Annotated in this window: 44 protein-coding genes and 1 pseudogene; 34 read left to right on the forward strand and 11 right to left on the reverse strand. The window is 65.7% G+C overall.

Annotated features, from left to right (window positions below; all coding sequences use genetic code 11):
• The first annotated feature begins 311 nt into the window (after positions 1 to 311).
• Positions 312 to 941 carry a class I SAM-dependent methyltransferase gene (locus tag NL2_RS18405; protein ID WP_068077564.1) on the forward strand — a complete coding sequence of 210 codons (630 nt, stop codon included), beginning with the start codon at positions 312 to 314 and terminating at the stop codon, positions 939 to 941.
• 56 nt (positions 942 to 997) lie between these two features.
• Here the strand turns inward: NL2_RS18405 and NL2_RS18410 are convergent, their stop codons facing one another.
• Positions 998 to 3,940, reverse strand: coding sequence for a ribonuclease E/G (locus NL2_RS18410; RefSeq protein WP_068077499.1), 2,943 nt, complete (start codon positions 3,938 to 3,940; stop codon positions 998 to 1,000).
• A 608-nt stretch (positions 3,941 to 4,548) separates the two neighbouring features.
• On the opposite strand from NL2_RS18410, the gene NL2_RS18415 reads away from it, so the two are divergent.
• The 7 genes from NL2_RS18415 to NL2_RS18445 all read left to right on the forward strand — a co-directional run bounded on the left by NL2_RS18415 (position 4,549) and on the right by NL2_RS18445 (position 12,567).
• Positions 4,549 to 5,451 (forward strand): N-acetylmuramoyl-L-alanine amidase family protein, encoded by a 903-nt coding sequence (locus tag NL2_RS18415; protein WP_068077501.1) that lies wholly within the window; start codon positions 4,549 to 4,551, stop codon positions 5,449 to 5,451.
• Between the two features lie 113 nt (positions 5,452 to 5,564).
• Positions 5,565 to 8,126, forward strand: coding sequence for a penicillin-binding protein 1A (locus NL2_RS18420; RefSeq protein WP_068077503.1), 2,562 nt, complete (start codon positions 5,565 to 5,567; stop codon positions 8,124 to 8,126).
• A 55-nt stretch (positions 8,127 to 8,181) separates the two neighbouring features.
• Complete coding sequence (locus tag NL2_RS18425) at positions 8,182 to 8,733, forward strand: peroxiredoxin (protein ID WP_068077505.1); 552 nt, start codon at positions 8,182 to 8,184, stop codon at positions 8,731 to 8,733.
• A gap of 98 nt (positions 8,734 to 8,831) precedes the next feature.
• Entirely contained in the window at positions 8,832 to 9,959 is a 1,128-nt protein-coding gene (prfB, locus tag NL2_RS18430) for a peptide chain release factor 2 (protein ID WP_068077507.1), read from the forward strand.
• Between the two features lie 26 nt (positions 9,960 to 9,985).
• Positions 9,986 to 10,705, forward strand: coding sequence for a class I SAM-dependent methyltransferase (locus NL2_RS18435; protein WP_068077509.1), 720 nt, complete (start codon positions 9,986 to 9,988; stop codon positions 10,703 to 10,705).
• 10 nt (positions 10,706 to 10,715) lie between these two features.
• The gene (locus NL2_RS18440; RefSeq protein ID WP_068077511.1) at positions 10,716 to 12,137 is read left to right on the forward strand and encodes an NAD(P)H-dependent flavin oxidoreductase; all 1,422 of its coding nucleotides are present in this window, start codon (positions 10,716 to 10,718) and stop codon (positions 12,135 to 12,137) included.
• Positions 12,138 to 12,204: 67 nt separating this feature from the next.
• Positions 12,205 to 12,567 (forward strand): hypothetical protein, encoded by a 363-nt coding sequence (locus NL2_RS18445; RefSeq protein WP_068077513.1) that lies wholly within the window; start codon positions 12,205 to 12,207, stop codon positions 12,565 to 12,567.
• Positions 12,568 to 12,680: 113 nt separating this feature from the next.
• On the opposite strand, the gene NL2_RS18450 is transcribed toward NL2_RS18445, so the two are convergent.
• Positions 12,681 to 14,006, reverse strand: coding sequence for an ammonium transporter (locus tag NL2_RS18450; RefSeq protein ID WP_068077515.1), 1,326 nt, complete (start codon positions 14,004 to 14,006; stop codon positions 12,681 to 12,683).
• A 121-nt stretch (positions 14,007 to 14,127) separates the two neighbouring features.
• Positions 14,128 to 15,180 carry a 2-hydroxyacid dehydrogenase gene (locus tag NL2_RS18455; protein WP_068077517.1) on the reverse strand — a complete coding sequence of 351 codons (1,053 nt, stop codon included), beginning with the start codon at positions 15,178 to 15,180 and terminating at the stop codon, positions 14,128 to 14,130.
• A 131-nt stretch (positions 15,181 to 15,311) separates the two neighbouring features.
• On the opposite strand from NL2_RS18455, the gene NL2_RS18460 reads away from it, so the two are divergent.
• Complete coding sequence (locus NL2_RS18460; RefSeq protein ID WP_245647757.1) at positions 15,312 to 15,797, forward strand: SH3 domain-containing protein; 486 nt, start codon at positions 15,312 to 15,314, stop codon at positions 15,795 to 15,797.
• 40 nt (positions 15,798 to 15,837) lie between these two features.
• On the opposite strand, the gene NL2_RS18465 is transcribed toward NL2_RS18460, so the two are convergent.
• Complete coding sequence (locus tag NL2_RS18465; protein ID WP_068077519.1) at positions 15,838 to 17,034, reverse strand: acetyl-CoA C-acyltransferase; 1,197 nt, start codon at positions 17,032 to 17,034, stop codon at positions 15,838 to 15,840.
• Positions 17,035 to 17,154: 120 nt separating this feature from the next.
• On the opposite strand from NL2_RS18465, the gene NL2_RS18470 reads away from it, so the two are divergent.
• The 24 genes and pseudogenes from NL2_RS18470 (at position 17,155) to NL2_RS18580 (ending at position 39,435) form a co-directional block, all read left to right on the forward strand.
• Complete coding sequence (locus NL2_RS18470) at positions 17,155 to 17,949, forward strand: prepilin peptidase (protein WP_068077521.1); 795 nt, start codon at positions 17,155 to 17,157, stop codon at positions 17,947 to 17,949.
• Between the two features lie 9 nt (positions 17,950 to 17,958).
• Entirely contained in the window at positions 17,959 to 19,440 is a 1,482-nt protein-coding gene (locus NL2_RS18475) for a coniferyl aldehyde dehydrogenase (protein ID WP_281191071.1), read from the forward strand.
• A 173-nt stretch (positions 19,441 to 19,613) separates the two neighbouring features.
• Positions 19,614 to 19,988, forward strand: coding sequence for an NADH-quinone oxidoreductase subunit A (locus tag NL2_RS18480; RefSeq protein ID WP_068077569.1), 375 nt, complete (start codon positions 19,614 to 19,616; stop codon positions 19,986 to 19,988).
• Entirely contained in the window at positions 19,985 to 20,539 is a 555-nt protein-coding gene (locus NL2_RS18485) for a NuoB/complex I 20 kDa subunit family protein (protein ID WP_068077523.1), read from the forward strand. The genes NL2_RS18480 and NL2_RS18485 overlap by 4 nt, the downstream gene beginning before the upstream one ends.
• A gap of 124 nt (positions 20,540 to 20,663) precedes the next feature.
• A pseudogene (locus NL2_RS18490) lies at positions 20,664 to 21,275 on the forward strand (NADH-quinone oxidoreductase subunit C); the annotation flags it as partial.
• An 11-nt stretch (positions 21,276 to 21,286) separates the two neighbouring features.
• A complete protein-coding gene (locus NL2_RS18495; RefSeq protein WP_068077527.1) occupies positions 21,287 to 22,501 on the forward strand; it encodes an NADH-quinone oxidoreductase subunit D in 1,215 nt (404 codons plus the stop codon).
• A 23-nt stretch (positions 22,502 to 22,524) separates the two neighbouring features.
• Complete coding sequence (locus tag NL2_RS18500) at positions 22,525 to 22,830, forward strand: nuclear transport factor 2 family protein (protein WP_068077571.1); 306 nt, start codon at positions 22,525 to 22,527, stop codon at positions 22,828 to 22,830.
• A complete protein-coding gene (locus NL2_RS18505; protein ID WP_068077529.1) occupies positions 22,830 to 23,030 on the forward strand; it encodes a hypothetical protein in 201 nt (66 codons plus the stop codon). The genes NL2_RS18500 and NL2_RS18505 overlap by 1 nt, the downstream gene beginning before the upstream one ends.
• Positions 23,023 to 23,691, forward strand: coding sequence for a complex I 24 kDa subunit family protein (locus NL2_RS18510; RefSeq protein ID WP_068077531.1), 669 nt, complete (start codon positions 23,023 to 23,025; stop codon positions 23,689 to 23,691). Before NL2_RS18505 ends, NL2_RS18510 begins: the two co-directional genes overlap by 8 nt.
• 133 nt (positions 23,692 to 23,824) lie before the next feature.
• Positions 23,825 to 25,111, forward strand: a complete 1,287-nt coding sequence (nuoF, locus tag NL2_RS18515; RefSeq protein ID WP_068077533.1) for an NADH-quinone oxidoreductase subunit NuoF — start codon at positions 23,825 to 23,827, stop codon at positions 25,109 to 25,111.
• A gap of 346 nt (positions 25,112 to 25,457) precedes the next feature.
• Entirely contained in the window at positions 25,458 to 25,595 is a 138-nt protein-coding gene (locus tag NL2_RS21285; RefSeq protein ID WP_157083255.1) for a hypothetical protein, read from the forward strand.
• A gap of 85 nt (positions 25,596 to 25,680) precedes the next feature.
• Positions 25,681 to 26,094 carry a clan AA aspartic protease gene (locus NL2_RS18520; RefSeq protein ID WP_068077535.1) on the forward strand — a complete coding sequence of 138 codons (414 nt, stop codon included), beginning with the start codon at positions 25,681 to 25,683 and terminating at the stop codon, positions 26,092 to 26,094.
• The gene (gene nuoG, locus NL2_RS18525; protein ID WP_068077537.1) at positions 26,087 to 28,090 is read left to right on the forward strand and encodes an NADH-quinone oxidoreductase subunit NuoG; all 2,004 of its coding nucleotides are present in this window, start codon (positions 26,087 to 26,089) and stop codon (positions 28,088 to 28,090) included. Before NL2_RS18520 ends, nuoG begins: the two co-directional genes overlap by 8 nt.
• The gene (gene nuoH / locus NL2_RS18530) at positions 28,087 to 29,133 is read left to right on the forward strand and encodes an NADH-quinone oxidoreductase subunit NuoH (protein WP_068077539.1); all 1,047 of its coding nucleotides are present in this window, start codon (positions 28,087 to 28,089) and stop codon (positions 29,131 to 29,133) included. Before nuoG ends, nuoH begins: the two co-directional genes overlap by 4 nt.
• Positions 29,130 to 29,615: an NADH-quinone oxidoreductase subunit NuoI gene (nuoI, locus tag NL2_RS18535; protein ID WP_068077541.1), complete on the forward strand. Its 486-nt coding sequence runs from the start codon at positions 29,130 to 29,132 to the stop codon at positions 29,613 to 29,615. Before nuoH ends, nuoI begins: the two co-directional genes overlap by 4 nt.
• A 186-nt stretch (positions 29,616 to 29,801) precedes the next feature.
• Positions 29,802 to 30,419 (forward strand): NADH-quinone oxidoreductase subunit J, encoded by a 618-nt coding sequence (locus NL2_RS18540; RefSeq protein ID WP_068077543.1) that lies wholly within the window; start codon positions 29,802 to 29,804, stop codon positions 30,417 to 30,419.
• Between the two features lie 139 nt (positions 30,420 to 30,558).
• Positions 30,559 to 30,864: an NADH-quinone oxidoreductase subunit NuoK gene (nuoK, locus tag NL2_RS18545; protein WP_068077545.1), complete on the forward strand. Its 306-nt coding sequence runs from the start codon at positions 30,559 to 30,561 to the stop codon at positions 30,862 to 30,864.
• A gap of 4 nt (positions 30,865 to 30,868) precedes the next feature.
• Positions 30,869 to 32,920 carry an NADH-quinone oxidoreductase subunit L gene (gene nuoL, locus NL2_RS18550; protein WP_068077547.1) on the forward strand — a complete coding sequence of 684 codons (2,052 nt, stop codon included), beginning with the start codon at positions 30,869 to 30,871 and terminating at the stop codon, positions 32,918 to 32,920.
• Entirely contained in the window at positions 32,917 to 34,461 is a 1,545-nt protein-coding gene (locus tag NL2_RS18555; protein ID WP_068077549.1) for an NADH-quinone oxidoreductase subunit M, read from the forward strand. The genes nuoL and NL2_RS18555 overlap by 4 nt, the downstream gene beginning before the upstream one ends.
• On the forward strand, positions 34,461 to 35,924 hold the full coding sequence (gene nuoN / locus NL2_RS18560) for an NADH-quinone oxidoreductase subunit NuoN (RefSeq protein WP_068077551.1): 1,464 nt from the start codon (positions 34,461 to 34,463) through the stop codon (positions 35,922 to 35,924). The genes NL2_RS18555 and nuoN overlap by 1 nt, the downstream gene beginning before the upstream one ends.
• Positions 35,917 to 36,696 (forward strand): biotin--[acetyl-CoA-carboxylase] ligase, encoded by a 780-nt coding sequence (locus NL2_RS18565; RefSeq protein WP_245647758.1) that lies wholly within the window; start codon positions 35,917 to 35,919, stop codon positions 36,694 to 36,696. The genes nuoN and NL2_RS18565 overlap by 8 nt, the downstream gene beginning before the upstream one ends.
• Positions 36,680 to 37,480 (forward strand): type III pantothenate kinase, encoded by an 801-nt coding sequence (locus NL2_RS18570; protein WP_068077553.1) that lies wholly within the window; start codon positions 36,680 to 36,682, stop codon positions 37,478 to 37,480. The genes NL2_RS18565 and NL2_RS18570 overlap by 17 nt, the downstream gene beginning before the upstream one ends.
• Positions 37,481 to 37,548: 68 nt before the next feature.
• A complete protein-coding gene (locus NL2_RS18575) occupies positions 37,549 to 39,144 on the forward strand; it encodes a ribonuclease J (RefSeq protein WP_068077575.1) in 1,596 nt (531 codons plus the stop codon).
• Between the two features lie 6 nt (positions 39,145 to 39,150).
• Complete coding sequence (locus NL2_RS18580; protein ID WP_157083256.1) at positions 39,151 to 39,435, forward strand: DUF1467 family protein; 285 nt, start codon at positions 39,151 to 39,153, stop codon at positions 39,433 to 39,435.
• A gap of 1 nt (position 39,436) precedes the next feature.
• On the opposite strand, the gene phoB is transcribed toward NL2_RS18580, so the two are convergent.
• From phoB to NL2_RS18615, 7 genes are all read right to left on the reverse strand, one after another.
• On the reverse strand, positions 39,437 to 40,126 hold the full coding sequence (gene phoB / locus NL2_RS18585; protein ID WP_068077579.1) for a phosphate regulon transcriptional regulator PhoB: 690 nt from the start codon (positions 40,124 to 40,126) through the stop codon (positions 39,437 to 39,439).
• A gap of 104 nt (positions 40,127 to 40,230) precedes the next feature.
• Positions 40,231 to 40,914, reverse strand: a complete 684-nt coding sequence (gene phoU, locus NL2_RS18590; RefSeq protein ID WP_068077554.1) for a phosphate signaling complex protein PhoU — start codon at positions 40,912 to 40,914, stop codon at positions 40,231 to 40,233.
• 22 nt (positions 40,915 to 40,936) lie between these two features.
• Positions 40,937 to 41,683, reverse strand: a complete 747-nt coding sequence (gene pstB / locus NL2_RS18595; protein ID WP_174522631.1) for a phosphate ABC transporter ATP-binding protein PstB — start codon at positions 41,681 to 41,683, stop codon at positions 40,937 to 40,939.
• Positions 41,684 to 41,756: 73 nt separating this feature from the next.
• Positions 41,757 to 43,019, reverse strand: coding sequence for a phosphate ABC transporter permease PstA (pstA, locus tag NL2_RS18600; RefSeq protein ID WP_068077556.1), 1,263 nt, complete (start codon positions 43,017 to 43,019; stop codon positions 41,757 to 41,759).
• Positions 43,012 to 44,394 carry a phosphate ABC transporter permease subunit PstC gene (gene pstC, locus NL2_RS18605; RefSeq protein WP_068077558.1) on the reverse strand — a complete coding sequence of 461 codons (1,383 nt, stop codon included), beginning with the start codon at positions 44,392 to 44,394 and terminating at the stop codon, positions 43,012 to 43,014. The genes pstA and pstC overlap by 8 nt, the downstream gene beginning before the upstream one ends.
• A 17-nt stretch (positions 44,395 to 44,411) precedes the next feature.
• Positions 44,412 to 45,458: a substrate-binding domain-containing protein gene (locus NL2_RS18610; protein ID WP_068077560.1), complete on the reverse strand. Its 1,047-nt coding sequence runs from the start codon at positions 45,456 to 45,458 to the stop codon at positions 44,412 to 44,414.
• 82 nt (positions 45,459 to 45,540) lie between these two features.
• On the reverse strand, positions 45,541 to 46,689 hold the full coding sequence (locus NL2_RS18615) for a sensor histidine kinase (RefSeq protein ID WP_245647759.1): 1,149 nt from the start codon (positions 46,687 to 46,689) through the stop codon (positions 45,541 to 45,543).
• Here NL2_RS18615 and NL2_RS21540 point away from each other — a divergent pair.
• A partial coding sequence (locus NL2_RS21540; protein ID WP_218006129.1) for a hypothetical protein occupies positions 46,688 to 46,976 on the forward strand: 289 nt, incomplete at its 3' end. The two genes, NL2_RS18615 and NL2_RS21540, sit on opposite strands and share 2 nt — an antisense overlap.

Here is a 46,976-nt window from a genome sequence, read left to right on the forward strand (position 1 = left end):
ACCCTCATTGTCGGCGAGCAGGTTCTTGAAAAACTTCATGGCAAATTCCCCTAAACATCAATTCGAGACGAATACGCGCTCAGATCCCGATGAGCACATGAAGGGCTTCTACTTACTATTGACGAAAGATAAGTTAACGAAAGGCAGGGGCGCGCGATCGAGCAGGCCAGGTGTCGGCAGTCCAAACTGAGCGGGTCTCTCGCCAGTGCTGGAATGCGGCCGCGCGCGCCAGTGCTTGACGGCAGACAGCCGCTGCGATTGTGTGGGTGTTGCGGACCTGCGGCGACATGCAGGATGTCCGGGAGGATGCCATGGGTTTCAAGGCTTGGTACGATGCGCATGTCATGCCGCGGATGATTCGTTGCGCCTGCAGTGCGCCGGGAATCATGGATCGCCGGGCCTCTGTCGTGCCGCTTGCGTCGGGCAGGGTCTTCGAACTGGGCTGTGGCGGCGGGATCAACCAGGCCTTCTACGACACCGACCGGGTGACGGCCTTTGCCGGGATCGACCCATCGCCCAAGCTGCTTGATTATGCGCGCGAACAAGCTCGTACAAAGGGCTGGGATGCCGATATCCGCCAGGGTTTCGGCGAGGACATACCGTTCGGCGATGAACGCTTCGACACCGTGGTGTGCACGTATACCCTGTGCTCGGTGGACGATCCGGCGCGCGTTCTGGCGGAACTGCGGCGCGTGCTGGTTCCGGGGGGAACGCTGCTGTTCCTGGAGCACGGTCATTCACCCGATGCGGGCGTCGCGCGTTGGCAGCAGCGAATCGAACCGATGTGGAAGCCGATGATGGGGGGCTGCCATCTGACCCGCCCCATCGGGCCAGCGGTGCGTGCTGCCGGGTTCAGTGTCGAACCGATCGGCTCCGGCTACATGCCGAGGATGCCGCGGTGGGCGTCGTGGATGGAATGGGGCGCGGCGGTCAGAGCCTGATGATCGATCCCCCGGATTTCGCCGGGGGATCGCATCATCGTTTGCTCTGCTCAGCGTCAGCCGAACGTGCGCTGCCACCAGCCGCGACGCGGTTCGCCGTCGGCTTCGGCGGCAACCGGAGCGGGTTCGTCGGTGCCGGCCGCGACCGGTTCTTCGTTGACCGGTTCCGTCACGGCGACGTGCTCGGGCGCGGCAACCGCCTCGACGGACGTTTCGGCTTCGCTGGCCTTCTTAGCCCGGCTCCGACGCGCCTTGGCGGGGGCGGGCGCTTCGGCCGCTCCTGCCACTTCGACGTCAGCTTCGGGTTCGGGCGAGGGCGCCACGACAGCGGACTCGTCCGTGGCCGCAACCGCCTTGGGCTTGCGCACACGCTTCTTCGGTGCGGGCGCCTCGTCCGTTTCAGCTACCGGGACATCGGCGACGTCGTCCGTCGCCACATCGACCTTGCGCCGGCGGCTGCGCTTCTTCGGCGCGGCTTCAGGTGCGTCGTCGATATTGGCGTCTGCGTCAGGGCGCGCATCCGATGCCGGTTCATCGATTTCGGCCGGTTGGCCGTCATCGGACTGATCGGCAGAGTCCCGATCCGGCGCAGCGTCATCCGCACCTTCATCGCCGACGATCGCATTGCCGTTGGCATCCTCGCGCGCCCCCCCGCGCCGACGACGACCGCGACGGCGGCGCTTGCGCTGCCCGCCTTCGCCATCTTCGGCAGACGCAGCATCAGTACCCGGACGGCCTTCTTCGGCTGACCCGTTCCCGGCATCGGTGGTGTCGGCTTCGTAATCACCGTCATCGCCATCGCCCGCTTCGCGTTCGCTACCCTCGGCCTGGCCTTCGCCCGTCACATCGCCATCGGCGCGATCGCGGCTGCGACCCCGGCGACGTTTGCGACGCTTGCGACGGCCATCGCTGTCCGTATCGCCCGAGGCGCCTTCGCGCGGGGCACGGTCGGCACGGTCGGCACGGTCGGCGCGATCGGAACCCTCGTCGCGGGCTTCCTCTTCGTCGTCGAACTCCTCCTCGTCCTCGATGAAGTCCTCTTCGGGCTCCTCGATGATCGGTTCGAAGCGTGGGATGAATTCCGGACGCGGCCCACGCGCGGCCACGCGCATCTTGGCACCCTCGTTCTCGCCTTCGGGGATCACCTCGACGGCGACGCCGTAGCGGTCCTCGATCTCGGCAAGGTCTCCGCGCTTGGCATTGAGCACGTAGATCGCGGCTTCCTGGCTGGCGTAGAGTGTGATGATGCTGCCCTTGCCCTTGGCCGCTTCATCCTCGATCATGCGCAACGCGGAAAGACCTGCCGACGAAGCGGTGCGGACCAGGCCCGAACCGTCGCAGTGCGGGCAGCCGCGGGTGGTCGCCTCAAGCACGCCGGTGCGCAGGCGCTGACGGCTCATCTCCATCAGGCCGAAGCCCGAAATGCGGCCGACCTGGATGCGCGCGCGATCGTTCTTCAGCGAATCCTTCATCACCTTCTCGACCTTGCGGACGTTCGATCCGTACTCCATGTCGATGAAGTCGATGACGACGAGCCCGGCCATGTCGCGCAGGCGCAACTGGCGGGCGATCTCGCGCGCGGCTTCCAGGTTGGTGGACAGCGCGGTCGCCTCGATCCCGTGTTCCTTGGTGGAACGACCCGAGTTGATGTCGATCGAAACCAGTGCCTCGGTCGGGTTGATCACGAGGTAGCCGCCCGACTTGAGCTGCACCACCGGATCGTACATCGCGGTCAGCTGGTCTTCGGCGCCATAACGCTGGAACAGCGGCACGGGGTCGGCATACTGGACGACCCGGCGCGAATGGCTGGGCATCAGCAGCTTCATGAAGTCCTTGGCCGCGCGGTAGCCCGCTTCGCCTTCGACCATCACTTCCTCGATTTCGCGATTGTAGATGTCGCGGATCGCCCGCTTCACCAGATCGCTGTCCGAATGGATCAGGGCAGGGGCGCTCGACTTGAGCGTCTGTTCGCGGATCTCGTCCCACAGCCGGGCGAGATAATCGAAATCGCGCTTGATCTCGGGCTTGGTGCGCTGGAGCCCGGCGGTGCGCACGATGCAGCTCATCGACTTGGGCAGGTCGAGTTCGCCGATGATCGTCTTCAGGCGCTTGCGATCGGTCGCCGAGCTGATCTTGCGGCTGATACCGCCACCATGGCTCGAATTGGGCATCAGCACGCAATAACGACCGGCCAGGCTGAGGTAGCTGGTCAGCGCCGCGCCCTTGTTGCCGCGTTCTTCCTTGACGACCTGCACCAGCAGCACCTGACGCCGCTGGATGACGTCCTGAATCTTGTAGCGGCGGCGCAGCGCCATGCGCTTGTCGCGCAGATCGTCGGCCTGCTTGGTTTGCGCGCGGCCTCCCTTGCGGCGGCCCCGGCGCGGACGGCTGTTGCTGTCCTCGTCGCTTTCATCGCCGCCTTCGCGGGCTTCCTCGCCCTCGTGGTCGAAGCCGTTATCGACATGGCCACCCTCGATCGTGGCGACCTGGTCCTTCTCCGACGTATCGACCTCGGACACGCCGTCGTCTCCGGCGAAATCGTCTGCCAGCGACTCGCCGCGATCATCCGACTCGTCGTGGTCGCCAGCATCGTCGCGGTCATAAGCGTCGCGGTCATGGGCATCGCCGCGATCGTCGTCGTGGTCCGCATCGCGATCCTCGGCTTCGTCTTCGGCTTCCTCGGCGGCGCGCAGCGCGGCTTCTTCTTCGGCGTGCGCGGCTTCTTCGGCCAGCAGCGCCTCGCGGTCCTCGCGCGGGATCTGGTAGTAGTCGGGGTGAATTTCGCTGAAGGCGAGGAACCCGTGACGGTTGCCGCCGAAATCGACGAACGCCGCCTGCAGCGACGGTTCGACCCGCGTTACCTTGGCGAGATAGATATTGCCCTTGATCTGCTTGTGATCAGAGGATTCGAAATCGAATTCTTCAATCCGGTTGCCTTTGAGCACCGCCACCCGGGTTTCTTCCTGGTGGCGCGCATCGATAAGCATGCGCGTTGTCATCGTAAAATCTCCAGCCGCGCCTGCGCAGGGTTAGCCCCCACTGCGCGTCGCGGATAATTGTTGTTGTGCCGCGACACGCCGAAAGTCGGGCGTAGGCCCGGGTGCGGTGTGTCGCTGATGCGGAAATGCCGGTTCGGAGCGCATGGGTGGAACACCCGGGGCGCTCTCCGCCCGGCGGCGGTTGGCGTGTGTCTGCGGTGACGATGCCGATCAGCGAGATGCTGGCCGGCGAACAGTTCTTGCCGTTTGCGGTCCACGCCGTGCGGCCCTCGTCGGGGCGCCTCGGCTGGAACTCTACACGGCTCATCATCACGGCATCAACCTTTGCGCGGGGATCTTGGGCATCAGCCCGGCCACCCCGCATCTTGCAGAGCCAAGGCCAGCGATCCTGCAACCGGAAAGGTAGCGCCGCCCTGCTATTCGCCGTCGATTCGGGCGTGGTGGCGGCTGGATATGGAGCTGGCTCGCTCCGATAAGATGGGTGCTAGCACCGCAATTGCAAAGCGGCAATTAAAACAATCCCGAAAAGGTACGCAGGGTCACCCGCCACCGACCCGGTGCGATTTGCACTGGACCGGCGATCCGGCGGCAAGGCATAGGCTGCGGCAATGACCCAGCGCGACCGGACTGCTGCAAGACCTGGCCTGCCCACGCTGGCATCGGTTCTGGCCTTGTGCGCCTGCGCATCCGCCAGCCTTATGCTGGGCGGCTGCGGTGCGCAAATGCAGGGCCGGGTGCCGTCCTATGTCGTGCGGGTCGAACTGCCCGATGCCGGGGGCACGATCGGGCTTCCGCAGATCGAAGGACCGGCAGATGCCAGCCGTCCGCTGGTGGTGATCGATGCTGGCCACGGCGGGCATGATCCGGGGGCGAGCGGCGCCGGGAGCTTGCGTGAAAAGAACGTCACGCTGGCGTTGGTACAGGCGGTGCGCGATGCGCTGGTGGCCGACGGCCGCGTGCGCGTGGCGCTCACCCGTGACACCGATCGGTTCCTGGTGCTGCAGGAGCGATCGGGCATCGCGCGACGCATGGATGCCAACCTGTTCGTGTCGATCCATGCCGATGCGGCAGACAGCGATGCGGCGCATGGCGCGACCATCTATACCCTGTCCGACCGCGCATCCGACGATATCGCCGCCAGCCTCGCCAGCCGGGAAAACCGCGCCGACATCGTCAACGGCGTGTCGCTGGGTGACAAGTCCGACGCAGTAACCTCGATCCTGCTCGATCTGTCGCGCCGCGAAACGCGCGAGCAATCGGGGCGATTCTCCGATCTCGTCCTGCGCGAAGGCGGCGATCGTCTGGCGTTCCATGCCGATCCGCAACGGCAGGCGGCATTCGTGGTGCTCAAGTCGCTCGACGTCCCGTCGGCGCTGATCGAGGCGGGCTATATCAGCAGCGCCGATGACGCCGCGCGGCTGACGTCGCCGGCCTGGCGCAAGGAATTCGCGCGCGCCGTGGCCGGCGCCATCGAGATCTTCCTGGCCCGCCAATCGGTCGCGCGGCCGTAATCGCGCCGCTGCAAGTCCATTCCGGCGCAAATCGGCGCTGCGAACCGCCAATTCACGTCGGCCCTGCTTAGTTCTGGCGTCGCCCGAAAGTTGCATGCTAGAGGGCGCGCAACATGGCCGACGACACGCCCGCAGAGAGCTCCGCGCAGAGCCCCGCACACAGCTCCGCCGAGAGCATCAGCTATCGCGTTCGCCGCGAAGCGAGCGGCATTGCCCAGTGGTTTCGCCGAAACTGGCACGACAGCAAGTGGTTTCGCCGCGGTGCGATCGTGCTTGCGCTCGCCGCGTTGCTCAATGTGCTCGTGTGGGTGTTCGTGGCACGCGGCCTGCCGTCTGCCGACACGCTGTTGACGTACGAGCCGCCGCTGCCCACGATGGTGCGCGGGTATGACGGTGAAATCGTCTCGAGCTATGCCCGCGACCGCCGCGTGCAACTGCGCTTCGTCGATTTCCCCAAGCCGCTGATCAACGCCTATCTGTCCGCCGAGGACAAGTCGTTCTTCAGCCATGGTGGCGTCGACTATACCGGCCTGGTCGGTGCGGTGTTCGATTACGTGACCAAGTTCGGTTCGGGCAAGCGCGCGCGCGGCGGCTCCACGATCACCCAGCAGGTCGCCAAGAACATCCTGATCGGCAACGAATATTCGGTTACCCGCAAGCTCAAGGAAATGATCCTCGCGCGGCGTATCGAAGCGGTGCTGACCAAGCAGCAGATCCTCGAGCTGTACCTCAACCAGATTCCGCTCGGGCGGCGCAGCTTCGGCGTGCAGGCGGCATCGCGCGCGTATTTCGACAAGGACGTCGGCGACCTGCAACTGCACGAGGCGGCGTTCCTGGCGATCCTGCCCAAGGCGCCCGAAACCTATGGCCGCGCCAAGTTTGCCGGCCTGGCGATGGAACGGCGCAACTGGGTGCTCGACCAGATGGTCAAGAATGGCGGGGCCACGCGCGAACAGGCCGACACGGCCAAGGCGCAACCGCTTGGGCTGGTGCAGCAGCGTGGTGAAAATTACGATGCCGACGCCGGCTATTTCCTCGAAGAAGTGCGCCGCCAGCTGATCGGCAAGTTCGGCGAAAATGCCGAGGAGGGCCCGCACAGCGTCTATGCCGGTGGACTGTGGGTGCGCACCTCGCTCGACACCCGGCTGCAGAAATCGGCGCAGGATGCGTTGCGCGCGGGTCTGTTGCGCTATTCGGGCGGACGCGGCTGGCATGGTCCAATCAGTACCGTGGACGTTTCCGGCGACCACTGGCAGACCGAGCTCATCACCGCCAACGTTGGCGTCCACTACCTCGACTGGCGCGTCGGCGCGGTGCTCGAAGTCAGTGGCGGCAATGGACGGATCGGCTTTGCCGACGGCAGCACCGGTGCGCTCACCGGGTTGCCGGCCGGTCCTAAGCCGGGTGACGTCATAGCGGTCGCACCCAACGGCAGCACCAGCTTCTCGCTGCGCAACATTCCCGAAGTGTCGGGCGGCATGGTCGTCGAGGATCCGCAGAACGGCCGCGTGCTGGCGATGCAGGGCGGCTTCGATGCGCGCCTGGGCTCGTTCAACCGCGCCACGCAGGCGCTGCGCCAGCCGGGGTCCACGATCAAGCCGTTCGTCTATGCCACCGCGCTCGACAACGGCATGAGCCCGGCGTCGCAAGTGGTCGACGGCACGTTCTGCGTCTACCAAGGCGCTGCGCTGGGCCAGAAGTGCTTCAAGAACTTCGGCGACGAAGGCGGGGGCGGCACGCACACCATGCGCTGGGGGCTTGAGCAATCGCGCAACCTGATGACCGTGCGGATCGCCAACGACACCGGGATGGATCACGTCGTGCGGCAGATCAAGGCGGTCGGGATCGGCGATTACCAGCCTTACCTCTCGATGGCGCTGGGCGCGGGCGACACCACCGTGGCGCGGATGGTCAACGCTTATGCCGCGCTCGCCAACCAGGGGCGCCAGCATGCGCAGACGCTGGTCGATTATGTCGAGGACCGCAACGGCAAGCTGATCTGGCGGTCCGACAACCGCCATTGCGACGGGTGCAACATGGGGCAGTGGGATGGCAAGCCGATGCCGCGCTTCCAGCAGGCCGGGCACCAGGTGCTCGACCAGCGCACGGCGTATCAGGTGGTCCACATGCTCGAAGGCGTTGTGGTGCGCGGCACTGCGGCCTCGCTGCGCGATCTGAACATGCCGCTGTTCGGCAAGACGGGCACGACATCGGGCCCGACCAACGTGTGGTTTGTCGGCGGCACGCCCGACATCATCGCCGGCGTCTATCTCGGCTACGACCAGCCGCGCAGCCTGGGCGGCTATGCCCAGGGCGGCCGGATCGCCGCGCCGATCTTCAAGCAGTTCGTGCAAACGACGCGCGACAAGTGGAGCGACATTCCGTTCGCGGTTCCGGCCGGCGTGCGCATGGTCCGCATCGATCGCGTATCGGGCAAGCGCGTGTTCGCGGGCACGCCGAACGACGAAGATCCCAAGGCGTCGATCATCTGGGAAGCGTTCAAGCCCGATTCCGAACCCAAGCGCACCGTGCGCCAGGACGAGATGAACGCCAAGGAAGCGGTGCTGGAAGCGCTGCGCCGCGCGCGCGCCGCCCGGGGCCAAGGCCCGGTTGCACCGCCGACCGAAAAGAGCGTCGACGAAGGTTTCGTCGAGGAGCAGGGCGGAATTTACTGATCGCGCCAGCAAATGGTTGTGCAAGGCGTTTGCGTTTCCTGTTAGGGTGCGTGCCATGAACCGTCGCACCTTGTCACTGGCACTCGCCGCGCTCGCGCTCCTTGTCCCCACCGCTTCGCAGGCCGAACTGGCGCAAGGCGCGCACGCGCCCGATTTTGCGGCACGCGGCGCGCTGGGCGGTAAAGTGTTCAGCTTCAACCTGGCGCAGGCGCTCAAGCAGGGGCCGGTGGTGCTGTATTTCTTCCCCAAGGCGTTCACGCCGGGCTGCACCCTGGAAGCGCACGCCTTTGCCGAGGCGATCGACCAGTTCAAGGCCGCCGGCGCCACCGTGGTCGGCATGTCCACCGACGATCTTCCGGCGTTGCAGCGCTTTTCCAGCCTCGAATGCCGCGACAAGTTTCCGGTCGTCGGCGCCAGCGCGCAAGTGGTCGCGGCATATGATGTCGACCTCAAGCAAAGCGGCAAGTCGACCGGGCTGACCAGCCGCACCAGCTACGTCATCGGCCGTGACGGTCGCATCGTGATGGTCCATGCCGATATGGATTATCGCGATCATGTCCGCCTGACGCTGCAGGCTGTTCGGGCGCTGCACACTCCCCACCACTGAGGGGGCCGGCGACGCGCGGCGTCGCGGAGAACGGCAAAGCTTTACTTGGGCCACCGCTCCGCTAGGGGGATCGGCTCATTTTACGGAGTTCACCGATCATGCGTGCCGAAGGGCAGGCTCACGTCGACCGCATCGAGGCCGCACTCGCCCTCGTCCGCAAGTTCCTGGATTGGGATCGCGCATTGCGCCGGCTCGATGAGCTGAACGCGCGCGTCGAGGATCCGAAACTGTGGGACGACCCCAAGCAGGCCGAGGTGGTGATGCGTGAGCGTCGCCGGCTGGAAGCGGCCGTGGGCACGGTGCGCGAGATCGGCGCGGAAATGGCCGATGCGATCGAATTCGTCGAGTTGGGTGAGGGCGAGGACGACCAGGCCACGATCGACGAGGGCCTCAAGACGCTGGCCGCACTGGCCGCGCGCGCCGATGCCGACAAGGTTCAGGCGCTGCTGGCGGGCGAGGCGGATGCCAACGACGCCTACCTCGAAGTCCATGCCGGCGCCGGCGGCACCGAGAGCCAGGACTGGGCCGAAATGCTGCAGCGGATGTACGCGCGCTGGGGCGAACGCCATGGCTACAAGGTCGATATCGTCGATTACCACGGCGGCGAGCAGGCCGGGATCAAGTCGGCCACGCTGCTGATCAAGGGCGAGAACGCCTATGGTTACGCCAAGACCGAAAGCGGTGTGCACCGGCTGGTGCGGATCAGCCCGTATGATAGCTCGGCGCGGCGCCACACCAGCTTTTCCAGCGTCTGGGTCTATCCGGTGATCGACGACGACATCGACATCGACATCAATCCGTCCGACCTCAAGATCGACACCTACCGTGCCTCTGGCGCGGGCGGGCAGCACGTGAACACCACCGACTCGGCGGTGCGCATCACCCATGTGCCCACCGGGATCGTCGTGGCCAGCCAGAACGATCGTTCGCAGCACAAGAACCGCGCGACCGCGATGAACATGCTGAAAGCGCGGATGTACGAGGCGGAACTCGCCAAGCGCGAAGCGGTGTCGAGCGGCGAATACCAGGCCAAGACCGAGATCGGCTGGGGCCATCAGATCCGCAGCTACGTGCTCCAGCCCTACCAGCAGGTGAAGGATCTGCGCACCGGGGTGGTTTCCACCAACCCCGGCGAAGTGCTCGACGGTGCGCTCGATCCGTTCATGGCGGCGGCGCTGTCGCAGCGCGTGAGCGGTGAAAAGGTGGCGGTGGAGGACGACGATTGAGGCGATGGCTCGCCTCGATTTCAGCCATGCTGATGCTGTGTGCGCTGGCCGCGTGCCAGCCGTCGGCTGACGCCGACCGGGCGCCGTCTGCCCGCGAGTTTCCGCGCGCGCACCGCCCGGTTTCGGCGCTGGGCGCCAGCAGTTTTTCCACAGAGAAGGAACGCGACGACCGGCGCGAGGCGGCCACGGTCATGGACCTGGCCAACATAGCCCCCGGCATGTCGGTGGCCGATATCGGCGCGGGCGAGGGCTATTACACCGTGCGCCTGGCCGATCGCGTCGGCGCGCGGGGCCGCGTGCTGGCGCAGGATATCGATCCCGGCGTGATCAAGCGGCTGGGCGCGCGGGTCGAGCATGATCGGCTCGACAACGTCTCGATCAAGCTGGGTGCAGGCGACGATCCGCGTCTTCCGCCCGCCAGTTTCGACCGCATCTTTCTGGTCCACATGTACCACGAGGTGGTCGAGCCTTACGCGTTCCTGTGGCGTCTGATGCCGGCGCTCAAACCGGGCGGGCAGATCATCGTGGTCGATCTCGATCGCGCAACCGACCACCACGGGATTGCGCCGGCCTTGCTGTTCTGTGAATTCGACGCGGTGGGCTTTCACTTGGCGGAATTTCGCCGTAAGCCTGAAATCATCGGCTACTATGCGCAATTCGGGGTGGCCGGTGCGCGTCCCGAACCGGCGGCCATCAGGCCTTGCCGGATTGTGGATGGCCAGGTCGTGCGCGACGCATCGCGCTGATGGGGAAGATATGTCTGCGTTCAAGGGTTTGAAGCCGATCCTCTACGGTGGCCGCGAAGTTTGGCCGCTGGTGGAGGGCGGCAAGGGCGTTGCGGCGACCAACCACGCCAGTTCGGGCGCGTGGGCGGCTGCGGGCGGAATCGGCACGGTCAGCGCGGTCAATGCCGACAGCTACGACGCCGAGGGCAAGATCGTTCCCCAGAAATATGCCGCCATGACCCGGCGCGATCGCCACGAAGAACTGATCCGCTACGCGATCGACGGCGCGGTCGAGCAGGTCAAGCGCGCCTATGACATCGCCGGCGGCCCCAATAACATGCGCGGCGCGATCAACATCAACGTGTTGTGGGAAATGGGCGGCGCGCAGCAAGTGCTGGAAGGCGTGCTGGAAAAGACGCGCGGCATGGTCACCGGCGTCACCTGCGGGGCGGGCATGCCCTACAAGCTGAGCGAAATCGCCGAGCGGTTCAATGTCAGCTACCTGCCGATCATCTCGTCCGCCCGCGCCTTCCGCGCGCTGTGGAAGCGCGCCTATCACAAGGTTTCGCACCTGATGGCCGCCGTGGTCTATGAAGACCCGTGGCTGGCAGGCGGGCACAACGGCCTGTCGAATGCCGAAGACCCGCTGAAGCCCGAAGATCCCTATCCGCGTGTCGCCGCGTTGCGCGACACGATGCGCAAGGAAGGCGTGTCCGACGACGTGCCGATCATCATGGCCGGCGGCGTGTGGTTCCTGCGCGAATGGAACAACTGGATCGACAATCCGGAGTTGGGCAGCATCGCCTTCCAGTTCGGCACGCGGCCGCTGCTGACCGAAGAAAGCCCGATCCCGATGGGCTGGAAGGATGCCCTGCGCGAGATCGAGCCGGGCGATGTGCTGCTCCACCGCTTTTCGCCGACGGGGTTCTATTCCTCGGCGGTGCGCAACCCTTTCCTGCGCAGCCTTGAGGCGCGGTCCGAGCGGCAGATCCCGTATTCGCGGGTCGAGGCGGGCGAACATACCGTGCAACTCGACGTCGGCGTGCGCGGCAAGAACTTCTGGGTCGCCCCCAAGGATCGCGAACGCGCGCGCAGCTGGGCCAATGCCGGGTTCACCAGCGCGATCCGCACGCCCGACGATACCGTGGTGTTCGTCGCGCCCGAAGAACGCGAGATCATCCGTAAGGACCAGGCCGATTGCATGGGCTGCCTGTCGCACTGCGGGTTCTCGTCGTGGAAGGACCACGATGACTATACCACCGGGCGGCTGGCCGATCCACGCAGCTTCTGCATCCAGAAAACGTTGCAGGACATCGCGCATGGCGGCGATATCGATCAGAACCTGATGTTCGCCGGCCACGCAGCCTACCGCTTCAAGCAGGACCCGTTCTATTCCAACAACTTCACCCCCACGGTGAAGGAACTGGTGGATCGTATTCTCACCGGCGACTGAAGCCCGGCGGCGGAACCAAGCGCCGCTGCGATGGTACTCACTGCAAGCTGCCGATCAGGAGTTCGCCATGACGCCGACCAAGTCCATGTTCTTGCTGCTGTCGATGCTGGTGGCCGCCCCGCTGGCGCTGGCAGGCTGTTCGGAAAAGACCCAGCAGGCCGCTGACCAGACAATCAAGTCCGCGCAGGACGATGTCGCCACGGGCGCGAGTTCGGCGGTCGATGTCGGCGCCAGGAAAGTCAGCGCCGCTGTCGATGACGTCGCCACCGACGCTGGCAAGGCCGTGGGCGAGGGCGCGCACAAGGTGGGCAATGTACTGGGCGACGCCGCGACCGGCGCGGCCAACGCGGTGGGCAAGGCCGCCGACAATGTGCACGAAAGCGTTGCCGAGCACCGCGCCAGGGCAACGGCCACTCCCCCCGCGCATTAGGCGCGATCCGCAGTGTGTCCCCGCGCAGGCGGGGACCTCAGGCGGGTGTGTAGCAAGGGCCTGAGACCCCCGCCTTCGCTGGGGATCCAGCTATTGCGCTGGCTCACCAAATCTCAGTCGAATTCCCACGCGCGTTCGCCGTGGCTGGCATAGTCCAGCCCCTCGCGCTCATCGTCTTCGCTGACGCGCATCGGCAGGACCATCGAGACCATCAGCGCGACGATCGCGGAGGCGACCGCGCTCCACAGCGCGACCGCGCCGACGCCGGTGGCCTGCGCGATCAGCTGGCGCGCCATGCCCATCCCCTCTGCATAGCCGGTGCCGCCGAGTTTCGGCGAAAGGAACACGCCCAGCAGCATCGCGCCGAGCATGCCGCCCACGCCGTGGACCGCGAACACGTCGAGCGAATCGTCGATGCCGAGGCGCTTCTTGACCAGTTGGATCATCGGGTAGCACAGGCACGCCGCCAGCACGCCGAACAGCATCGCCGCGCCGGGCGAGACGAAGCCCGCCGCCGGGGTGATCGTGGCGAGGCCGGCCACCGCGCCGGTGGCGAACCCGATCGAGGTCGGCTTGCCGACGGTGAATTTCTCGATCAGCAGCCAGGCCAGTGCGGCGGCGCAGGCGGCGACATGGGTGTTGATGATGGCGGACGCAGCATCGTCGTTGGCGGCCAGCGCCGACCCGCCGTTGAAGCCGAACCAGCCGACCCACAGCAGCGCGGCACCCGCCATGGTCAGCGCCGGGCTGTGCGGCAGCATCAGCGTTTTGGGAAAGCCGGCACGCTTGCCCAGCAGCAGCGCGACGACCAGCGCGGACACGCCCGCCGTGGTGTGCACCACGATGCCGCCGGCAAAATCGAGCGTGCCCAGCTTGGTCGCCAGCCAGCCGCCGCCCCACACCCAGTGCGCCACCGGCGCATAGACCACCAGGCTCCAGATGGCGCAGAACGCCACGACCCAGCCGAACCGTGCGCGATCGACCCAGGCGCCGACCATCAGCGCCGGGGTGACCAGCGCAAACGCCATCTGGAACAGTGCGAAGGCGCTTTCGGGAATGGCGGATTCGCCGCGCACGTTGCCAAGATTCAGCAGCATCCACGCGTTGCCCGAGCCGAGCCAGCCGCCATGGACCTCTCCGAACGCCAGCGTGTAGCCCACGATCACCCACAGCAGCGACACCACCGCGGCGATCGCGCCGACCTGCACCAGCACCGACAGGAAGCTTTTGGCACGGACCAGCCCGCCGTAGAACAGCGTCAGCCCCGGCATCGCCATCAGCAGCACCAGTGCGGACGACATCAGGATCCAGGCGGTATCGCCGCTGTCGACCGCGTCGGCGGCAGAGGCGGCATCGACGCCGGTATCGACCTGGGCGAACGCCAGCGCAGGCGCGGCAAGCGCCACCGCCGCCAGCGCGGCTGCCAGATATTTCCGCATGTTACCCCCTCCGTGCGCGCCCGTGCGGGCGCTCGACCCTCTGCGCCGCGTTTAACGCAACAATCGTTGCCAAGACAAGAACGGCGTTATCGGGAGCGATCCGGCGCTTGTCCGACGGCGGTCAGGCCCAGCCTTCGAGCACCTGATCGGGCGGGCGGTGGCCGTCGGCCCAGAAGCGGATGTTGGCGATCACGCGTTCGCCCGAAGCCTCGCGCCCTTCGAACGTGGCGCTGCCCATGTGCGGCAGCAACGCGACGTTGGGCAGGGCGAGCAGGCGCGGGTCGATCGCCGGTTCGGTGGAATAGACATCGAGCCCGGCGCCGCCGAGACGGTCTTCGGACAATGCCGCAATCAGCGCCTGTTCCTCGATCAGTTCGCCGCGCGCGGTGTTCACCAGATAGGCGTCGCGCTTCATCAGCCCGATCCGCCGGGCATCGAGCAGGTTGTGCGTTTCGGGCGTGGCGGGGCAGTGCAGCGTCAGGATATCGGCATCGCGCAGCAGCTGGTCGAGATCGGGCTCGTAGCGGGCGCCCAGCATGTTCTCCAGCGCTTCGGGCAGGCGGTGGCGATTGTGGTAGGCGATCTGCAGGCCGAACGCGCGGGCGCGGTGGGCGACAGCCTGCCCGATGCGGCCCATGCCGACGATGCCCAGCAGCTTGCCGCCGATGCGGTGGCCCAGCATCGTCGCCGGTGCCCAACCCTGCCATTCGCCGTCGCGGATCACGCGCCCGCCTTCCAGGAACCGGCGCGGCACCGCCAGGATCAGCGCCATGGTCATGTCGGCGGTATCGTCGGTGAACACGCCGGGGGTGTTGGTGACGATGATCTTGCGCGCGCGCGCGGCGGCCAGGTCGATATGTTCGATCCCCGCGCCGAAGCTGGCGATCAGCCGCAGCCGGTCGCCTGCCGCCGCGATCATTTCGGCATCGATGCGATCGGTCACGGTCGGGACCAGCACGTCGCACCGCTGCATCGCCGCGATCAACTGCTGGCGGTTCATCGGCGCATCGCTGGCGTTGAGCGAGACGGTGAACAGTTCGTCCATTCGCCGTTCGGTGACGGGAAGCAGGCGCCGGGTGACGATGACCGCCGGCTTGCCCTCGATCCGCCGGGTCGGCCGGCGATCGGTCTGGCTGCCAGTCGGGGTGGCGGAGACGGGCGTCTGGTTCGGCATTGTTTCCAGCTCGGAAAATGAGTTTCCAGCTAGGCGGTCGGGCGGGCGCGGGTCAAGCGCGCGGTTTCCTATCGCGGGACGATCCTGTAGGGATCGAGCGACAAGTTGCATTTTTCAAGGGGAAAACCGTTGTGCTGAAGGGGAAATTCCCCCTGCCGGTCGTGTTGGCCGCAGCGGCGATGCTGGTCTCGTCGGCCATCGTGCCGGCGCCGGCGCGCGCTGCCGATGTGCCGTACTGGGTGTCGCTGCGCAAGGACGAGTCGAACATGCGCGTCGGCCCGGGTCTCGAATACCGCATCAACTGGATCTACAGGCGCAAGGCGTTGCCGCTCAAGGTGCTGCGCGTGATGGGCGGCTGGCGGCTGGTCGAAGACCCCGACGGCGCGCGCGGCTGGATGCTGGCGCGCTTCCTGGCGCGGACGCACACCGGGATCGTGCGCGGGCAGGTTACTGCCATGCGCGAGGCGAATGATGGTTCGGGCCAATTGCTGTGGCGGGTGGCGCCGGGCGTGATCGGCAAGCTGGGCGATTGCTCGCCCGGCTGGTGCCGGTTCGATATCGATGGCCGCGCAGGCTATATTCCAGCCCCGGCAGTGTGGGGCGCGGGCGCGCCGTAGCACCTGTTCCCCTCCCGCAGCCGGGAGGGGATCAGCCGCTTCAGACCAGTTCGAGCGCGATGGCCGTGGCCTCGCCGCCGCCGATGCACAGGCTGGCGACGCCCTTGGTCTTGCCGTGGCGCTTCAGCGCGGCGATCAGCGTGGTGATGATGCGCGCGCCGCTGGCGCCGATCGGGTGGCCCAGCGCGGTGGCGCCACCGTGGACGTTGATTTTCTCGTGCGGGATGCCCAGATCGTGCATCGCGAACATGGCGACGCAGGCGAATGCCTCGTTCACCTCGAACAGGTCGACATCGCCGATCGTCCAGCCCGCGCGGTCGAGCAGCTTGGTGATCGCACCGACCGGAGCGATCGTGAAATCCTTGGGCTCCTGCGCGTGCGCGGCCATCGCCACGATCCGTGCGACCGGGCTGGCGCCCATCCGCGTCGCTTCGCTCTGGCGCGTGAGCACCAGCGCGGCGGCGCCGTCGGAGATCGAGCTGGAGGTCGCGGCGGTGATCGTGCCGTCCTTGGCGAAGGCGGGCTTGAGCGTGGGGATCTTGTCGGGGCGGCCCTTGCCGGGCTGTTCGTCGGTATCGACCACGGTGTCGCCGCCGCGGCCCTTGACCGTGACCGGGGTGATTTCCCCGAGGAAAGCACCGTCGGCGATGGCGGCTTGCGCGCGGCGCAGCGATTCGATCGAATAGTCGTCCTGCGCAGCGCGCGTCAACTGATAGGCATCGGCGGTTTCCTGCGCGAACGTGCCCATCGCGCGGCCGGGTTCGTAGGCATCTTCCAGCCCGTCGAGGAACATGTGGTCGTACGCGGTGTCGTGCCCGATGCGCGCGCCCGAGCGGTGCTTCTTGAGCACGTAGGGTGCGTTGGTCATGCTTTCCATGCCGCCCGCGACGATCAGGTCGACCGTGCCGCTGGCGAGCGCCTCGGCGCCCATGATCACCGTCTGCATGCCCGATCCGCAGACCTTGTTGACCGTGGTCGCCTGCACCGACTTGGGCAGGCCGGCCTTGATTGCGGCCTGGCGTGCGGGCGCCTGGCCCAGCCCGGCGGGCAGCACGCAGCCCATGTACAGCCGATCGATGTCCGCGCCGTTGATGCCCGCGCGTTCCACCGCAGCGCGCACTGCGGTCGCACCCAGGTCGGTTGCCGCGACATCGGCGAACACGCCTTGCATCGCGCCCATCGGGGTGCGGGCGTAAGACAGAATGACGACGGGATCGGTTGCAGAGAACTGGGCCATGACAGACGCGCTTTCCTGAGGACTCGGATCGGGGTAGGTCGGAATTGGGCGTCGCCATACTGCTGCACTGCAGCAAATGCAATTCGCCAGAAGTCCAAGGGGAAGGGGGCCGTCCGCACGATGCACGAAGACACCATCGTCGTCCTCCCTGTTGCCGTGGCGCTGCCATTGGCGGCGATCGTCGGCGCAACCGTGGGCAGCTTCATCAACACCGCGCTGGTGCGGATGCCCGAGGGGCGGTCGATCGTGTCGGGCTGTTCGGCCTGCGATTCCTGCGGCAGGCGCCTGACCTTTCGCGAGCTTGTCCCGATCGTATCGTACATCGCGCAACGCGGGAAATGCCGGACTTGCGCCGCCCCGATCGGGCGCTGGCAGCTGGTTTGCGAACTGGCCGGTGCAGGCATCGCGCTAGCCGCGCTGCTGGCCGTAAGCGATGGCATGACGGGATTGGCGGCGATGGTCATGGGCTGGCAGCTGCTCCTGCTGGCACTGCTCGATGCGCGACACTTGTGGCTGCCCACGCGGTTGACGGCGGTGCTGGCGGGCAGCGGACTGGTCGCGGCGATCGTGCGCAGCCACGATCCCGGGACACTGGCGGTGGCGCTGGGCGGCGGGGCGATCGGCTATGCCATGCTGGCGCTGGTCGCGGCGATCTATCGCCGCTCGCGCGGGCGCGACGGGATGGGGCAGGGCGATCCGCCGCTGATGGGCGCGGTAGGCCTGTGGCTGGGTCCGCTCGGCGTGGTCGAGGTGCTGCTGGGTGCGAGCATCATCGGCATTGTCGGTGCGATCGCGCTGATGCTGGCGGGACGCAAGGTCGATGGGCGCGAAGTGGCGGCGGACACCGCGCTGCCGCTGGGCACGTGCATCGCGGTGGCGGCGTGGCCGCTGTTCCTGTTGCAGGGATTCGGGTGAACGGACGTGCTGTCGGGCGACAAGACTTCGGGTGAGGATAACGATACCATGCAGGACACCGACAACGCCGCGATGCTGGCCGTGCTCGAGCGGCAGCGCAGCGTCTTCACCGCCGCGCGGCCAGAGCCGCTGGCGCTGCGGCGCGACCGGCTCGACCGGTGCTCGCGGTTGCTCAAGGACAATGCCGAGCAGCTTGCCGCCGCGATGAGCGCTGACTTCGGGCACCGCAGCCGCGACCAGTCGATGATCGTCGATATCCTGCCTTCGCTCGGTCTGCTCGATTACTGCCGCAAGCACCTGAGCCAATGGGCAAAATCCGACCGCCGCCGCACGATCTTCCCGCTCGGCCTGCTCGGCGGCAAGGCATCTGTCCGCTACGAGCCCAAGGGCGTGGTCGGCATTGTCAGCCCGTGGAATTTCCCCGTGATGCTCTCGTTCGGGCCGCTGGCGCAAGCGCTGGCGGCGGGCAACCGCGCGATGATCAAGCCATCCGAATACACCGAGCGCACGTCGGCGCTGATGGCTGAGCTGTTCGCCCGCCATTTCGCCGAGGACGAAGTGGCGGTGATCACCGGCGGGCCGCAAACCGGGCAGGATTTCTGCGCGCTGCCGTTCGATCACCTGCTGTTCACCGGCGCGACCTCGGTCGGGCGGCACGTGCTTCATGCTGCGGCCGACAACCTGGTGCCGGTGACGCTGGAACTGGGCGGCAAGTCGCCCGCGATTATCGGGGCGGGTGCCGACATCGCGCGCGCCGGGGAGCGGATCGCGCTGGGCAAGATGCTCAACGCCGGTCAGATCTGCCTCGCGCCCGACTACATGCTGGTGCCCGAGGCGCTGGAGGATCAGGCGATCGCGGCGGTCACTGCGGGCGTGACCGCAATGTATCCCACACTGCTGGCGAACGACGACTATGCCTCGGTCATCAACCGCCGCCACCGCGACCGGCTGGTCGATATTGTGGAGGACGCGCGGGCCAAGGGCGCCGAGGTGATCGAGGTCAATCCCGCCGGAGAGGATTTCACCGGCACCAACGGCAACAAGCTGCCGCTGACGATCCTGCGCAACGTGACCGCTGACATGAAGGCGATGCAGGACGAGATCTTCGGGCCGGTGCTGCCGGTCAAGACCTACCGCTCGATCGACGAGGCAATCGACTACGTCAACGCGCATGATCGCCCGCTGGGATTGTACTGGTTCGGCCAGGATCGCGCCGAGCAGGAGCGTGTGCTGTCGCGCACGCTGTCGGGCGGGGTGACGATCAACGACGTGTTGTTCCACATCTCGATGGACGACCTGCCGTTCGGCGGCGTCGGGCCTTCGGGGATGGGCAGCTATCATGGCGTCGAGGGGTTCAGGACGTTCAGCCACGCGCGCGCCGTCTATCGCCAGCCGGGGCTCGACATCGCCGGTATGGCGGGGATCAAGCCGCCGTATGGCAAGGCCGCTGCGAAGGCGATCGCCAAGGCGATGGGGCGGCCCACCGGGTAGATTTCGATCCACTGGCAGGCGCGTGGCACGGGCCCGTCCTCCCGAAACGCTGCACCGCAACATTTTTGCTCGCCAAACGCGCGAAACTGGGGCTATCCGTCACACCCCCCACTTGCGCCATGGCCGTGCGGGCACTAGGGCGCGGGGCAACGCTAGCCATGCGAGTCAGCCCTTTGGTCGATCTGTCCCAATACCTGCCGATCCTGATCTTTCTCGGGATTGCGCTCGCGCTGTCGTCGGCGTTCGTATTCCTGCCGATGGGCGTTGCGCGCCTGACCGGCGCGCACAATCCCAATGCCGAGAAGAACAGCGAGTACGAGTGCGGCTTTCCCGCGTTCGAGGACCCGCGCAGCCAGTTCGACGTGCGGTTCTACCTCGTCGCGATCCTGTTCATCATCTTCGATCTCGAGGCCGCGTTCCTGTTTCCGTGGGCAGTCAGCCTCAAGGATACCGGCTGGTCGGGCTGGGCGACGATGATGGTATTCCTCGCGGAACTGGCGATCGGCTTTGCCTATGCCTGGAAGAAAGGGGCGCTGGACTGGGAATGAGCACCATCGTGACAGCCCCCGTGACCGGGCCAGCAGGTTCTCCGGTCGTTCAGCCGGACCAGGCCTTCTTCAACGACCTCAACGCCGAGGTGCACGACAAGGGGTTCCTCGTCGCCTCGACCGAGGACCTGTTCCAGTGGGCGCGTACCGGCAGCCTGTGGTGGATGACCTTCGGCCTCGCCTGCTGCGCGGTCGAGATGATCCACGTCAACATGCCGCGTTATGACATGGAACGCTTCGGCGTCGCCCCACGCGCGTCCCCGCGCCAGTCCGACGTGATGATCGTGGCGGGCACGCTGTGCAACAAGATGGCGCCGGCACTGCGCAAGGTCTACGACCAGATGTCGGACCCAAAGTACGTGATCAGCATGGGTTCGTGCGCCAACGGCGGCGGTTACTACCACTACAGCTACAGCGTCGTGCGCGGCTGCGACCGGATCGTGCCGGTGGACATCTACGTCCCCGGCTGCCCGCCCACCGCCGAGGCGCTGCTGTATGGTGTGATGCAATTGCAGCGCAAGATCCGCCGCGTCGGGACGATTGAACGGTGAGCGGGGCAGTGTCAGCGCGCGTGCTTCGACAGGCTCAGCATGAGCGGGTGTCGTGTGTGCGGCATACCCAAACCCCGCTCAGCCTGAGCCTGTCGAAGGCCGCTCGCAACGGTTGGAGCCTGGCATGACCGTCCTCCACCCCGCACCCAAGATCACCTCCAGCGAGGGCGTGGCCGATGCCCTGTCCGCCGCGCTCGGCGCGATGCTGGTGGCCGCGAAGGAAGAGCACGGCGAGATCGTGCTGACCGTGGCGCGCGACCGGATCGAGGATGCGCTGCGCCTGTTGCGTGACGAGCACGCCTACCAGCAGCTCATGGAAATCGCGGGCGTCGATTACCCCAGCCGTCCCGAGCGGTTCGAGGTGGTCTACTGCCTGCTGAGCCTGACCAAAAACCAACGCATCATCGTCAAGGTCACCACCGACGAGGCGACGCCGGTGCCCACCGTGACCACGCTGTGGCCGGTCGCCGGCTGGCTCGAGCGCGAAGTTTATGACATGTACGGCGTGCTGTTTGCCGGCAACCCGGACTTGCGCCGCATCCTCACCGACTATGGCTTCCAGGGGCACCCGTTCCGCAAGGACTTCCCGCTGACCGGCTATGTCGAGCTGCGCTACTCCGAGGAAGACAAGCGCGTGGTCTACGAGCCGGTCGAGCTGGCGCAGGACTTGCGCCAGTTCGATTTCATGAGCCCGTGGGAAGGCGCGGACTATGTCCTGCCCGGCGATGAGAAGGCGGGGGACAAGGCATGAGCAGCTTCGTAGCCGAACAGTCGCCCACCACCGGCGACGAGGTCATCAGCAACTACACGATCAACTTCGGCCCGCAGCACCCCGCCGCGCACGGCGTGCTGCGCATGGTGATGGAGCTGGACGGCGAGATCATCGAGCGGATCGATCCGCACGTCGGCCTGCTCCATCGCGGCACCGAAAAGCTGATCGAGCACAAGACCTATTTGCAGGCGCTGCCGTACTTCGACCGGCTTGATTACTGCTCGCCGCTGGCGATGGAGCACTCCTACGTGCTCGCCATCGAGAAGCTGCTGAACATCGAGGTGCCGCTGCGCGCGCAGTACTTGCGCGTGCTGTTCGCCGAACTGACGCGCATCTGCAACCACATGCTCAACCTCGGGTCGCACGTCATGGACGTGGGCGCGATGACGCCGAACCTGTGGATGTTCGAAGTGCGCGAGGACTGCCTCAACTTCTTCGAGCGGGCATCGGGCGCGCGGATGCATTCGGCATGGTTCCGCCCCGGCGGCGTGCACCAGGACGTGCCGCTGAAGCTGCTGGTCGACATCGGCGAATGGCTCGACACCCGCCTGCCGACGCTGTTCAACGACGCGATGAGCCTGGTGGTCGACAACCGCATCTTCAAGCAGCGCAACGTCGACATCGCCACCGTATCCAAGGACGACGCGGTGCGCTGGGGCTTTTCCGGCCCGATGATCCGGGGGTCCGGCATCGCGTGGGACTTGCGCAAATCGCAGCCTTACGACGTCTATGACCGCATGGATTTCGAGATCCCGGTGGGCACGCGCGGCGATTGCTATGACCGGTTCATGGTCCGCGTCGAGGAAGTGCGCCAGTCGGCCAAGATCATGAAGCAGTGCCTGGCCGAAATGCCCGAAGGTCCGATCGCGTCGGACGATCGCAAGGTGGTGCCGCCCAAGCGCGCCGAGATGAAAAGCTCGATGGAAGCGCTGATCCACCACTTCAAGCTCTATACGGAAGGCTTCCACGTGCCTGCGGGCGAAGTCTATGTCGGCACCGAAAGCCCCAAGGGCGAATTCGGCGTGTACCTCGTCAGCGACGGCAGCAACAAGCCTTACCGCTGCAAGATCCGCCCGACTGCGTTTTCGCACTTGCAGGCCATGGACTTCATGAGCCGCGGCCACATGTTGCCCGACGCCACCGCGATTCTCGGCGCGCTGGATATTGTGTTCGGGGAGTGTGATCGGTGAGCAACCTCGCCATCGCGACCCAGATGATTGCGCACTACAACGCGCAGGATGCCGACGCCTATGTCGCGCTGATGACCGACGATGCCTGCGAGGCGGGCTATCGCGGCGCGGTGGTGCGCGAAGGCCGCGAAGGTACGCGCGCCGGGCTGAAAGCGATGTTTGCGGAATTCCCCGAAAACCGTGCCGACATCGTCACCGGCTACCAGTTGGGCGGTTACGCCGTACTGCACGAACGCGTGTTCCGCTCCGCCAGCGCGGAGCCGTTCGAGGTGATGTCCATCTACAGCTTCGAGGGCGACAAGTGCTCTCGCGTGGAGTTTGTCCGCTGATGCTCAGTCCGCTTGAACGGCTCGATGTGCTGGCCTGCGCCACGGGCTTCATCCTCGCCGTCATCTTCTTCCTGTCGCGCTTTGCCGGGGCCGATGCGCCCGACTGGCTGCCGATGATGATCACCTCGATCGGCGGGTTCGAACTCTACATGTTCATCAACGAGCGGCGCCACCGCCGTTCCGGAGGCCGCAATGGCTGATCGCCATATCTCACCCGACACCCCCGATCTGCGCGCCCGCTGGGGCAGCTTCGCGTGGACCGACGAGAACACGAAGAAAGTCGCCGAGATCATCGGCCGCTATCCCCCCGGGCGTCAGCGTTCGGCGGTGATGCCGCTGCTCGACCTGGCCCAGCGGCAGGTCGGCGCGGACGAGAACACCCAGGGCTGGTTGCCGATCCCGGTGATGGAACACGTCGCGCGCGAACTCGACATGCCGGTGATCCGCGTGCTCGAAGTCGCCACGTTCTATACGATGTACAACATCCAGCCGGTCGGCCGCTTCCACGTGCAGGTCTGTGGCACCACGCCGTGCATGTTGCGCGGCAGCGACGACATCATGGCCGCGTGCAAGAAGCGCGGCATGGCCAAGGGCCACACCACGGCGGACGGCCTGTGGACGCTGACCGAGGTCGAATGCATGGGCAACTGCAGCTCCGCGCCGATGGTGCAGATCAACGACGACAACTACGAGGACTTGACGCCGGCCAGCCTCGACTCCGTGCTAGATGCGCTGGCCAAGGGTGAAACGCCCAAGGCGGGCACGCAGTTGCCGGGCCGTCACACCGTGGAGCCGCTCGGCGGACCGACGACGCTGGTCGCCATGGTCGGTGAAAACCACGATTACCGGGGTGAGTGGTGATGAAACTGACTCCCCACCCTGCTCAGCCTGAGCCTGTCGAAGGCCGTGCGCTGGCTATCGTCCCGGATACTTCTGCCGCGTGCGTGCTTCCACAAGCTCAGCATGAGCGGATGTTGGTGAATGGAGGCATCAAGTGAGCCTCGCTGACAAGGACCGCATCTTCACCAACCTCTACGGCTACCAGCCGTGGAACCTGAAAGCGGCGCAAGGCCGGGGCGATTGGGACGATACCAAGGCGCTGATGGCGCGCGGCCAGGACGCGATCATCGAGGAGATCAAGGCGTCGGGTCTGCGCGGTCGCGGCGGTGCGGGCTTCCCCACCGGCATGAAATGGTCGTTCATGCCCAAAGAGAGCAAGGACGGCCGTCCCAGCTTCCTCGTCATCAACGCCGATGAATCCGAGCCCGGTTCGTGTAAGGACCGCGAGATCATCCGCCACGATCCGCACAAGCTGATCGAGGGCGCGCTGGTCGCCGGCTATGCGATGCGTGCGCGCGCCGCCTACATCTACATTCGCGGCGAATATATCCGCGAGGCCGAGACGCTGTTCGCCGCCGTGGCCGAGGCGTATGACGCCGGGTTCCTGGGGAAGAACGCCTGCGGATCGGGCTATGATTTCGACGTGTTCGTCCATCGCGGTGCAGGCGCCTACATCTGCGGCGAAGAAACCGCGATGATCGAAAGCCTCGAAGGCAAGAAAGGCCAGCCACGCCTGAAGCCCCCGTTCCCGGCGGGCGCGGGGCTTTATGGCTGCCCGACCACGGTCAACAACGTGGAATCCATCGCGGTCGCGCCCACGATCCTGCGGCGCGGCGCATCGTGGTTCTCCAGCTTCGGACGCGACAACAACAAGGGCACCAAGCTGTTCCAGATCAGCGGTCACGTCGAAAAGCCGTGCGTGGTGGAAGATGTGATGGGCGTGCCGTTCCGCGAACTGATCGAAAAGCACTGCGGCGGCATTCGCGGCGGGTGGGACAACCTGCTCGCGGTGATCCCCGGCGGATCGTCGGTACCGCTCGTGCCCGGCGCGATGATGATGGACGTGCCGATGGACTTCGACGGCTGCAAGGAAGTCGGCTCGGGCCTGGGCACCGCCGCGATCATCGTGATGGACAAGTCGACCGACATCGTCCGCGCGATCAGCCGCCTGTCGCATTTCTACATGCACGAAAGCTGCGGCCAGTGCACCCCGTGCCGCGAAGGCACCGGCTGGATGTACCGCGTGATGGAACGCCTGCGCACCGGCGACGCCGACATCTCGGAAATCGACCTGTTGCAGCAAGTGACCAAGCAAGTCGAAGGCCACACCATCTGCGCACTGGGCGATGCGGCCGCCTGGCCGATCCAGGGCCTGATCAAGCACTTCCGGCCGGAGCTTGAGCGGCGGATTGCGGAGAACGTGCGGGAGGCGGCGGAGTGAGCCACACCCTGTCCCCCACCACCACCGTCACCCCGGCGAAGGCCGGGGCTGGGCTTTTCTTTCTTCCGCGAATTTGCGACGACAGCCCACTCCGCAACAGCCAGCCCAGCCCCGGATCAAGTCCGGGGCGACGAAGCAGGGGAGTCAGGGGAGTGAGGCTTGCCCCCCACACACCCGTCATCCTGAACTTGTTTCAGGATCCATTTCTCCCCAAGCGCCGGAGCGTTGTTGGGCAGCGCAACGGCACAGTCGTGCTGTTCACGCAGGCTTACGGGCGGGCGGCACGATGGATGCTGAAACAAGTTCAGCATGACGAACGCGTGAGGGCTAGTGGAGTGGACGATCTATGTCCGACCTCTTTTCTGATCTCCTATTCAGCTTTCTGCCCTGGTCAGTCCAGGTCGGCTGCATCGTCGCGTTTGTTCTGCTCGTCGCTTCAATCTTCACCTACGGCTACGTCAACGGCGGTTTTGATAATGCCTAAACTCAAAGTCGATGGCGTAGAGCTGGAAGTCTCCGCGGGCGTCACCGTGCTGCCGGCGCGCAAGCTGGCGGGGAAGGGCTGAGCCATGGGTATCATCCTCACCGACATCGAACTCGCCAATGCCCGGCAGGACGATTTGCTGCCGATGACGGTCAATGCGCTGGTCGATAGCGGGGCGGTGCATCTGTGCATTCCGCAGCATGTCGCCAATCAACTCAAGCTGCCGGTGCTTGATCGCCGCGAAGTGACCGTGGCCAATGGTGCAAGCCAGATGGTGGACTATGTCGGCCCGATCCGCGTGCGCTTTGCCAATCGTCAGTGCATGGTTGGTGCGCTGGTGCTGGGAGATCAGGCCTTGCTCGGGGCGATCCCGATGGAGGATATGGACCTTGTGATCAGTCCTTCACGCCAAACGGTTACGGTTAATCCGCAAAACCCGAACATGGCAATGTCATTGGCAATGGGCGTCCGCCCCGCGAAAGAGGACGGCAATGCCTAAACTCAAAGTCGACGGCGTAGAGCTGGAAGTCCCCGCAGGCGTCACCGTCTTGCAGGCGTGCGAGTTGGCGGGGAAGGAAATCCCGCGCTTCTGCTATCACGAGCGGCTGTCCATCGCGGGCAATTGCCGGATGTGCCTGGTCGAGGTGAAGCCCGGGCCGCCCAAGCCGCAGGCGTCGTGCGCGCTGCCCGCCAGCGAAGGGCAGGAAATCCGCACCGACAGCGAGATGGTGCGGAAAGCGCGCGAAGGGGTGATGGAGTTCCTGCTCATCAACCACCCGCTCGACTGCCCGATCTGCGATCAGGGCGGCGAGTGCGATCTGCAGGACCAGTCGGTCGCCTATGGCCGGGGCGCCACGCGCTATCACGAGCACAAGCGCGCGGTGACCGAAAAGTACATGGGCCCGCTGATCAAGACCACGATGACGCGCTGCATCCACTGCACCCGCTGCGTGCGCTTCTCGGAAGAAGTCGCCGGCGTGGACGAGATCGGCGCGCTGTATCGCGGCGAGAACATGCAGATCACGACCTATCTGGAAAAAGCCGCGAAGCACGAGCTGTCGGCCAACGTGGTCGATCTGTGCCCGGTCGGCGCGCTGACCTCGAAGCCTTATGCGTTCGAGGCGCGGCCGTGGGAACTGAAGAAGACGCTGGGCATCGACGTGTCCGACGCGGTCGGCGCGAACATCCGCATCGACAGCCGGGGTCGCGAAGTGCTGCGCATCCTGCCGCGTGTGAACGACGACGTGAACGAGGAATGGCTGTCGGACAAGGCACGCCACTGCGTTGACGGGCTGACCCGTCGTCGGCTCGACAAGCCATGGCTGCGGCGTGACGGCAAGCTGGTCGCGGCGACGTGGGACGAGGCATTCGCTGCCATCGCGACCATCGCACCGGGATCGAGCATTGCCGCGATTGCGGGCGATCTGGTCGATTGCGAGACGATGTACGCCGCCAGGGCGCTGGTCGGCGCACTGGGCTCGACGCTGCTCGAAGGACGGCAGACCGGGCTGAGCTATGACGTCGGCAACCTCGCGGCGGTGGCGTTCAACACCACGTTCGCCGGGATCGAGGAGGCGGACTGCATCCTGATCGTCGGCAGCCAGCTGCGCGACGAGGCCCCGCTGGTCAACGTGCGTATCCGCAAGGCGGTGAAGCGCGGCGCGAAAGTGTTCGTGGTCGGCACGCACTGGGACACGACCTATCCCGCCACTTTCCTTGGCGACGATGCTGCGATGCTCGCCAGCCTGCCCGACGCGGTGGGCGAGGCTATGGCCAAGGCGAGCAAGCCTGCGATCGTGCTGGGCGGCGGCGGGCTGGCCAAGGGTGCGCTCGGGCCGCTGCTCGGGCTGGCGGCGGAGTGGAACCTCGTTCGAGACGGCTGGAATGGCTTCAACGTGCTGCACATGGCGGCCAGCCGCATGGGCGGGCTGATGCTCGGCTATGCGCAAGGCGGCGGCATTGCCGATATCGCGGCGGCACGGCCCAGGCTGCTGCTATCGCTCGGCGCGGACGAAGTCGATTACACCAAGTTCGCTGACAGCATGATCGTCTATATCGGCCATCACGGCGACAAGGGCGCGCACGCCGCCGACGTCATCCTGCCGGGCGCCGCTTTCACCGAGAAGGCGGGCACTTACGTCAACACCGAAGGCCGCGTGCAGTTCGGCGAGAAAGCCGTGTTCGCGCCCGGCGACGCGCGCGAGGACTGGACGATCCTGCGCGCGATGGCCGATGCGCTGGGCGTGTCGGTCGGGTTCGACACGTTCGCGGCGTTGCGGTCGGCGATGATCGCGGCGGTTCCGGCGCTCGGCGTGGAAGCGCTGGCCGATTACGGCGCGCTGCCTTCTGCAAGCAGTGGGATGGCGGAAGGCGCGATCGGCTACCCGATCAAGGACCACTACCTCACCAACGCCATCTGCCGGGCCAGCCCGACGATGCAACGCTGCTCGGCCGAACTGATCCACGGCGAAGACTTCGCGGAGGCCGCGGAATGACCCAGACCTTCCAGACCTGGGGCCTGTCCTACGAATGGGCCTGGGGCCTTGCCACTTTGGCGGGCATCCTGCTGATCGCGCTGCCGCTGATGCTGGGCGTGGCGATGATCATCTATGCCGATCGCAAGATCTGGGCGGCGATGGCGTTGCGCAAGGGGCCCAACGTGGTCGGGCCGTTCGGGCTGCTGCAGTCGTTTGCCGATGGCCTGAAGGTGTTCCTGCAGGAAACCATCGTCCCGTCGGCATCGAACAAGGCGCTGTTCCTGATTGCGCCGATCATCACCTTTACCGTCGCGCTGATGGCGTGGGCGGTGATCCCGTTCAATTCGGGCGCGGTGCTGGCGGACATCAATGTCGGGCTGCTCTATGTCCTCGCGATGTCGTCGCTGGGCGTTTACGGCGTGGTCATCGCCGGTTGGGCATCGAACTCGAAATATCCGTTTTTCAGTGCGATGCGCGCCGCTGCGCAGATGATTTCGTATGAAGTCTCGATCGGGTTCATCCTGATCTGCGTGGTGCTGTGGGCGGGCACGTTCAACATGAACGGCATCGTCATGGCGCAGAAGGGCCATGTGTTCGGGCTGATCAACGGCTTCGTCGCCAACCCGCTGCTGTTCCCGATGTGGGTGCTGTTCCTGATCTCGGGCATGGCCGAAACCGCGCGCGCGCCGTTCGATCTGACCGAGGCGGAAAGCGAGCTCGTCGCCGGTTACCAGACCGAATACAGCTCGATGAGCTTTGCGCTCTACTGGCTGGGCGAATATGCCAACGTGCTGCTGATGTGCGCGCTGAACGCGGTGCTGTTCTGGGGCGGCTGGCTGCCACCGCTCGATCTGCCGTTCATGTACATCGTGCCCGGCTTCGTCTGGCTGCTGCTCAAGATCCTGTTCTTCTTCTTCATCTTCAGCTGGGTGAAGGCGACCGTCCCGCGCTACCGTTACGACCAGCTGATGCGGCTGGGCTGGAAGATATTCCTGCCGTTCTCGCTGCTGTGGGTCGTCATCGTCAGCGGTTACCTCATGGCTATCGGACACTTCGCATGACCGTCGGACAGCTCGTCAAGTCCTTCACCTTGTGGGAATTCCTCAAGGCGCACTGGCTCACCCTGAAGTATTTCTTCAAGGCCAAGGCGACGATCAACTATCCGTTCGAGAAGAACCCGCTGTCGCCGCGTTTCCGCGGCGAACACGCGCTGCGCCGCTATGCCAATGGCGAGGAACGCTGCATCGCGTGCAAGCTGTGCGAGGCGGTGTGCCCGGCGCAGGCGATCACCATCGAGAGCGAACCACGCGACGACGGCAGCCGCCGCACCACGCGCTACGACATCGACATGACCAAGTGCATCTTCTGCGGCTTTTGCCAGGAAGCCTGCCCGGTCGATGCCATCGTCGAAGGGCCGAACTTCGAATACGCGACCGAAACGCGCGAGGAACTGCTTTACGACAAGACCAAGCTGCTCGCGAACGGGGACAAGTGGGAGCGGGCGATCGCCGCGAACCTTGAAGCCGATGCGCCGTATCGTTAGGGGCCGCGCGATGATGCACTTTCCGGCAGATATGGCACAATTTTCCCTTACTCCGACTTCCCTGAGCTTGTCGAAGGGCTGCACTTTGCTTGGTGCCTCATGCGCTGATGCACGAAGCAAAGAGCAGTGCTTCGACAAGCTCAGCATAGTCGGGTTTCGTTCAGGGTTTGGGGGAGGATCCTGGCTGTGATCCAGACACTCGCCTTCTACTTGTTCGCCACGATGGTGATCGCCTCCGGCGCCGTGACCATCCTCGCGCGCAATCCGGTGCATTCGGTGCTGTGGCTGATCCTGGCGTTCTTCAACGCGGCGGGCCTGATGGTGCTGGTGGGCGCTGAATTCATCGCGATGCTGCTGGTGATCGTCTATGTGGGTGCCGTGGCCGTGCTGTTCCTGTTCGTGGTGATGATGCTCGACATCGATTTCGCCGAACTGCGCGCCGGGTTCGTCAAGAACTTCCCGCTGGGGTTGTTGCTGGCGGTGGTGCTGTTCGTCGAACTGTTCGTCGGGCTCATCGTGCGCAGCGCCGGCCCGATGAAGCTGGGCACGCCCGATGGCGCGGCCATGACCGGTGTGGGCCAGTCGAACATCGAGGCGATCGGTGCGCTGCTGTACGGCAAGTACCTGTTCCTGTTCGAAGCGTCGGGTATCATCCTGCTGGTGGCAATGATCGGCGCGATCGTGCTGACCCACCGCCAGCGCAGCGACACGCGCGGCCAGAACGTGTCACGCCAGAACGCGCGCCGTCCGGAAGAGGCCACGCGCAACGTCAAACCCGAAGTCGGGCAGGGGGTGGTGCTGTGACCCGCCTTTGCCCCAAATCCGACCGTCCTGAGCTTGTCGAAGGACTGCATTTCTCCGTGCCCAATGTGCCTGTCCTCAAGTTGAAGGACAATCCTTCGACAAGCTCAGGATGGGCGGGCTTTTCTGGAGGTGGGTCGGCATGATCGGCATCGAACACTATGTCGTCGTCAGCTCGATCCTGTTCGTGCTGGGCGTGCTCGGCATCTTTCTCAACCGCAAGAACGTGATCGTCATCCTGATGGCGATCGAGCTGATCCTGCTGAGCGTGAACCTCAACCTGGTCGCGTTCAGCGCGTTCCTGCACGATCTCACCGGCCAGATCTTCGCGATGTTCGTGCTGACCGTGGCGGCGGGCGAAGCGGCCATCGGGCTTGCCATCCTCGTCATCTATTTCCGTGGTCGCGGCTCGATCGCGGTCGATGACGTCAACCGGATGAAGGGCTGATCCTTTGAACCCGATCCTCTTCATCGTCTTCCTGCCGCTGCTCGCGGCGATCGTCGGCGGCCTGGGCAACCGGGCGCTGGGCAACACCGTGGTCAAGTCGATCACCACCGGCGCCCTGTTCCTGTCGTGCGCGCTGTCGTGGCCGATCTTCCTGAAGTTCATTGGCGGTTCGGCCGAGGCTTCGGTCACGCCGGTGCTGCAGTGGGTGCATTCGGGCGGGCTGGAATTCGACTGGGCGCTGCGCGTCGATACGCTTACCGCCGTGATGCTGGTGGTGATCACCACCGTCTCTGCGCTCGTCCACCTCTACAGCTGGGGTTACATGGACGAAGACCCGGACCAGCCCCGGTTCTTCGCCTACCTCTCGCTGTTCACGTTCGCGATGCTGATGCTGGTGACGGCGGACAACCTCGTCCAGATGTTCTTCGGCTGGGAAGGGGTGGGCCTCGCCTCGTACCTGCTGATCGGGTTCTGGTTCAAGAAACCCTCGGCCAATGCTGCCGCGATCAAGGCCTTCGTGGTCAACCGCGTGGGCGATCTTGGCTTCATGATGGGCATTTTCGGCACGTTCCTGGTGTTCGGCACGGTTTCGATCCCCGAGATCCTCCACGCCGCGCCGGGCATGGCCGGATCGACCATCGGCTTCCTCGGCCACCGCTTCGACACGATGACGGTGCTGTGCATCCTGCTGTTCATCGGCGCGATGGGCAAATCGGCGCAGCTGGGCCTGCACACCTGGCTGCCCGACGCGATGGAAGGCCCGACCCCGGTCTCGGCGCTGATCCACGCGGCGACGATGGTTACCGCCGGCGTGTTCATGGTCTGCCGGCTGTCGCCGATGTTCCACGCGAGCCCGGCGGCGTCGTCGTTCGTGACGTTCATCGGCGCGGCCACCTGCATCTTCGCCGCGACCGTTGGCACCACGCAGACCGACATCAAGCGTGTGATCGCCTATTCGACCTGTTCGCAGCTGGGCTACATGTTCTTTGCTGCGGGCGTCGGCGCTTATGGCGCGGCGATGTTCCACTTGGTCACGCACGCGTTCTTCAAGGCGCTGCTGTTCCTGGGCGCGGGCTCAGTGATCCACGCGATGCACCATGAACAGGACATGCGGTACTACGGCGGCCTGCGAAAGCAGATCCCGTGGACGTTTGCGGCGATGACCGCCGGCACGCTGGCGATCACCGGCGTGGGCATTGCCGGTATCTTCGGATTCGCCGGATTCTATTCCAAGGATGCGATCCTCGAGGCGGCGTTTGCCAGCGGGACCGAGATGGGCCGCTTTGCCTGGGCGCTGGGCGTCTTCGCGGCGCTGCTGACCAGCTTCTATTCGTGGCGGCTGGTGTTCCTGACATTCTTCGGCAAGCCGCGCTGGGACCAGTCGGAGCATATCCAGCACGCGGTCCACGATGCGCATGGCCACGACAGTCATGCCCACGACGATCATGCGCACGACGACCATACCCATGCCAACCATGCGCACGGCGATGGCACTGCCGGTTACCATCCGCATGAAAGCCCGATCTCGATGATGATCCCGCTGGGCGTGCTGTCGCTGGGCGCGGTGCTGGCCGGCTATGTCTTTGCGCCGCATTTCGTCGGGCTGGAGGGCGCGACCGAATTCTGGAAGGGCGCGGTGGTGGTCGATACCCACCTGATCGAGGCCGCCGAACATATCGGCGCGTGGAGCCTTGCGCCCACGATCGTGATGCTGACCGGCCTGTTCATCGCGTGGTATTCGTACATCCGCAACCCGGGCTTCCCGGCGGCGTTCGTCGATCAGTTCGGTGTGCTCTACCGGTTCCTGCTCAACAAATGGTACTTCGACGAGTTGTACGACGTCCTGTTCGTGCGGCCCGCGTTCTGGCTGGGCCGCCAGTTCTGGAAGATCGGGGACATCGGCATCATCGACCGGTTCGGCCCGAACGGCGCGGCCTGGGTCGTGGCGCAGGGCAGCCGGGCGGCGACCAAGCTCCAGTCGGGGTATCTCTACAGCTATGCGCTGGTCATGCTCGTCGGCCTTGTCGGCGCGGTCAGCTGGGTGATTGCACGATGAGCGGCTTTCCGATCCTTTCGACGATGCTGCTGGTGCCGCTGGTCGGCGCGGTGGCCTGCCTGAAGGTCGAGGCAAAAGCCGCGCGCACCATCGCGCTGGCGGCCACGCTGATCGACTTCGCGCTCGGCGTGGTGCTGTGGCTCAACTATGACATCGGCGGCGCGCAGTGGCAGTTCACCGAGCGCGCGCAGCTGTTTGCCGGTTTTCAGTGGGCGCTGGGGATCGACGGGATCGCGCTGTTGCTGATCATGCTGTCGGTGTTCCTGATGCCGATCTGCATCGGCGCCAGCTGGAAATCGATCGACAAGCGCGTCGGCGAATACATGGCGGCGTTCCTGCTGATGGAAACGCTGATGATCGGCGTGTTCTCGGCGCAGGACCTGTTCCTGTTCTACATCTTCTTCGAAGCCGGCCTGATCCCGATGTACCTGATCATCGGCATCTGGGGCGGTGCGGACCGGATTTACGCCAGCTACAAGTTCTTCCTCTACACGCTGCTCGGCTCGGTGCTGATGCTGATCGCGATGTTCTGGATGGCCAACGAAGCGGGCACCACCGACATCCCCACGCTGATGGCCTACAGCTTCCCCGTTGCGGCGCAAAAGTGGCTGTGGCTGGCGTTCTTCGCCAGTTTCGCGGTCAAGATGCCGATGTGGCCGGTGCATACGTGGTTGCCTGATGCGCACGTGCAGGCGCCGACGGCCGGCTCAGTAATCCTGGCGGGCGTGCTGCTCAAGATGGGCGGCTACGGCTTCATCCGCTTCTCGCTGCCGATGTTCCCCGAAGCGTCCGCGCAGTTCGCCTGGCTGATCTTCGCGCTGTCGATGATCGCGGTGGTCTATACCAGCCTCGTCGCGCTGGTGCAGCACGATATGAAGAAGCTGATTGCCTATTCCTCGGTCGCGCACATGGGCGTGGTGACGATCGGCCTGTTCGCGTTCAACCGGATCGGGCTGGAAGGCACGATGATCGTGATGCTCAGCCACGGGCTGGTCGCGGGCGCGTTGTTCCTGTGCGTGGGCATCATCTATGATCGGCTGCACACGCGCGAGATCGATCGGTACGGCGGCCTTGCCATCAATATGCCGCGTTATGCGGTGTTCTTCATGCTGTTCACGATGGCCTCGATCGGGCTGCCGGGCACAAGCGGCTTCGTCGGCGAATTCCTGAGCCTGGCCGGGGTCTACCAGATTTCGAGCTGGGTGGCGCTGGTCTGCACCACCGGGATCATCCTGGGCGCGGCCTACATGCTGTACTTGTATCGCCGGGTGATTTTCGGCGTGCAGGCGCATGCCGATGCCGCCGCCATGCCCGATCTCGATATGCGCGAGATCCTGATGGTGGTGCCGCTGGGCCTCGCGGTGCTGTGGATGGGGGTTTACCCCGAAAGCTTCCTCGCGCCGATGCGCAAGGACATCGCCACGCTCGATGCGCGGCTGGCACAAGCCAAGCCCCGGGGGGACGCGAACGTGAAGATGGGCCCGCTCAAGGTTGCTGGGGCCAAGCCCGCTCCGGCTGTTGCCGCTGAGGGAGCGAAGTGATGGACCTCCAGCACTCGCTGTGGCTCGGCGCGCCCGAGGAACTGCTCAGCGTCGCGGGCCTTGCCCTGCTGATGGTGGCCGCGTTCGCGGGCGACAAGGCATCGCGGCTGATCTCGATCCTGTCGGTCGCCGCGCTGACCGTTTGCGCGATCATGGTTGCGCCCGAACTGTGCAGCGGGGCCACTTCGCCCGATGCCGATGCATTCAACGGCCTGTATCGCGCCGATGCCTTTGCCGCGTTCGCCAAGCTGCTGATCTATGCGGCGGCGGGCGTCACGCTGATCGTCGCGCCGTCGTTCTTCGACCGGCTGAAGGCGATGCGCGCCGAATTCCCGCTGCTGGTGCTGTTCGCGGCGCTGGGCATGGGCCTGATGGTCTCGGCCACCGACCTTATCACGCTGTATATCGGGCTCGAACTCAACAGCCTGGCCGCCTACGTGCTCGCCGCGTTCCTGCGGGTGGACGACCGGTCCGCCGAAGCCGGGCTCAAGTATTTCGTGTTGGGCGCGCTCGCCAGCGGGATCCTGCTGTTCGGCATGAGCCTGACGTACGGCTTCACCGGCGGCACCAGCTTTGTCGGCATCCGCGCGGCGCTGACCGGGCCGATGAGCACCGGCGCGGTATTCGGCGTCGTGTTCATGCTGTCGGGGCTGGCGTTCAAGATCAGCGCCGCGCCGTTTCATATGTGGACGCCCGACGTCTATGAAGGCGCGCCCACCCCGGTCACCACGTTCTTCGCCACCGCGCCCAAGGTTGCCGCGCTGACGCTGACCATGCGGGTCGCGCTCGAGGCGTTCGGCGCGCAAGTCGGCGCGTGGCAGCAGATCGTGATCTTCGCCTCGCTGCTGTCGATCGTGATCGGCGCGCTCGGCGCGATCGGGCAAGCCAACATCAAGCGGCTGATGGCCTATTCCTCGATCAACAACATCGGCTTCATGCTGATTGGACTGGCCGCCGCCACGCCGCGCGGCGCGTCCGGCATGCTGGTGTACCTGGCGATCTATGTCGCGATGTCGGTGGCGGGCTTCGTCACCGTGCTGCTGCTGCGCGACGAGAACGGCGATGCGATCGAAGCGATTGCCGACCTCTCCGGCCTGTCGAAAACCCGTCCGTGGCTGGCGCTGGCAATGGCCAGCGTGATGTTCAGCCTGGCCGGCATCCCGCCTTTGTTCGGGTTCTGGGGCAAGTTCGTGGTGTTCCAGGCGGCGGTCGAGGCGCATCTGGTGGTCCTCGCCGCGCTGGGTATCGCCGCCTCGGTGATCGGCGCGTTCTACTACCTCAAGGTGGTGAAGGTGATGTATTTCGACGAGGCGGTCGACAAAGTGCGCGGAGCGGGCGAACTCTCGCACACCGTGTTGCTGGTGCTGTCGACGCTGGTGATCTCGCCACTGGGCTACCTGCTCACGCGCTGGCTGGGCCATCTGGCCGATATCGCTGCGGCTTCGCTGTTCCACATTGCCTGACGCGCCGGAGCGCAACGCCCCCGTTGCGGGCGGTGCCTGCCTGATCGAGACTCTGGCCGAGACTGGCTCGACCAACGCGGTGCTGCTCGAACGCCTGCATCTGGGCGAACTGATTGTCGAAGGCGCATGGCTCGTCGCTGACCGCCAGACCGCCGGGCGCGGGCGCGCCGGGCGCGAATGGTGCGATGGCACGGGCAACTTCATGGGATCGACCGTGGCGCTGCTGCAGGCCAGCGATCCGCCGGCGCAGACGCTGGCGCTGGTGGCGGGGCTGGCCGCGTTCCGGGCGGTGGAGCGCGCCGCGCCCGGTCTGGACGGACTGCAGCTGAAATGGCCCAACGATCTGCTGCTCGATGGGGCCAAGCTGGCCGGGATCCTGCTCGAACGGCGCGGCGATGCGGTGGTCGCGGGCGTCGGGGTCAATCTGGCGCACGCGCCCGCACTGGCCGACCGCGCGGCGACCTGCCTCGCGCTGGCCGGGCATGCCATAACGCGCGATGCGTTCGCCGCGCTGCTGGCGGACGAGTGGGCCGATGCGCTGTCGCGCTGGCATCACGGCCAATGGCCCGCGCTGCGGTCCGGGTGGCTGGAGCGCGCGCATCCGACGGGAACGCTGGTCACGGTCAAGGATCGCGACCATGGACCGATCATGGGTGCCTTTGCCGGAATCGACGGCGATGGCACCGCCCTTCTTCGCTTGGCGGATGGCACGATGCATCCTATCCACGCGGGCGATATCGAACTGGTGAGAACGCATGCTTCTGGCGATTGACGTGGGTAATACGAATGTCGTCTTCGCGCTCGTCGATCGCGGGGCAGGCCCCGGCGGCCACGAGATCAAGTCGCGCTGGCGGGTAGCGACAGATGCCCGGCGCACGGGTGATGAATACGCGGTCTGGCTGCTGCAGCTGATGGCACTTCAGGGCTTCGATCGCGCGGCGGTGAACCAGATCATCATCGCCACGGTGGTGCCGCGCGCGATGCACAACCTGACGCTGCTGGCGCAGAAGTACTTCGGGCTCGATCCGCTGATCGCGGGCGAACCGCCGGTCGAATGGGGCTTCGCCGCCGATATCGACGAGCCACGCTCGTTGGGCGCGGATCGCGCGGTCAACGTCATCGCCGCGCACGCGCGCTATCCGGGCGACCTGATCGTGGTCGATTTCGGCACCGCGACCACGTTCGACGTGGTGGACTTCAACGGCGCCTACAAGGGCGGGATCATCTGTCCGGGCATCAACCTGTCGCTCGATGCGCTGGTCAACGCCGCCGCCAAGCTGCCGCGCATCGCGATCGAAGCACCGACACGGACCAAGACCGTGATCGGCCGCAACACCGAGGACCAGATGCACATCGGCGTGTTCTGGGGGTATGTGTCGATGATGGAAGGCCTGATCGCGCGCATCCGCGCCGAGATCGGGCGGCCCGCCAAGGTCATCGCCACCGGGGGGCTGGCAGTGCTGTTCGGCGATCACACGGCGATCTTCGACGCGGTCGATACCGACCTTACGCTCGATGGGCTGGCCATCCTCGCGGAGCGGGTGCGTCCGTCGTGAACGTGCACCGCACCAAAGCCAAAAGCGAACTGCTGTTTCTCGCGCTCGGCGGTTCGGGCGAGATCGGGATGAACGTCAACCTCTACTGCTGCGACGGCAAGTGGCTGATGGTCGATCTGGGCATGACCTTTGCCGATCCGCACTATCCCGGCATCGACCTGGTGTTCGCCGACCTCGAATTCATCGAGGACCGGCGCAAGGACCTGCTCGGCGTGGTGCTGACCCACGCGCACGAGGATCACATCGGCGCGGTGCCCTATTTCGCCGAGGAACTGGGCGTCCCGCTGTACGCGACGCCGTTCACCGCACGGCTGGTGCAGGCCAAGCTTGACGAGGCGGGCATTGCCGACCGGGTGAAGCTCAACATCCTGCCCAACGACAGCGCATTCTCGCTTGGGCCGTTCGACATCCGCTATGTGCCGCTGGCGCACAGCATCGCCGAAGGCAACGCGCTGCTGATCGATACGCCGCATGGCCGGATCTTCCACACCGGTGACTGGAAGCTGGACGACGAACCGCGCGTCGGCGTGCCCGCAACCGAGGAAGAGCTGCGCGAGATCGGCGACGAGGGCGTGCTGGCGCTGGTGTGCGATTCGACCAACGTGTTCAATTCGGCCGCTTCGGGCTCCGAAGGCGCGGTGCGCGCGGGCCTGCTGGAATCGGTCGCGGCCCAACGCGGCCGACGCGTGGTGGTGACCACGTTCGCCTCCAACGTCGCGCGGTTGCAGACGCTGGGCGAAGTGGCGCAAGCCTGCAACCGCCAGCTGTGCGTGGCCGGGCGCTCGCTCGACCGGATCATCGGAGTGGCCAAGGCGTCGGGCTATCTCAAGGACTTCCCCGACACGATCAGCCCCGAGGCGGCGATGGACCTGCCGCGCGGCGAAGTGATGGTGCTGGCCACCGGCGGGCAGGGCGAGGCGCGCGCCGCGCTGGCGCGGATCGCGGGCAAGCAGCACCCGATCACGCTGGAGGCGGGCGACGTCGTGCTGTTCTCCAGCCGCCAGATTCCCGGCAACGAGCTGGCGATCGGGCGCATCCAGAACACGCTGGCCGATCGCGGCATCAACATCGTGACCGACCGGCAGAGCATGATCCACGTCTCCGGCCACCCCGGGCGGCCGGAACTGGTGGCGCTGTATGACTGGATCCAGCCCGAAATGCTGGTGCCGGTCCACGGCGAAATCCGCCACATGGCCGAACAGGCGCGGCTGGGGCTGAGCGAGGGCATCCCCCGCGCCATCGTGCAGAAGAACGGCGATCTCGTGCGGCTCGCGCCCGATGGTCCGGTCAAGATCGGCGAGGAGCGTGCCGGCCGCCTGCTGCTCGACGGCGAACTGATCGTGCCCGCCGATGGCGAGGCTATCTCGGCCCGGCGCAAGCTGTCGCAATTCGGGCTGGTGACGGTCGCGCTGGCCGCAAACCGCGAGGGCAAGCTGGTGTCACCGGTCGAAATCGCCTCGATCGGCCTGCCGCTGGACGATGACATGGCCGCGTTCGTGGCCGAGGCGCAAGCCGACGTGGCGCAGGCGATCCGCGACATGAAGGGCGATCGCAAGCGCGATCCGCTGGCGCTGGCCGAAGCCGTGCGGCTTGCCGCGCGCCGGGCGACGCAACGCTGGACGGGCAAGAAGCCGGTCGTCCAGGTGATGTTGCGCGAAGGGTAACGGGCCGTGAAGCTTACGTCGATGATCGCCATCTATACCCTGTTCTGGGTGATGTCGGCCTTTCTGGTGATGCCGTTCGGGCTGCGCACGCCGCGCGAGCTGGGCCACGATATCGTGCCGGGCCAGGCCGAAAGCGCACCCGCCAACTTCAACCCGCGCCGCATCATGCTGCGCGCGTCGGTGCTGGCGGTGGTGCTGTTCGGCCTGTTCTATGCCAACTATGTCAACGGCTGGGTCGGGGTCGAAGACCTTGACATCACACGGCTGACCGGCGGGCCGCCTTCAGGATAAGTTACACGCCCTCGAGCGCATAACCGGCCGAGCGCACGGTGCGCACCGGATCGGTCGCGCCGGGTAAGGCGATCGCCTGGCGCAGGCGGCGGATGTGGACGTCGACCGTGCGCAGTTCGATGTCGCTGCCGCTGCCCCACACCGCGTCGAGCAGTTGCCCGCGCGAAAACACGCGGCCGGGGTGTTCCATCAGATGGCGCAGCAGGCGGAACTCGGTCGGGCCCATCTTCAGCGGCTGGTTGCGGCGGGTGATGCGGTGCGCGTTGGCGTCGAGCGAGAGGTCGCCCACCACGATCGTCTCGCCCGCCAGTGCCGGGCGGACGCGGCGCAGCACCGCGCCCACGCGCGCGATCAGCTCGCGCGGGGAGAACGGCTTGGTCACGTAATCGTCGGCGCCGATTTCCAGCCCGCGGATACGGTCTTCCTCGTCGCTGCGTGCGGTGAGCATGATGATCGGAACGTGCGCGGTTTCCTTGGTACGGCGCAGTCTGCGGCACACTTCGATCCCGCTGGTTCCGCCGATCATCCAGTCGAGCAATACCAGGTCGGGCACGTCCTCGGCGGCGAGCAACAGCGCCTCGTCACCATCGTCGGTGGTGCGCACTTCGTAGCCTTCGCCACGAAAACGGTACTCGACCAGTTCCGCCAGCGCGGAGTCATCTTCGACGAGCAGCAGCTTCGGAGCGGACAAGGCGATTCCTTCCATGACGGTGAAGTTACGCCAACACTACCAATGTTACGACAGAAAGACGGAAAAGCCCGACCGTCATCCCGCTTGTCGCAAAGCGGGACCGTTCAGCCGGGGGGAATCACTTCCTCGCGATCGGGCAGATATTTGCCGGTGGCCGCGTAGTGGACCATTTCGGCGATGTTGGTGGCATGATCGCCGATCCGTTCGATGTTGCGGGCAACGAACAGCAACTGCGCCGCGCTGCTGATGGTTGCGGGATTTTCCACCATGAACGACACCAGGTTGCGGAAGATGCTGTCGTAGAACGCATCGACTTTGGCATCGCGGCGCATGATTTCCTCGGCGGCGACGGCATCGCGCGAGCCATAGGCGGTCAGCACATCGTGCACCATGTCGGCGGCCAGGTCGTTCATCGCGGGCAGCAGGGTCAGCGGTTCGAAGCGCTTGTGCCCGTCGATGTGGCCCACGCGCTTGGCGATGTTCTTGGCGTAATCGCCGATCCGCTCGATCACGCCGGCGATCTTGAGCGCAGCGATCACTTCGCGCAAATCGTCCGCCATCGGCGCCCGCAGCGCCAGCGTGCGCACGGCCAGGCGATCGACTTCCATCTCCAGCGCATCGATGCGCTTGTCGCGCAGGATCACCGCATCGGCCAGGTCCTGCCGCCCACCGACAAGCGCGTCCATCGCCTCGCTGATCGAGAGTTCGGCGAGTCCGCCCATTTCCGCGATCAGGCCGCGCAGCCGGGTGATGTCCTCGTCGAAAGCCTTGACGGTATGTTCCACCATTGATTGTCCTACCCGTACCGGTTTAGCCATATCGGCCGGTGATATAGTCCTTCGTCCGCTCTTCGCGCGGATTGGTGAAGATATCGGAAGTTCGGCCATATTCCACCACTTTGCCAAGGTGGAAAAACGCCGTGCGCTGTGAAACGCGGGCGGCCTGCTGCATCGAGTGCGTCACGATGACGATGGCGTAGCGGCCGCGCAGTTCGTCGATCAGCTCCTCGATCCGCGCGGTGGCGATCGGATCGAGCGCGGAACACGGCTCGTCCATCAGGATCACTTCGGGATCGACCGCGATGGCGCGGGCGATGCACAGGCGCTGCTGCTGTCCGCCCGACAGCGCAGTGCCGCTGTCGTTGAGCCGGTCCTTCACTTCATCCCACAGCCCGGCGCGGCGCAGCGACTGTTCGACGATGTTGTCGAGCTCGGGCTTGGCGTTGGTCAGCCCGTGGATGCGCGGGCCGTAAGCGATGTTTTCGTAGATCGACTTGGGAAACGGGTTGGGCTTCTGGAACACCATGCCCACGCGGGCACGCAACTGCACCACGTCCATGCCCGAGCGGTAGATGTCCTGGCCGTCGAGCAGGATCTCGCCCTCGACGCGCGCGCCGGCGATGGTGTCGTTCATGCGGTTGAGCGAGCGCAGGAAGGTCGATTTGCCGCAGCCCGAAGGGCCGATGAAGGCCGTGACATAGCGCAGCGGGATATCGATCGACACGTCGTCGATCGCCTGCTTGCTGCCATAGAACACCGAGACGTGGTGCGCGCTCATCTTGTCCGGACCGCCGCCGCCGGGCAATTCGGCGACCGGGTTGACCTGAACCTGGGGAACCTCGACGCTCATCTTACCACCGTTTCTCGAAACGGTTGCGAAGGTAGATCGCAAGGCCGTTCATGACGAGCAGGAACACCAGCAGGACCACGATGGCCGCGCTGGTGCGCTCGATAAAGCCGCGGTCGATTTCATCCGACCACAGGAAGATCTGCACCGGCAGCACGCTGGACGGCGATGTCAGGCCGTCGGGCGGGCTGGCGACGAACGCGCGCATGCCGATCATCAGCAGCGGCGCGGTTTCGCCCAGCGCGCGGGCCATGCCGATGATGGTGCCGGTCAGGATACCCGGCAGCGCCAGTGGCAGCACATGATGCGTCACCACCTGAATGCGGCTGGCGCCCACCGCCAGCGCCGCGTCACGGATCGACGGAGGGACCGACTTGATCGCGTTGCGGCCGGAAATCACGATCACCGGCATCGTCATCAGCGCCAGCGTCATGCCGCCGATCAACGGGGCGGACCGCAAGTTGGGGAACAGTCCCAGAAACACCGCGAGCCCGAGCAGACCGAAGATGATCGATGGCACGGCAGCCAGGTTGTTGATCGAGATTTCGATGACATCGGTCCAGCGGCCGCGCGGCGCGTATTCCTCAAGGTACACCGCCGACAGCACGCCGATCGGGAAGGCCAGCAGCAGCGTGACCAGCATGGTCAGCATCGAGCCTTTCAGCGCCCCCCAGATCCCCACGGCTTGCGGGCTGGTGGCATCGGAGCGGGTCATGAAGCCCCAGTCGATCGCGTGGACCAGCTTGCCGTCATGAACCAGCCGGCGCGCCGTGGCCCGCAAGGCAGGATCGCCGTCGCCGCGCTGCGCGGTGACGAGCGCGTCGGTGGTGGGCACCGAGACCGCGATCTTCTGCTTCAGCTTATCGGGATCGGCGATGATCGAATGGCCGACCTCGCGCCACGCGGCGTCGGAGATCAGCTGCGATCCGCCTTGGCCGAGCGCGGTATCGGCGGCGGCGGCCACCGCCAGCGGCAGGCCTGCCGTCTCCAGCGCCTGGACCGCACCGGGTTGCGCCAGCCGTTCGGGCTCGACCTGCAACGCGGCGGCGGCCAGATCCACGTCGAAGCGCAGTTCGCTGCGCTGGAAGCCACGGATGCCGTTGGCGGTCATCGTCACCAGCAGGAACGCCAGCACGAGCGCGGAAAATCCGACCGCCGCCATGCCGATCAGGCGGAAGCGGCGTTCGTCGGAGTAGCGCTTGCGCAGCCGCTTGGCCATGCGCGCATCGCGGGCCGCCAGATCGGCGGCGGACAGGCCCTCACTCATAAGCTTCGCGATACCGCTTGACGACGCGCAAGGCGATGAAATTGAGCGTCAGGGTGACGAGGAACAGCACCATGCCCAGCGCGAATGCGCTCAGCGTGGCGGGATGGTCGAAGCTGCCCTCACCGGTGAGCATGGCGACGATCTGGAAGGTGACCGTGGTCATGCTCTGGAACGGATTGGCCGAAAGATTGGCCGATGCGCCAGCGGCCATCACCACGATCATGGTTTCGCCGATCGCGCGGCTGATCGCCAGCATCACGCCCGCGACGATGCCGGGCAGCGCGGCGGGGATCAGCACCTTGCGGATCGTTTCGGACTTGGTTGCGCCCATCGCCAGGCTGCCATCGCGCATCGCCTGCGGCACGGCGGCGATACTGTCGTCCGCCATCGAGGATACGAACGGGATGATCATCACCCCCATGACCAGCCCCGCCGCCATCGCGCTTTCGCTCGATGCGCTGGAAATGCCCACTGCCCGGGCCGCGTCGCGCACCAGCGGCGCCACGGTCAGCGCGGCGAAATAGCCGTAGACCACGGTGGGCACGCCGGCGAGAATCTCGAGCAGCGGCTTCATCCACTGGCGCAGGCGCGGGCTGGCGTATTGCGTGAGGAACACCGCGCTCATCAACCCCAGCGGGATCGCCACCAGCATGGCGATGATCGCGCCGATATAGATCGTGCCCCAGAACAGCGGGACGATGCCGTAATCGTGCCCATCGGGTGCGCCGGCGCTCATCGGATCGGGCGACCAGTGCGTGCCGAACAGGAAATCGATCGGCGAGACCATGCCGAAGAACCGCGCGGTCTCGAACATCAGCGAGACCACGATGCCCGCAGTGGTCAGGATCGCCACCATCGAGGCGATCAGCAGCAGGCTCATGATCGCGCGTTCGACCCGCGTACGGGCGGTGAATTCGGGCCGAAGCCGCAGAAACGCAAAGGCACCACCGGCAAAGGCGAGCACCAGCGTCGCGGCCAGGCCGATGATCTGGTAGCGCGTCATCGCCGCCTGGAACGCCGGAATCAAGGCCTTGGCGACCGGGTTGAACACGCCTTGTGCCTGGCCCGAGGCAACATCGCGCGCCTGCGCCATGATCGTGTCGCGTTCGAACCCGAAGGCGGGCAGGCTGGCTGCGGCGGGATCGGCCAGCACCGACTGGCTGACCATGCCAGGGCTGATCGAGGTCCAGATCACCGCGAACAGGATCGCCGGCACCGCCACCCACAACGCGACGTACCAGCCATGGTAGCCGGGCAGCGAGTGCAGCCGCACTTGCGGGGCGGCGCGCTGAAATGCCCAGGCGCGCGAACGTGCCGCCAGCCAGCCTGCAAGGCTCAACCCGAAGGCGAGCAGGAAGAGAATGGCTGGCGGCATCGATTCGGGACGAGTCCTTACTTCAGGTCGGCGCCATCGAGAACCGGCAGATCGGATGCTGCCTTGGCGCTCTTGGCCAGTACGTCGTCAGTGGCAACGATCATGCCGGCCTTGGACAGGGCGCCATCCTTGCCCCACAATTTGGTCCATTCCATGACATATTCCTTAAGGCCCGGAATGGCCCCGACGTGCGCCTTCTTCACGTAGATGTAGAGCGGGCGCGCACCCGGATAGCTGAAATCGGCGATCGAGGCATAGCTGGGCGCCACGCCGCCCATGGTCATGCCCTTGAGCTTGTCGGCGTTCGATTCGAGGTAGGAATAGCCGAAGATGCCCACGGCCTTGTTGTTGGACGCCAGCTTCTGCACGATCAGGTTGTAGTTGTCCGATGTGTCGGCATAGGCGCCGTCGCTGCGCAAGTCGCCGCAGACCTTGTCGTGCTTGTCCTTGTCGGTGTCCTTCATCGCCTTGACGGCGGGATCGGTCTCGCAGCCTTTGGTCAGGATCAGTTCCTTCAACGCGTCGCGCGTGCCCGATATCGTCGCCGGGCCATAGACCATGATCGGCATGTCGGGCAGCGACGGGTTCACGTCCTTCCACGACTTGGCGGTGTTGGGCTTGCCGAACGGGTTGGCGGCGATCGCCTTGTAGACGTCGACCGGGGTCAGCGCCATCACCGGGCCGTCCGTGGCGTTGGCAAACGCGATGCCGTCGATGCCGACCTGGATCTCGGTCACGTCCTTGACGCCGTTTTTCTGGCAATCCTCGAATTCGGCCTTCTTCATGCGGCGCGAGGCGTCCTCGATGTCGGGATGCTGCGGACCCACGCCGGCGCAAAACAGCTTCATGCCGCCGCCGGTGCCGTTGCCTTCAACGATCGGCGCCTTGAAGCCGCTGTTGTCCTTGGCGAAGTTTTCGGCAACGAGCTTGGCGAACGGCAGCACGGTCGATGACCCGACCGCGCGGATCTGGTCGCGGCCCGACGATTGCTGTCCGCCGCATCCGGCAAGGGCCAGCGCGGCCAGCGCGGTGGCGGAAACGGTTAACCGGCGTGAAATCGTCATTGTTCTGAGCCTTCCATCCAAGTGGGCGTTGCGCGCCAATGCGACAACTGCGTGACAGCTTTATGACACTGGTCGGGCGGGGTCACGCGGCTTGCCCGGCGGTTGCGGTGTCGCCCGGAGCGGGTGCAGCGATGCCGAGCGTGACGGTCGCCGTGGTGCCGTCGCCCAGTGTGCTGGCGATATCGAATTTCCCGCGATGCCGTTCGACGATGTGCTTGACGATGGCCAGGCCCAGCCCGGTTCCGCCCGCTGCACGGCTGCGGCCGGGATCGGTGCGGTAGAACCGGCGGGTGAGGTAGGGGATATGGTCGGGATGGATGCCTTCGCCCCGATCGCGCACCTTGAGCACGGCGGTGTCCCGATCGCGGGAGAGCGTCACGGTGACCACCGCTTTCTGGTCGCCATACTTCAGCGCGTTGTCGATCAGGTTGCGCATCACCTGGTCCAGCTGCTGCCGGTCGCCCAGCACCGGCAGCGGCCCGTCGGGGCCTTCCAGCACGACGCGGCTTTCGGTGTCCGCGGGCCCGACCTCGCCGACGATGGTTGCGGCCAGCTGGCCCAGGTCGAGCCGCTCCTTGGGCGCCTCGTGCTTTTCCGCCTCGATCCGAGACAGCGACATCAGGTCCTCGACCAGGCTTTGCAGCCGTCGCGCCTCGCGCAGCACGGTGGCGTGGAATTTGACCGTGGTGGCCTCGTCGACTTTAGCATCGGGATCGGCCAGCGTTTCGATATAGCCGATGATCGACGACAGCGGCGTGCGCAGCTCATGGCTGGCATTGGCGACGAAATCGGTGTGCGAACGGCTGATGTCGGCTTCGGCGGTGCGGTTGACCAGCTCGATCAGCGAAAACCGCTCGTCGATCGGCACGCGGCTGACCTGCCAGATACTGCGCGGACCGGTCAGTCCCGTGACCAGCGCGCGGCCCTCGGGCGCATTGAGCAGGCGCACCGCATCGGGATGGCGCAACGCCACGCGGGCGTCCTGTCCGACCACGTGCGGCCCCAATGCCTCACGCGCGGCGGCGTTGGCGGCGGCGATGCGCTGGCCGTCGAGCATCAGCACGGGCACGCCGAACGGCTCGACCAGCTTGATCATCGCCTGCCGCGAGACGCTGCCGTCGTCGATGCGGCGGTGGATCATCACCGGCGCGGGGCGTGCCAGCCAGATCGACCCCAGCCACAGCAGCAGGACGGCCGCGCACAGCCAGATGAGCGTTCCGGCAAGCGCCATGCCGATGACGCTGGCAAGGGCAATCGCGGCGCTGGACCAGGGCATTTTCGAGGACATCATTGCAACCCAATATGCCGATCTGGCCAGTCTGCCGATTCGATCCGTGGCAGGTCATGGCCCCCGATTCGCCGAAAACCGCGCCCGGTACCCGGGCCCGCGACATAGGCGAGGGCAGTGCGCGGGTGCAAGCTTTCGGGTCCCGCTGTTGGCGGCCGCGACCAGCTATGGCATGGGCCTGCGACAAGGAGATGACGCAATGGAACAGGCACAAGCCACCCGCAACCTCG

This window comes from Novosphingobium lentum NBRC 107847 (assembly GCF_001590965.1).
GTDB lineage: Bacteria > Pseudomonadota > Alphaproteobacteria > Sphingomonadales > Sphingomonadaceae > Novosphingobium > Novosphingobium lentum.

Coding starts and splice junctions, on each gene's coding strand:
- NL2_RS18405 (WP_068077564.1), top strand. CDS start 312: ATGGGTTTCAAGGCTTGGTACGATGCGCATGTCATGCCGCGGATGATT.
- NL2_RS18410 (WP_068077499.1), bottom strand. CDS start 3,940: ATGACAACGCGCATGCTTATCGATGCGCGCCACCAGGAAGAAACCCGG.
- NL2_RS18415 (WP_068077501.1), top strand. CDS start 4,549: ATGACCCAGCGCGACCGGACTGCTGCAAGACCTGGCCTGCCCACGCTG.
- NL2_RS18420 (WP_068077503.1), top strand. CDS start 5,565: ATGGCCGACGACACGCCCGCAGAGAGCTCCGCGCAGAGCCCCGCACAC.
- NL2_RS18425 (WP_068077505.1), top strand. CDS start 8,182: ATGAACCGTCGCACCTTGTCACTGGCACTCGCCGCGCTCGCGCTCCTT.
- prfB (WP_068077507.1), top strand. CDS start 8,832: ATGCGTGCCGAAGGGCAGGCTCACGTCGACCGCATCGAGGCCGCACTC.
- NL2_RS18435 (WP_068077509.1), top strand. CDS start 9,986: ATGCTGATGCTGTGTGCGCTGGCCGCGTGCCAGCCGTCGGCTGACGCC.
- NL2_RS18440 (WP_068077511.1), top strand. CDS start 10,716: ATGTCTGCGTTCAAGGGTTTGAAGCCGATCCTCTACGGTGGCCGCGAA.
- NL2_RS18445 (WP_068077513.1), top strand. CDS start 12,205: ATGACGCCGACCAAGTCCATGTTCTTGCTGCTGTCGATGCTGGTGGCC.
- NL2_RS18450 (WP_068077515.1), bottom strand. CDS start 14,006: ATGCGGAAATATCTGGCAGCCGCGCTGGCGGCGGTGGCGCTTGCCGCG.
- NL2_RS18455 (WP_068077517.1), bottom strand. CDS start 15,180: ATGCCGAACCAGACGCCCGTCTCCGCCACCCCGACTGGCAGCCAGACC.
- NL2_RS18465 (WP_068077519.1), bottom strand. CDS start 17,034: ATGGCCCAGTTCTCTGCAACCGATCCCGTCGTCATTCTGTCTTACGCC.
- NL2_RS18470 (WP_068077521.1), top strand. CDS start 17,155: ATGCACGAAGACACCATCGTCGTCCTCCCTGTTGCCGTGGCGCTGCCA.
- NL2_RS18485 (WP_068077523.1), top strand. CDS start 19,985: ATGAGCACCATCGTGACAGCCCCCGTGACCGGGCCAGCAGGTTCTCCG.
- NL2_RS18495 (WP_068077527.1), top strand. CDS start 21,287: ATGAGCAGCTTCGTAGCCGAACAGTCGCCCACCACCGGCGACGAGGTC.
- NL2_RS18500 (WP_068077571.1), top strand. CDS start 22,525: ATGATTGCGCACTACAACGCGCAGGATGCCGACGCCTATGTCGCGCTG.
- NL2_RS18505 (WP_068077529.1), top strand. CDS start 22,830: ATGCTCAGTCCGCTTGAACGGCTCGATGTGCTGGCCTGCGCCACGGGC.
- NL2_RS18510 (WP_068077531.1), top strand. CDS start 23,023: ATGGCTGATCGCCATATCTCACCCGACACCCCCGATCTGCGCGCCCGC.
- NL2_RS21285 (WP_157083255.1), top strand. CDS start 25,458: ATGTCCGACCTCTTTTCTGATCTCCTATTCAGCTTTCTGCCCTGGTCA.
- NL2_RS18520 (WP_068077535.1), top strand. CDS start 25,681: ATGGGTATCATCCTCACCGACATCGAACTCGCCAATGCCCGGCAGGAC.
- nuoG (WP_068077537.1), top strand. CDS start 26,087: ATGCCTAAACTCAAAGTCGACGGCGTAGAGCTGGAAGTCCCCGCAGGC.
- nuoH (WP_068077539.1), top strand. CDS start 28,087: ATGACCCAGACCTTCCAGACCTGGGGCCTGTCCTACGAATGGGCCTGG.
- nuoI (WP_068077541.1), top strand. CDS start 29,130: ATGACCGTCGGACAGCTCGTCAAGTCCTTCACCTTGTGGGAATTCCTC.
- nuoK (WP_068077545.1), top strand. CDS start 30,559: ATGATCGGCATCGAACACTATGTCGTCGTCAGCTCGATCCTGTTCGTG.
- NL2_RS18555 (WP_068077549.1), top strand. CDS start 32,917: ATGAGCGGCTTTCCGATCCTTTCGACGATGCTGCTGGTGCCGCTGGTC.
- nuoN (WP_068077551.1), top strand. CDS start 34,461: ATGGACCTCCAGCACTCGCTGTGGCTCGGCGCGCCCGAGGAACTGCTC.
- NL2_RS18570 (WP_068077553.1), top strand. CDS start 36,680: ATGCTTCTGGCGATTGACGTGGGTAATACGAATGTCGTCTTCGCGCTC.
- NL2_RS18575 (WP_068077575.1), top strand. CDS start 37,549: ATGAACGTCAACCTCTACTGCTGCGACGGCAAGTGGCTGATGGTCGAT.
- phoU (WP_068077554.1), bottom strand. CDS start 40,914: ATGGTGGAACATACCGTCAAGGCTTTCGACGAGGACATCACCCGGCTG.
- pstB (WP_174522631.1), bottom strand. CDS start 41,683: ATGAGCGCGCACCACGTCTCGGTGTTCTATGGCAGCAAGCAGGCGATC.
- pstA (WP_068077556.1), bottom strand. CDS start 43,019: ATGAGTGAGGGCCTGTCCGCCGCCGATCTGGCGGCCCGCGATGCGCGC.
- pstC (WP_068077558.1), bottom strand. CDS start 44,394: ATGCCGCCAGCCATTCTCTTCCTGCTCGCCTTCGGGTTGAGCCTTGCA.
- NL2_RS18610 (WP_068077560.1), bottom strand. CDS start 45,458: ATGACGATTTCACGCCGGTTAACCGTTTCCGCCACCGCGCTGGCCGCG.
- NL2_RS18615 (WP_245647759.1), bottom strand. CDS start 46,689: ATGGCGCTTGCCGGAACGCTCATCTGGCTGTGCGCGGCCGTCCTGCTG.